We start from the raw sequence: 55,582 nt of genomic DNA, 5'->3' as shown, positions 1-55,582 counted from the left end.
TCGCCATGCGCCTGGACGCAGGCCTTGTGTTCCTGTCCGATTCCCGCACGAATGCGGGCGTGGACGCCATTTCCACGTTTCGCAAGATGACCGTGTTCGAGCGCGAAGGCGATCGCGTCATGGTGCTGCTGACGGCCGGTAATCTCGCCATCAGCCAGGCGGTGCGTCAGGTGCTGACCGAAGCGCGCGGCAAGCCCCGCTCGCTATGGACGGCGCGGGACATGTTCGAGGCAGCCACAATCGTTGGCGAGGCCGTGCGCGATGTCTACGACCGCGATGCCGCGGCGCTGGCCAAGGCCAAGATCGACTTCAACGTCAGCATCATCTTTGGCGGGCAGATTGGCGCAGAGCGCCCGCGCCTGTTCAACGTCTACGCAGCAGGCAACTTCATTGAAGCCACGCCCGAGAACTGCTACTTCCAGATCGGCGAGGCCAAGTACGGCAAGCCGATCATCGATCGCGTGGTCAGCCCGGGGCTGCCGCTGGACGAAGCCGCAAAGTGCGCGCTGATCTCGATGGATTCGACGCTGAAGTCGAATATTTCCGTGGGTTTGCCGCTGGATTTGCTGGTCTATGAGGCCGACTCCCTGCGTGTGACGCGCTTTGTCGCCATCGACGAAGAGAACCCATATTTCACGATGATTCGCGGCACGTGGGGCAAGCGCCTGCGCCAGGTGTTTGCCGAGATCGACGATCCGGACTGGGAAACCGGCACTTCGCCTTCGCACCCGTTGCGCCGCGAGGGCCATTCTTCCGCAGAGGTCGAGCCCGTGCGCATTGCACCGCCCGCCGCCGACGTTCCAGCCGCGCCGGATCGTGCGCCCGGCCCAGCGTTGGAGCAGGTGTCCACGATCCAGCGCGTGGCTGGCGGATCGCAAAAGTCGCACTGAACGGCACAGGATCTGCGATGCGCGATGTGATGCTTTTTTCGCATGCCAACGGCTTTCCCGTGGGGACGTATCGCAAGATGCTGGGCGTGCTGGGTGACGAATTCGACATCCGCGCCGTGGAGCGTTTTGGTCACGACCCGCGTTTTCCAGTGACCCGTTCGTGGCCCGGTCTGGTGAAGGAGCTGCTCGCCGAAATCGACGCGCAGGCGGAGCCGGTCTGGCTGGTGGGCCATTCGCTGGGCGGCTTCTTGAGCTTGATGGCGGCGCTGCGCCGGCCCGAGCGCGTGCGCGGCGTCGTGATGCTCGATTCGCCGATCATTGCCGGGTGGCGCGCCAAGCTGCTGCGCGTGGCGCAATGGCTGGACATCGATGAGAGCCAATCGCCTGCTGCAGCGACGAAGAACCGGCGCCATCTGTGGCCCGATCGCGACGCCGTCTGGAGCCACTTCAAGGCCAAGCGCAAGTTCGATCGTTGGGACGAAGACGTGCTGCGCGATTATGTCGAACATGGCACCGAGCCCACGGGCCGTGACCACGAGCGCACACTGCGTTTCTCACGCGAAATCGAATACCAGATCTACCGGACGTTGCCGACCAACATGGGGCGCAAAGTCGCGGGCGGCACGGCGTTCCCCGTCAGCTTTGTGGCGGGCACCCGTTCGCGCGAGATTCGCCAGGTCGGGCTGGGTGCCACCCGGCGCATCGTCGGCGGCAGGCTGCGCTGGATCGAAGGTAGCCATCTTTATCCAATGGAAAAGCCGCTCGAAACGGCTGAGTTGATCCGCGAATTGATCAACGAAATGCGCGCCAACACAGGCGCCATGCGGCACGCCGCATAGGCGAGGCTGGTCGGGGGCAAATTCCACCGTTCTGTCACGGATTGGTGAGGGGACCTTTGCTATAATCCGGCTTTCCCCGGCAAGCTAGGTCATGACCAAGTTCGTATTCGTTACCGGTGGCGTAGTGTCCTCACTCGGCAAGGGCATCGCCGCCGCCTCGCTCGCGGCCATTCTTGAGTCGCGCGGCCTCAAAGTCACCCTCCTCAAACTCGATCCTTACATTAACGTCGACCCGGGCACGATGAGCCCGTTCCAGCACGGCGAAGTGTTTGTGACCGAGGACGGCGCAGAAACCGACCTCGATCTTGGCCATTACGAGCGTTTTGTCTCGGCCAAGATGCGCAAGGCGAACAACTTCACCACCGGCCAGATTTACGAATCCGTGATCCGCAAGGAGCGTCGCGGCGAGTATCTCGGCAAGACGGTGCAGGTCATTCCGCATATCACCAACGAAATCCAGGCGTTCATCGAGCGCGGTGCAGCGGCTTCGCACGACGGCAAGGCCGATGTGGCGATCGTGGAAATCGGCGGTACGGTGGGCGATATCGAATCGCTGCCGTTCTTGGAAGCCGCACGCCAAATGAGCCTGCGCCTGGGTCGCAACCAGGTGGCGTTCGCGCACCTGACGCTGGTGCCGTTCATTGCCAGCGCCGGCGAGCTGAAGACCAAGCCGACCCAGCACTCGGTGCAGAAGCTGCGCGAAATCGGCGTGCAGCCGACCGCGCTGCTGTGCCGCGCCGACCGCCCGATCCCTGACGATGAACGCGCGAAGATTTCCCTCTTTGCCAACATGCCGCAGGACGCGGTCATCTCGGTGTGGGACGTCGACACCATCTACAAGATCCCGCAGATGCTCAACGAGCAGGGGCTGGATCGCATCATCTGCGAAGAGCTGCGCATCGAAGCGCCGCCGGCGGACCTGTCGGTGTGGGCGCACATGGTGCACACGCTGGAAAATCCGCAGCACGAAATCACCATCGGCATGGTCGGCAAGTACGTTGACCTGACCGAGTCGTACAAGTCGCTGATCGAGGCGCTGCGCCACGCCGGCCTGCATACCTCGACGCGCGTCAATATCGAGTACATCGATTCCGAGGAGTTGGAATCGGGCCATACTCAGGTGCTGGACACACTGGATGCCATTCTGGTGCCGGGCGGCTTCGGCAAGCGTGGTACGGAAGGCAAGATCCGCGCAATTCAGTACGCCCGCGAAAAAGGCGTGCCGTACCTGGGCATCTGCCTGGGGATGCAGTTGGCCGTGATCGAATTCGCTCGCCATCTGGCCGGCATGAAGGACGCCAATAGCACGGAGTTCAACGACGAGACCGAACATCCGGTGGTCGCGCTCATCACCGAATGGCTGGACCGCGATGGCCGCGTCGAAAAACGCTCGGCCGACTCCGATCTGGGCGGCACCATGCGCCTGGGCTCGCAGCGCGTGCCGGTGCAATCCGGCACCAAGGCAGCGGCAATCTACGGCGCGGAAGTCAACGAGCGCCATCGTCACCGCTACGAGGTGAACAACCACTACGTGCCGCAGCTGGAAAAGGCCGGGATGATCATCTCGGCGCGCACGCCGTCGGAAAACCTGCCGGAAATGATGGAACTGCCGGCGTCGATGCACCCGTGGTTCGTCGGCGTGCAGTTCCACCCGGAATTCACCTCGACGCCGCGCGACGGCCACCCGCTGTTCAAAGCCTACGTTGAAGCCGCGCTGGCGCATCACCAGCAGAACACGCAACGCGCTGTCGCCTAAGCGCTGGCAGACGGGAACATCATGAAACTCTGCGATTTCGAAGTCGGCCTCGACAAACCGTTCTTCCTGATTGCCGGCACCTGCGTGATCGAATCGGAGCAGATGGCGATCGACACCGCCGGCACGCTCAAGGAAATCACGGGCGCACTGGGCATTCCGTTCATCTACAAGTCGTCGTTTGACAAGGCGAATCGGTCGTCGGACGCGTCGTTCCGCGGTCTGGGCATGGACGAGGGGCTGCGCATTCTGGCGGAAGTGCGTCGTCAGGTGGGCGTGCCGGTGCTGACCGACATCCACGACATCGACGAGATCAAGCCGGTGGCCGAAGTCGTGGACGTGCTCCAGACGCCGGCGTTCCTGTGTCGTCAGACCGATTTCATCCGTGCGTGTGCGCAGAGCGGCAAGCCCGTCAACATCAAGAAGGGTCAGTTCCTCGCGCCGCACGACATGAAGAACGTCATCGACAAGGCGCGTCACGCCGCCCGCGATGCCGGCCTGCCGGAAGACAACTTCATGGCCTGCGAGCGCGGCGCCTCGTTCGGGTACAACAACCTCGTGTCGGACATGCGCTCGCTGGCGATCATGCGCGAGACGGGGGCGCCGGTGGTGTTCGATGCCACGCATTCGGTGCAGTTGCCGGGCGGCCAGGGCACCAGCTCGGGCGGCCAGCGTGAGTTCGTGCCGGTGCTGGCTCGTGCCGCTATCGCCGTAGGGGTTTCGGGCGTCTTCATGGAAACGCACCCGGATCCCGCATGCGCAAAATCAGATGGCCCGAATGCCGTGCCGCTGCGCCGCATGAAAGACTTGCTGTCAGTACTGAAAGAACTGGACGCGCTCACCAAGCGCAGCGGTTTCCTGGAAAATCAGTTCGACTGATTCTTCCCGATGACCGGCGGCTCCACTAGCCGCCGCAGTCGTTTTCGGTTCAGCCCAGTTCAGTTTTCGTTTCGGCATCCGGAGAGAGACACATGGCCGCTGGCTACATCCTCGCGTACGTGGACGTGACAGACCCCGTGCAGTACGAGCAATACAAGACGCTGTCGACCAAAGCCATGCAATCGCATGGCGCCGAGCCGCTGGTGCGCGGCGGCAAGACGGAGCAGTTGGAAGGCGAGTGGAACCCTACCCGCATCGTTGTGCTCAAGTTTCCGAGCTACGACGCTGCCAAGTCGTTCTACGACAGCGAGGAGTATCTCGCTGCGCGCAACGCGCGCGCCAAGGCTGCCAACATGAACATGATCGTGGTCGAAGGCGTTTGAGCTGCCTGTCGACCTCGTAGCGTTACCTGCTTTAAGACACCAAGAGGGATTTTCATGAGTGCCATCGTAGATATCATCGGTCGCGAAGTGCTGGACTCGCGCGGCAACCCCACCGTCGAATGCGACGTGCTGCTGGAATCGGGCGTGATGGGCCGTGCAGCGGTGCCGTCGGGCGCATCCACCGGCTCGCGTGAAGCCATCGAACTGCGTGACGGCGACAAGTCGCGCTACCTGGGCAAGGGCGTGCTCAAGGCCGTCGAGCACATCAACACCGAAATCTCCGAGGCCATCATGGGCCTGGACGCGTCGGAACAGGCGTTCCTGGACCGCACCCTGATCGATCTGGACGGTACCGAGAACAAGAGCCGCCTGGGCGCCAACGCCATGCTGGCCGTGTCGATGGCCGTTGCCAAGGCCGCTGCCGAAGAAGCCGGCCTGCCGCTGTATCGCTACTTCGGCGGTTCGGGCGCCATGCAGATGCCGGTGCCCATGATGAACATCGTCAACGGCGGCGCACACGCCAACAACAGCCTGGACATCCAGGAATTCATGGTGATGCCGGTCGGCCAGTCGAGCTTCCGTGAAGCCCTGCGCTGCGGCGCGGAGATCTTCCACGCGCTGAAGAAGATCCTGGCTGACAAGGGCATGAGCACGGCCGTGGGCGACGAAGGCGGCTTCGCACCGAACTTCGCCAGCAACGAAGAGTGCCTGAACACCATCCTGTCGGCCATCGAGCAGGCTGGCTACAAGGCGGGTGAAGACGTGCTGCTGGCGCTCGATTGCGCCGCGTCCGAGTTCTACAAGGACGGCAAATACCACCTCGAAGGCGAAGGCCTCCAGCTGTCGTCGGAAGATTTCGCCAACTACCTGGCAAATCTGGCTGACAAGTTCCCGATCGTGTCGATCGAAGACGGCATGCACGAGAGCGACTGGGCCGGTTGGAAGGCCCTGACCGAAAAGCTCGGCAAGAAGGTGCAGCTGGTGGGCGACGATCTGTTCGTCACCAACACCAAGATCCTGAAGGAAGGCATCGAGAAGGGCATTGCCAACTCGATCCTCATCAAGATCAACCAGATCGGTACGCTGACCGAGACGTTCGCTGCCATCGAGATGGCCAAGCGCGCCGGCTACACTGCCGTGATCTCGCACCGCTCGGGCGAGACCGAAGACAGCACGATCGCCGACATCGCCGTTGGCACGAACGCCGGCCAGATCAAGACCGGCTCGCTGTCGCGCTCGGATCGCATGGCCAAGTACAACCAACTGCTGCGCATCGAAGAGGACCTCGGTGATATCGCCAGCTACCCGGGCAAGTCGGCGTTCTATAACCTGCGATAATCCCTCGCAGTTTCGCTCCGCATGACTGTGCGACCGCCGCTCTGGCGGTCGCATGGTATTTGGGGCCCGAGTACTGCCAACGCTTGTCTCTATGCGCCTGATTACGCTGTTCCTGCTGCTGTTGCTGCTTGCTATCCAGTACCCGCTTTGGCTGGGCAAGGGCGGCTGGCTGCGCGTGTGGGATATGCAGAAGCAGGTGACGGCGCAGAATCAGCGCAACGCTGAACTGAAGCAGCGCAACACCAAGCTTGAAGGCGAGGTGAAGGATTTGAAGGAAGGCACGGGCGCCATTGAAGAGCGCGCGCGCTATGAACTGGGGATGGTGAAAGACGACGAAGGCTTCGTGCAGTTCGTCGCGCCGGCCCCGAAAACCAGCGAAACTCCGCTACCTCCGCCCCCTCCGGCGGGCCAGCAGGCGCATCACTGAGTCTGCTATGCGACGCGTCCTGCAGACGCGATCGCCTTCAGGGCAACTTCCGGGATTTACCAGTAGTACGGATAGCCCCACACGGGCGCCCCGTAGCTGACGCCCCAGCCGCCACGGTGGTGCCATCCGCTGCCGTAATACACCGAATACCCCCCGTAGTACGGATACGGCGCGTAGTACGGCGTGGCTGCATAGGCGCGCGCTTCTGCGTCGCGTCGGATGGCCTGATCCGATTCGCGCAGCGCCTTGGCGTTCAGCGCATCCAGCTTCTTGCGATCTTCGGCCGACAGCGGCGCCGGTGCCGCGGCCTGCGTATCGTCCGACAGCCGGGCGGTGTAGGGCATGCCGCCCGGGCCACGCGGGACGGCAACGCAGGCCGACGCCAGCAGCGCCGCCGCAAGCGGCAACGCCAGCGCGCCGGCGCGAGAAAAATTCAACGATCGCAAGGGCGAGGAAATGAGCTTAAACATGGTGCGCTCCGCAGCAAGCGGCAGATGAAGAATCTGGCGATTTAGAGCGTGGCCGGCACCGATAAGTGCCGCGCGCCACGCGCACTTCATACTATGTCGCTTGTATTCAGTGACGCTGCTCGGACGCGCTCTGGATGCCTTGCGCGACGGTCTCTTGTGCGAAGAGTTGCGCACAATCCACAGCGTCGAAGCTGTAATGCTGGCCGCAGAATTCACAGTCGATTTCTACCTTGCCGCGCTCTTCCAGAATGCTGTCGACCTCGGGTTGACCCAGCGTGCGCAGCATGGAGCCCACGCGCAGTCGAGAGCACGAGCACCGGAAACGCGGGCTCTGCGGCTCGAACATGCGGATGCCGGCCGCTTCCATTTCTTCCCAGTACAGGCGCTTGATGAGCGTGTCGATCGGCTGCTCGAGCAGTTCGTCGCGGCGCAGCGTCTTGCCCAACTGGCAAACGCGTTCCCACGTGTCGAGGTCTTGCTCCTGCACGTCCTGGTGCAGCGGCTGGCCCGTCTCACCAACCTGCGCGGGTACATGGCCCGTGCGGCCTTCCATGGCTCCCCCATATGAAGGCAAGCGTTGCAGCAACATGCCCGACGCGACCTTGTTGTCAGCCGCCAGCCACAGGCGCGTGTCGAGCTGCTCGGAGCTTTGCATGTAGTGCTCAAGCACTTCGGTGATGGTGGCGAGCGGCCCGTTCTCGTCCGACAGCGGCACGATGCCCTGATACGGCTGCTGGCCGGGCAGCTTGTCCTGCGGATCGAGCGTGATGGCGAAGCGCCCGTTGCCGTGCACGTTGACCATGGCGGCCAGCGTGGCGTCGTCGGCAATCTCTGCGCCTTCGGCAATCTTGGCGGTGGCGCGCATCGACAGGTCGGAGTTGCACTCGACGACCAGCATGTGTACCGGGCCGTCGCCGTGCAGTTGCATGACGAGCGCGCCGTTGAACTTCAGATTGGCAGACAGCAGTGCGGCCGCGGCCATCATCTCGCCCAGCAGCGTGCTGACTGGGGCGGGGTAGCGGCGGCGGCTCAGCACCTCTTGCCACGTTCCTTCCAGGCGCACCAGTTCACCGCGCACAGGCGCGGCGTCGAATACAAATTTCTTCAGCTCGTCAGTCATCCATCGATCCGTTTCAGTTGCTGCTTGTACATCGCCTGTCGCACCGCATACGTTTCGGTGTTCAGGTGCATCTTGGCGATGTCGTCTTCCGTCAGTTTGCGTACGGCCTTCGCAGGCGCGCCCAGAATGAGTGTGCCGTCTTCGAAGACCTTGCCCTCCGTCACGATCGCACCCGCACCTACCAGGCAGTTCTTGCCGATCACCGCGCGATTGAGCACCACCGCCTGGATGCCGATCAGCGAGCCTTCGCCGATCGTGCAGCCATGCAGCATGGCTTGGTGGCCGATCGTTACGCGGTCGCCGATGTCCAGCGGGCAGCCCGGGTCGGTGTGCAGCACCGAACCTTCCTGCACGTTGCTGGCCTCGCCCACGGTAATCGGCTCGTTGTCGCCGCGGATGACGGCGCCGGGCCACACGCTTGCGCGTGCTTTCAGCTCCACGCGCCCGATGACGGTCGCTTCGGGGGCCACATAGGCATTGGCGTCAATGGTCGGTGCAACATCGCCGAGTTGGTAGAGGGCCATGCGATCGGTCTCCAGAATCTGCGTAAATGGGGGAAAAGGGCGCGTCTTCAAGCTTGCCGGGCAAGGCAAGCCGACGCGTCGAATTAAAATGGCGGAAAGTCCAAATTGTACGCTGATGACCGCTCCGCAGCCTTGCCCCAAAACGCCTTCCGACACGCTGCGCCATGCTGCCTTGGCGGCCCTGTGTCTCACAGATCCAGCCAGCAAGGTGGACGCCACGCTGCATCTGGGCGAGCGCGCCAAGTGCGCCGACGACGCGAGCTGGGGTATTGACGAAGCCATTGCAGCACCCGAAAGCGGAGTCCCGGGCCGCCCAGACGCGCCGGTGCTCGTGCCGCCTTCCGAGGTTCCGCGCCGTCGTGCGATCGATACGCCACGGGGCCGGGGCGCGTTACTGCACGCGCTCGCGCACATCGAATTCAATGCCATCAACCTTGCGCTCGACGCCGTGTGGCGTTTTGCGGCGATGCCCGTGGCGTTCTACCAAGACTGGGCGCGCGTGGCGGCGGAAGAGGCGACGCACTTTTCGTTGCTTGCCGCCCATCTGGCAACGCTCGATTGCCGCTACGGCGATCACCCCGCCCACGACGGCTTGTGGCAGATGACGGAGAAAACCGCCGCCGATCCGCTCGCGCGCATGGCGCTGGTGCCGCGCACGCTGGAGGCGCGCGGGCTCGACGCCTCGCCGCCGATCCGCGCCAAGCTCGCCCAGGCGGGCGATATGGCCGCTGCGGGCATCCTCGACATCATCCTGCGGGACGAGATCGGCCACGTGGCGGTCGGCAACCGCTGGTACCGTTGGCTCTGCGAGCGCGCGGGGCTGGACCCAGTGCCGACGTATCGCAAGCTGGCCGAGCAATACGGTGCGCCGCGTTTGCGCGGGCCATTCAACCTGGAGGCGCGCCGCCAGGCCGGTTTCGACAACGACGAAATTGCCGCGCTGGAAGCCTCGTTCTAAGCGCCACGGCGTTGCCCATCCGCCGCTATAATCCCTAGAAAAAGAACGATCGTTCGATTTCTATTCGGTGACGGAAACCATGGACTCCACCACGCAGCCTGCCGCACGTCAGGCCTCAAGTTCGACATATTTGCCCGTGCGCGGTCTGCGCTACCACATCCGCGAATGGGGCGAGCCGGGGGCGCCCATCCTCTTCCTGTTTCATGGCTGGATGGATGTGTCGGCATCGTTCCAGTTTCTGGTCGATGCGCTGCGCGAGCGCTGGCATATCGTGGCACCGGATTGGCGCGGCTACGGCCAGTCTGCCCGGCCGACCGATGCGCCAGGTGTGGAAAGCTACTGGTTTGCCGATTACGTGGCGGACCTCGAAGCCATCATTGATCACTATCAGCCGGAGGGCCAGGTGACACTGGTCGGGCACAGCCTGGGCGCCAACGTGGTTTGCCTGTACGCGGGTATCCGGCCCGAGCGCGTGCGGCGCGTGGTGGATCTGGAGGGCTTCGGCATGTCGGCGTCGAAGGCATCGCAGGCGCCGCGCCGTTATGCGCGTTGGCTCGACGAGCTGAAGGACAAGCCGCGCCTGAACACCTACGCTACCGTTGAAGACGTCGCCGCGCGCCTGCAGAAGACCAACCCGCGCCTGCCGGCCGACAAGGCGGCATTTCTGGCGCAGCACTGGTCGAGCCAAAACGCCGAAGGGCGCTGGGAGATCCTTGGTGACCCTGCGCACAAGATCATCAATCCGCAGCTTTATCGGCTGGATGAGGTGATGGAAATCTGGCGCCGTGTTGCCGCGCCCGTGCTGCACGTCGAGGCCGTCGATTCGCCCACGCTGAAGGCGATCGCGGGCGACGTGCCGCTGGCCGAGTTCAAGACGCGCTTTGCGGCGTTTCCTGATTTCCGTGAGGTGCTGATTGCAGACGCGGGGCACATGCTCCATCACGATCAGCCGGAGCAGGTGGCCGCGCTGATTGAAGCGTTCTGCTTGCAGCGCTGAGCGGCAGGCTCGATGAAGAAACCGCTGTGCTGCGCCGGGCGTCGGCAGCATGCGCGGGTCGCGCGGCGCTTTCATGCTACGCACGGCCGTCTCGCGCGAAGAGCACGGTAGATGGCACGGTAGACAACGATCATTCGTGCTCCAACGTCGCCAGGTCGAGATAGCCTCGATACGCCGCGACCACGCCCAGTAACGGCACGCTGGCGCGTATGTTGAAGTGGAAGCGGTCACCGTCGCCGGATTCCTCGGCCAATACGGCCGGCCGCAGCCATGCTGGGCAGGGGATACCGAGGAAGCGCAAGCCTTGCAGGCGCATTTGCAACACACCGTGCTCTGCTTCGAGCGCAAAGAACAGACGCACCGCGCCGAGCCGCTCCGTGAGGCGCCCATGCCGCAGCGACAAGGTTGAGCGCATCGTGTGTCGGGGAAAATCGCGCGTCCAGGTTTCTTCCATGGCGGCGGTTTGGAGCGTGACCCGGATCGGGCCACGCGTCGGTGTCCGTGGCGTGCGAATGCACCATGCAAGCACCCGTGCGAGGCGCGAGGCGGGCGGTTCTGTTTCGACCTCGCCGTGCAGGGTCACCACGCCGGTCATTCGGTGGAATGTCTGCACGGCCGGCGCCAGTTCCGCATATCGCGCGCCAAGCACAGTTTCGTAGAGCGACGGCGCGCGCATGCGAGACCTTATTCCGCCGTTACATGCAGCTTCGTCTGCAGCCCCGCATCGTTGCTCGAATGCGTATGCACGAGCGTCTTATCCGGATTCGCGTAGCGGTATGCCCGGCGCAGCGCCATCGCCACCTCATGGAAGCCCGACAGAATCAGCTTCTGCTTGTTCGGATACAGCGCGATATCGCCTGCGGCGAACACCCCGGGGCGCGACGTCTCATACGCCGTCGTTTCGACAGTGATGCGGCCCGCGCGCATCTCAACGCCCCAGTTGGCAATGGGCCCAGGCTCGGAAACCAGCCCATACAGCGCGATCAGTTCGTCGCAGGGCAGTACGGTTTCGCCGTCGCGCCCGCGGATGGCCGCGCCGGTGAGCGTGCCGTCGGGCGTGCTGTCCAGGCGCGAAATCATGCCGAGCACAAAATCCATTTCGCCGGCGGCGACGGCGGCGCGCATTTCAGCGACGCTCGCATCGGCGGCGCGAAAGCCCTCTCGCCGATGGACCAGCGTCACGCGTGCGGCCACCTTACGCAACGCGAGCGCCCAGTCGAGTGCGGAATCGCCGCCGCCTGCGATCACCACGCGCTTGCCCGCAAAGCGCGCGGTGTCGCGCACGGCATAGTGCAGATGGCGACCTTCCAGCGCGGCCGCTTCAGGCAAGGCCACGCGTTGTGGGGTGAACGCGCCGTTGCCCGCCGTGATGAGTACGGCGGCGCAGTCGAACACGTCGCCGGCGCTGGTGGTGACGCGAAAGCGCTGGCCGTGCCCGCTTTCCAGCGTTTCGACGGTTTCGGCGCGGCGTCCGCAGAGGATGGGGTAGTTGAACGGCGCGCACTGGGCCATCAGCCGGTCGACGAGTTCCTGAGCTGTGCACGAGACCAGCGCCGGGATGTCGTAGATCGGTTTTTCCGGGTACAGCTCCGTGCATTGGCCGCCCGGGCGGTCCAATGCGTCCACCAGCACACACGACATGCCCAGCACGCCGGCCTGGAAGGCTGCAAATAGGCCCACCGGCCCCGCGCCCACGACGAGCACGTCGATGCGTTGCTCCAAGGGCTGAGGGAGATCGGCGGGGGCTGTGGCGGCGGAAGTCATGGCAAAGCGTCGAGGACGAAACAATGCGACCACTATAGCCCGCAGCAAGCGCCTCGCCGTGAACACCGCCACGGGCAGTCGGGTCTTCCGAATGCCGATCTTTAGTGGGGTGAGGCCCCCCGGTTGCGCGACGCAGCAGTAAAATGGCGAAATGCCAAACCTCTCCGCCGCCTCCGCCCGAAATGCCGATCTGCACTGCCATTCCACGGTGTCGGACGGCATGCTTGCACCGCACGAAGTGGCCGCCCGTGCTGCTGCGCACGGTGTGACGCTCTGGGCATTGACCGACCACGACGAAGTGGGCGGGCAGGCCGCCGCGCGCGAGGCCGCAGCGGCGCTGGGCATGGATTACCTGTCGGGCGTAGAGATTTCCGTGACCTGGGCGGGGCGCACGCTGCACATCGTCGGCCTGGGTATCGACCCGGATAACGCCGATCTGGTGCAGGGGCTGGAGCGAACACGCTCCGGTCGCTGCGCGCGTGCTGAAGACATCAGCGCCGCGCTGGCCAAGCTCGGCATCGAAGGCGCCTACGAAGGTGCATTGCGCTACGCCGGCAATCCCGACATGGTCTCGCGCACCCATTTCGCCCGCTTTCTGGTCGAGCATGGACACTGCCGCGACATCCACGAAGTGTTTGACCGCTACCTGGGCGACGGCAAGCCGGGCTACGTGCCGCATCGCTGGGCGCGTCTGGCCGATGCGATCAACTGGATCAAGGGCGCGGGTGGGGTCGCGGTGATGGCGCATCCAGGACGCTACACGCTGTCGCTTGTCGAGCACGGCGCGCTGTTTGATGAATTCAAGGCGCTAGGCGGAGAGGGCGTCGAGGTCATCACCGGCAGCCATACGCCCGACCAATACGCGCTGTACGCCGACGTGGCCCGCCGTTACGGCCTGATGGCGTCGCGTGGTTCAGATTTCCATGGCCCGGGCGAGGGCCGTGTCGAACTCGGCACGCTGCCGCCGCTGCCTGACAACCTGACGCCGGTGTGGAACCGGTGGATGTCCTGAGCGCGCGGCTGCCATGTCCCAGTTCTTCCAGATTCATCCGACTACGCCGCAAGGGCGCTTGGTTCGCCAGGCCGTGGAGATTATCCGTGCCGGTGGCCTTGTCGCGCTGCCCACAGATTCCTGCTACGCACTCGCCTGCCATCTTGACGACAAATCGGCCGTCGAGCGCCTGCGCCGCGTTCGTGGCATCGACGAAAAGCATCACCTCACGCTGATGTGCCGTGACCTTTCCGAGCTGGCCACGTTTGCGCGCGTCGACAACAAGCAGTACCGCGTGCTGAAGGCGGCCACGCCGGGGCCGTTCGTCTTCTTGCTGGAGGCGACCAAGGAGGTGCCGCGCCGGCTTTCGCATCCGTCGCGCAAGACCATCGGCCTGCGCGTACCGGAACACGCGATCCCCCTGGCGCTGATGGCAGAACTGGGTGAGCCGTTGCTCTCCGCCACGCTGCAACTGCCCGGCGATGACGAGCCGCTCAATGAGGCCGAGACCATTCGGGATCGGCTTGAAAAGCAGCTTGAACTCGTCATCGACGGCGGCCCGGCCCCGGCCGAACCCACCACCGTCATCGACCTGACGAGCGGCGAGCCCGAACTCGTACGCCGCGGCCGGGGCGATCCGGCCCGCGTGGGCCTGTAGGCGAGCGTTTGGTGCGCGCTTCGGTGGCGTCGTGCCGAGGCGCGCGCTTGCTACAATAGCCCGCCTATGGACCCCACACTGATCCAAAACATCGCGGTTTACGCGATTCCCGTCCTGTTTGCCATCACGCTGCATGAGGCGGCGCATGGCTATGTCGCCAAGCATTTCGGCGACGATACGGCCTATGTCATGGGCCGCATCAGCATCAATCCGCTGCGGCACATCGATCCGATCGGCACGATTGCGATGCCGCTGCTGCTGTATTTCGCCACCAAGGGCGCGTTTGTGTTCGGCTATGCCAAGCCGGTGCCCGTGCGCTTCGGTCGTCTGCGTGATCCGCGCTGGCATGGCATGTGGGTGGCGCTGGCCGGGCCCGCTACCAACTTTGTCCAGGCGATCTCCTGGGGCGTGCTGGCAGTTGCGTTCGCGGTGGGCGGCGTGAACGAGCCGTTTCTGATTGGCATGGCGCGCGCTGGCATTCTGGTCAATATGGTGATGGCGGCGTTCAACATGTTTCCGCTGCCGCCGCTTGATGGCGGGCGCGTGCTGGCGGCACTCCTGCCGCCTCGGCTGGCGCTTGGCCTCTCGCGCATCGAACCGTTCGGTTTCTTCATCGTGATGGCACTGATCATTTCCAACGTCATCACCAATGTCTGGATGCGCCCGATCATGGCGCTGCTGTTTCAACTGCTGCAGTGGATCCTGAGTCCGCTGCAGATGCTGTTTTCCTGAGTCTTCAACTCCATTTCCCACATGTTTCCTGACCGCGTTCTCTCCGGCATGCGTCCGACCGGTGCTCTGCACCTGGGGCATTACCACGGCGTCCTGAAAAACTGGGTTCGGCTGCAAGCCGAGTACCCATGCTTCTTCTTCGTCGCCGACTGGCATGCGCTGACCACGCACTACGAGTCGCCTGAGGTGATCGCGGAATCGGTGTGGGAAATGTTGATTGACTGGCTGGCTGCCGGCGTCGATCCCACCCAGGCCACGCTGTTCATCCAGAGCCGTGTGCCCGAGCACGCAGAGCTGTTCCTACTGCTCTCGATGGGCACACCGCTGGGCTGGCTTGAACGCGTGCCGACGTACAAGGATCAGATCGAGAAGCTCAAGGAGAAAGACCTCTCCACCTATGGCTTCCTCGGCTACCCGTTGCTGCAGGCCGCGGACATCCTGATTTACCGCGCTGGCTTCGTCCCCGTGGGTGAAGACCAGGTGCCGCACGTCGAGATGACGCGCGAAGTTGCCCGCCGCTTCAACTACCTCTATGGTCGTGAACCGGGCTTCGAAGAGAAGGCGCTGGAAGCGGCCAAGAAGCTCGGCGGCAAGCGCGCCAAGCTGTATCTGGAACTGCGCACGGCCTACCAGGAGCGCGGCGAAGACGAAGCCCTGGAGCAGGCCCGCGCGCTGCTGGCCGAGTCGCAGAGCCTCTCGATGGGCGACCGCGAACGCCTGTTTGGTTACCTGGAAGGCGCCCGCAAGATCATCCTGCCCGAGCCGCAGGTGCTGCTGACCGAGGCGTCGCGCATGCCGGGTCTTGATGGCCAGAAGATGTCCAAGTCGTACGGCAACACGATCCGCATGCGCGAGGACAAGGAAACTGTCGAGAAAAAGGTTCGCACCATGCCGACCGATCCGGCCCGTGTGCGCCGCACCGATCCGGGCGACCCGGACAAGTGCCCGGTCTGGCAACTGCACCAGGTCTACTCCGACGCCGACACGAAAGAGTGGGTGCAGAAGGGCTGCCGCAGCGCCGGCATCGGCTGCCTGGAGTGCAAGCAGCCTGTGATCGAGGGCATTCTGCGCGAACAACAGCCGATGCTCGAACGCGCCCAGAAATACATGGACGATCCGTCGCTGCTGCGCGCCATCATCGCCGATGGCTGTGATAACGCGCGCAAGGTCACGCAAGAGACCATGCGCGAGGTGCGCGAGGCGATGGGTCTGACGTATAGCTGATGGGCCGTTGATGTCTGCTGTCGCATTGGATCCGCACACGCTTGCTGCGCCGTCACCGTGGGTGGCACGGTGGGCGGCTGAACTACCGGCCGGCGCCTCCGTGCTGGATGTGGCTTGCGGCAGCGGCCGCCACGCACGTTGGCTTGCTGGACGCGGCCTGCAAGTGACGGGCATCGATCGTGACGCGGCAGCGCTTTCGGGCCTCGCGGGCATCGCCCAAACCATCGTCGCCGACATCGAAGGAAACCCGTGGCCGTTGCCCGCGGGGGCCACTTTCGATGCCGTTGTGGTCACGAATTACTTGCATCGACCGCTCTGGCCGCGCTTGCTTGCGTCCGTCGCGCCGGGCGGCCGCCTGATCTACGAAACCTTCGCCATCGGAAACGAAACCGTCGGGAAGCCGTCCAATCCGGCATTCCTGCTGGCGCCGGGCGAATTGCTCGATGCCGTGCGCGGCCAACTGCGGGTGATCGGCTATGAGGACGGCTTCCTCGTAGCGCCCCGAGAAGCTTACGTGCAGCGGGTTTGCGCGGTTCGCGAGCCGGCCGGGTCGGTTGCGCCGCGCTACGCACTTTGAAGTTGCTGAGGACGGCGGCTTACCCGTCTCTTGGCGGGTCCCAGATGTGGCGAATCCGTTCTGACGATCCGGTACAATCCGACTGTTTACGTTCACGTTTTTGTCTGCTTTCGAAACCATGATCCAGATTTCCGGCAGTCTCGTCGCCATCGTCACGCCCATGCACGAGGACGGCAGCCTTGATTTTCCGTCCCTGCGCAAGCTCATCGACTGGCACATCGCCGAAGGCACCGACGGCATCGTGATCGTCGGCACCAGCGGCGAATCGCCGACCGTGTCGGTGGAAGAGCACCGTGAGCTGATCCGCGTGGCGGTCGAGCAGGCCAACAAGCGCATCCCCATCATTGCGGGTACCGGCGGCAACTCCACGACCGAGGCCGTCGAGCTGACGGCCTATGCCAAGCAAGTGGGCGCCGATGCCTCCCTCCAGGTCGTGCCGTACTACAACAAGCCGACGCAGGAAGGGATGTACCTGCACTTCCGCAAGGTGGCCGAGTCGGTGGATCTGCCGGTCATTCTGTACAACGTGCCGGGTCGCACGGTGGCCGATATGACGGTCGAAACCATGCTGCGTCTGGCCGAAGTGCCGGGCGTCATCGGCGTGAAGGAAGCCACCGGCAACATCGACCGCGCGGCGCACCTCATCAAAGGCGCGCCGGCCTCGTTCAAGATTTATAGCGGGGATGACCCGACGGCCATCGCGCTGATGCTGCTGGGCGGCCACGGCAACATTTCCGTGACAGCCAACGTGGCGCCGCGTGCCATGCACGAACTGTGCGCGGCTGCCATGCGTGGTGACGTGGAAACGGCTCGCCGCATTCACATGCAATTGCTGTCGGTGCACAAGAACCTGTTCGTCGAGTCGAATCCGATTCCCGTCAAGTGGGCTCTCCAGGCCATGGGCAAGATGGAAGGTGGCATCCGCCTGCCGTTGACGCCGCTGGCACCCCAGTATCACGAGGTTGTGCGCGCATCCCTGAAGGATGCCGGGCTGCTCTCCTGATTGTTTCAAGGCCCCTTCCAGACGCTTCTGGGCCCTTAAGCCATCGTTCTCATCTGAAGGATCGCAAGTCAATGAAACTGCACCAAACCCGTCGCGGGGCTGTGGCGACGTCCGCTCAACTGTTGCTGGCCGCGCTGTCGGTTGCCCTGATTTCCGGTTGCGATACCGTCAATGAGGCGATGCAGCCGGACCGCATCGATTACAAATCGCAGGCCAAGAAGGGCCCGACGCTTGAAATCCCGCCCGACCTGACCGGCATCCAGGCTGATCGCCGCTATGCCGCGCCGGACACGGGCACGACCACGCTGTCGGCCTACACGTCGACGGCGCCCAAGGTAACGACGCCTGGCTCGGGCACCGACAACGTGCTGCCGGCCGTGTCCGACATGCGCATCGAGCGCGATGGCAATCAGCGCTGGCTGGTCGTGAAGACCACGCCGGATGCTCTGTGGCCGCAATTGCGCACCTTCTGGCAAGAGCTGGGTTTCCTGCTGGTGATCGATTCGCCCGAGACCGGCATCATGGAAACCGACTGGGCCGAGAACCGCGCGAAGATTCCGCAGGACATCATCCGCCGCACTGTCGGCAAGGTGTTCGATGGTCTGTACTCGACGTCGGAACGCGACAAGTTCCGCACTCGCATCGAGAAGGGCCCGAATGGCACGGTCGAGGTCTACATCTCGCACCGCGGTGCGCAGGAACAACTGGTCGGTTCGTCCAAGGACCAGACTGTGTGGACACCGCGTCCGGCCGATCCCGAACTCGAAGCCGAATTCCTCTCGCGCCTGATGCAGCGTCTGGGTGCCAGCAAGGAAGCCGCACAGCAGAAGCTTGCACAAACGCAGGCTGCGCATCCGGTGCAAGACGGCACGAAGGCTGAACCGGCCCCGCGTACCGGCCCGTCGCTGCTGACGCAATCGAATGGCCAGCCGGTTCTCCAGGTGCCGGAGCCTTTTGATCGCGCCTGGCGTACCGTGGGTCTGGCGCTGGACCGCGTGAACTTCACCGTGGATGATCGCGACCGCTCGCAAGGCGTGTACTTCGTCCGCTACGCCGATACGCGCGCCGAAGCCAACGCACCTGGCTTCTTCTCGCGCCTGTTCTCGGGCACGAAGATCGAAGACCTCAAGCGCGCCAAGCGTTACCGTGTGGTGGTGAAGGACGCAGGCACGTCGTCGACGGTGCTGGTGCAGAACGACGATGGCTCCGCGCAGACCGGCGACATCGGCAAGCGCATCCTGTCGCTGCTCGACGAGCAACTGCGGTAATCGGCATCATGCAGTACGGCTGCCTGGGTGGGCGATGACACTGAGATTCGCCAGCCTTGGCAGCGGCAGTGAAGGGAATGCGCTGCTCGTCGAATCCGCGAGCGGAGCGACGTGCACGCGCATTCTGCTGGATTGCGGATTCGGTATCCGCGAGACTGTGAGGCGGCTCGAACGCCTGGGCTGTACGCCCGAATCCCTCAATGCCATCCTCGTCACGCACGAGCATAGCGATCACGTTGGCAGCGCCTATGCGTTTGCCGCCAAATTCAATATTCCCGTCTGGACCAGCCACGGCACGTATCGCGCCACGGAAAACCTGCGCGGCGCTGACCGTGCGGCCGTGCGTTTCTGCCGCGCCGACGATATGTTCTGTGTTGGCGATCTGCAAATCTTGCCGTACACCGTGCCGCACGACGCGCGCGAACCACTGCAGTTTGTTTTCGATGACGGTGCGCGGCGCCTGGGGGTGCTTACCGATGCCGGCATGTTGACGGAATACCTCTGCACCCACCTGACGGGCATGCACGCCCTCGTGCTCGAATGCAATCACGACCGGGAGATGCTGGCCAATTCAGCCTATCCCTGGTCATTGAAGCGTCGTATCGGTGGGGATTTTGGCCACCTGGCCAATGACATTGCCGCCGCGATCCTCACTCGCGTGCGCCATGACGCCTTGCATACTGTCGTGGCCGCGCATCTGTCCAAGCAGAACAACACACCGCTATTGGCAGCTGAGGCGATCGCAGTGCCGCTGGGTGCCAGCGTTGGAGACGTGCCGATCGCGGATCAGGAAGAAGGGTTGCCCTGGCGCACCGTTTGAGTGCGGCAGGACCGATCGGAGCGCTTTGTAAGATTCAGAAACAACTTTGAATAACAGAGGGCCAGCGCGACTGCTGCCCGGATGCTCGAGCGCCAGTTTGCGCCCATAAAAAAAAGCCGACCCGAAGGTCGGCTTTTTTTGTCTCGCGAGAAACGCGATTATTGCTTGGCAGCCGGAGCCGAAGCAGCAGCGTCCGAAGCAGCCGGAGCAGCAGCGGCGTCCGAAGCGGCCGGGGCAGCCGGAGCAGCAGCAGCGTCCGAAGCAGCCGGAGCGGCCGGAGCAGCAGCGGCCGGAGCCGAGGCTTCCGGAGCAGCAGCCGGAGCAGCAGCTTCTTCCTTCTTACCGCAAGCAGCCAGAGCCACAGCAGCCATCAGCGAGGCGATCAGGAGAGACTTTTTCATTTTTTCGATCCTTAAACTGAATATGGAAAGCGGACAACAAAAAGGGCGATGAATAATTACCGGTAATTATCGCTCAGGTACTACACCTTCTTCTCTGCTGGCAGCCAAGCCGCACGAGGGCTGCTCGGCCTGCAAGCTAGCGTCGGATTATAGCGACCTTTACCTACCCTGTGTAGCCGAGTCGGGGCTGACGCACGTGCGATTCAGACGCTTTTGTAACGATCTGTTTCAATGCGGAATCATCGCTGTGCGGGGCCACCCAGCCTCAGCCAGCCTTCTTCGTACCATGCATGCAGCGTATCCATCAGATCCGGCAACCCGGCCGCCGCATCGACGGATGCCGCGCTCGCACGACGGGCGTCCGCCAACGCGGAAAGCCACGCAAGCAACGTTCCCGAAGGCTCGAACGTATCGGCGTTGATCCAGAATCGGTGCGCGTCATACAGCGCCTGCGTGCGCGCGTCGAGCACGATGCCTTCCTTGCGTGCCCGGGCTGTGAAACGGGCGAGCGGCAAACGGGGCTGCGTGACGAAGTCGACGTGATCCTTGGGCTCGGAAAGGTACGCGCCTAGGAACTCGCCGACGAGTTCAGGCGTCCAGCGCAACGCATTGAGTTTCTGGGCGAGGGCCTTGACCATGGCAGCCGGCAGTTCGCCGGGGTGCGCGGTGGGTTTTTGCTCGGGATCGGCGTACCGGCCTTCGAAGTTGGGATCGTCTTCCAGCGTTTGCGACAGGAAGCCCAGGAAGTGGCCGGCCAGTTCACGGTACGAGGGCGAGCGGAATCCGATGGAGTACGTCATGCAGTCTCCCTCGGCCACGCCATCGTGTGCGTAGTGCGGGGGCAGATACAGCATGTCGCCTGGCTCGAGCACAAATTCCTCTTCAGGTTGGAAGTTGGCCAGGATTTTGAGCGGCAGATCGGGCACGAGCGTGAGATCGTCCTGGGCGGAAATGCGCCAGCGGCGTTTGCCGTGGGCCTGCAACAGGAACACATCGTACGAATCGAAGTGCGGGCCGACTCCGCCGCCGTCGGTGGCGAAGCTGATCATCACGTCATCGAGCCGCGCGTCCGGAATGAACCTGAAGCGCTGCATGAGCGCTTCAACCGCCGGCTCGACGAGGTTTGCGCCTTGCACAAGCACCGACCAGTTGCGCGTCTTGCGTGAAGGCAGCGGGCGTTCGTCGAAGGGGCCGTGGTTGAACGACCAGCGCCCGCGCGATTGCGCGATCAGGCGGGACTCCACGTCAGGGCGCTCCGCCAGGGCAAGGACACGTTCGGGAGATAGCGGAAAGTGCAGTGCACGCATCTCTTCCGGGGAAAGTGCCTGCCGGATCAGCAGAGGCTTTTTCTGCCAGTGCGTGCGCATGAAATCGCGCGGCGACAGCCCGCCGAGGAGTTGCGCCGGGCGCTCGAGCGGAAGAGCGGGTTGGACGCCGCCATCGGCAGCGTATAATGGGACTTCGTTCATGGAGTGCGCAATTGAAAATCGCGAAGAATACGGTGGTGTCGGTGGCTTACAAACTGTCCGACGCGCAGGGCAACGTCATCGAGGAATCCGATGAGCCGATGGTGTATTTGCACGGCGGCTATGATGGCACGTTCCCCAAAATCGAGGAAGCGCTGGACGGCCAGGAGCAAGGCTTTGAGACCAAACTGCAGCTCGAGCCGGACGACGCCTTCGGTGACTACGATCAAGAGCTGATCAAGATCGAGCCGCGTGATCGCTTTCCGGAACCGCTTGAAGTCGGCATGCAGTTCGAGGGCGTGCCCGAAGATGGCGACGAGGAAGACGCCATCGTCTACACCGTCACCGACGTGGCGGAAGACAAGGTTGTTTTGGACGGCAATCACCCGCTGGCCGGCATGGCGCTGCGCTTCGAGCTGAAGGTCACGGAAGTTCGTGAAGCCACGGCTGAAGAAATCGAGCACGGCCATGTGCACGGTGAAAACGGCCTTGAAGTGGTGGACGAGGACGAAGACGACGACAAGCCGCACACGCTGCACTGATCGGCAAGTCCATCGAGATGCAAGAACGGGAGCTTCGGCTCCCGTTTTTTATTGCACCGGCGCTGGCGTGATTTCCGGCGCCGGGGCAGGGGTGTTGTCGAGGCGACGGCTGCGGAGATGAAACAGCGGCGAGTGGCCTGGTGTGACGGACACTTCCAGCCAGCGATCCAGCACTGGCGAACCATAGGTCCGGGCGCGCATCACGTGCGAGTCCGGGCGGCCGTTTTCGTCCTTGAGCGGACGGTCGAGCATGAAAGTCTGGCTGGCGCCGTGGATCAGGAGGACGGCGCCGTCGTAATCGCGCGTGAGCGTTCGCAACTGGCGCTTCAGTGCGAGGTAGCCGTCATGCGAGCGCCGCCGAAGCAAGCCGTCGAACAGGTTAGGCGCACGACGCCGTTCCCATCCGTCTTCAAAGAGCGGGTCGGCCTGCATCATGATCACCACGCCGGCCATCTTGCGTTGGCGCGCGACGGCAAAGGCGCGTGCTAACCATTGGCGATTGGCTTCGAGGCGATCTTCGTATTCGCCGTTGCGTCCGCCTGCGATCTTGTAGTTGTTGTTGTCGCCGGGCACGTTGAGGGTGACGAAGAGCACGTCGTTCATCGTCCAGCGTGTGTTTTCGCGGTAGCTGCGGAACTTGGCCTGATCGGACTGGCGCATGACGGTCATGGCGCGCTGGCCGAGCGTGTTGTCGTCCGGGTAGAACAGCTCGCGCAGGCGCAACAGGCGCTCCACCGGGTCGAAGCCGCCGGCGGCGGGGCGTTGGCAGTCGCTCCAGTCGTGGTCGCCCGGGATGTAGATGACCGGGGCGATCAGGCTGTCGAGCAGGTCATGACGTGCTTCGAGCAGCGTGTCGGAGCACGATTCATCCCGGCCCTTGAGGTTGCCCAGATGGACGACAAAGGCCGGATGTTCGGCGTCGATGGCGTCCAGTAATGCATGCGCAGGGGCGACATCTTCAGCGCGCTCGGGCACATTGCCGATCACCGTGAAGGTGAAGGCGGCCGGCGCGTCAGTTGCAGGCTTCGTGCTCTTTGACGCGGCGGGCGCAGCCATCGGCAGCAGCATCGCCAACGTTATGGCGATGCATTGGAGCGTGCGGAAAGCTGCGCCGGGCCGGATCATCGGAATCAGGCGGATGGGCTTGCCAGCGCCTTGAGGCGGTACAACGCGTCGAGCGCCTCGCGCGGCGTCATGTCGTCAGGGTTGATTCCGGCGAGCGCATCCGTCAGCGCGCTGTCGGGGGCTTCATCGCTGGCATCGTCTTCGTCGTCGATGGGCGTTTCGGCGGCGAGTGCGAACAGGTCGAGCTGGGGCGTGGCGCCGGTGTCGGCGGAATGCTGCTCCAGCCAGGCGAGCCGTTTGCGCGCGGCACGAATGACCGGCTGCGGCACCCCGGCCAACTGCGCGACCTGCAACCCGTAGCTTTGGCTGGCCGGACCTTCCTGCACGGCATGCAGAAAAACGATGCCGTCACCGTGTTCGACGGCGGAGAGGTGCACGTTGGCGGCCTGTGCAAACTCCTGCGGCAGTTGCGTCAGCTCGAAATAGTGCGTGGCGAATAGCGTGTGGCTGCGGTTGTGCGACAGCAGGTGGCGCGCAATTGCCCAGGCGAGCGCCAGACCATCAAACGTGCTCGTGCCGCGGCCGATTTCGTCCATCAGCACCAGGCTGTTGGGCGTGGCGCGGTGCAGGATGGCAGCGGCTTCGGTCATCTCAACCATGAAGGTCGAGCGCCCGCCCGCCAGATCGTCGGCCGCGCCGATGCGCGTGAAGATGCGGTCGATCGGTCCGATGACTGCTGCTTCCGCCGGCACAAACGCGCCCACGTAGGCGAGCAGCACGGCCAGCGCGGTTTGCCGCATGAAGGTCGATTTACCACCCATGTTGGGGCCCGTGATCAGCAGCAGCTTGCGCGCCTCCTGCAGCACGCAGTCGTTGGCGACGAACTGTTCGACTTGTTGTTCGACCACCGGATGGCGTGCGCGGGTCAGTTCAATGCCGGGTGCATCCGTCAGCATGGGACGCGACCACGACAGCGCATGCGCACGCTCGGCCAGCGTCGCGAGCACATCGGCCTGGGCCAGCGCGGCGGCAATGCGCTTGAACTCGGCCAGATGCGGCAGCAGCTTCTGTAGCAGTTCCTCATAGAGCAGCTTTTCGCGCGACAGCGCGCGGTCTTGCGCCGACAAGGCCTTGTCTTCAAACGCCTTCAACTCGGGCGTGATGTAGCGCTCGGCGTTCTTCAGCGTCTGGCGACGCCGGTAATCGTCGGGCACCTTGGCGGCCTGGCCATTGGTGACTTCGATGTAGAAGCCGTGCACGCGGTTGTACTCGACCCGCAGATTGGCGATGCCGGTGCGCTCGCGCTCGCGGGCTTCCAGATCGACGAGAAACTGGCCACAGTTTTCAGAGATATCGCGCAGCTCATCGAGGTCTGGGTCGTAGCCTCGGGCGATGACGCCGCCGTCACGCACCATGGCTGCGGGCTCAGCCATCACGGCGCTCTGGAGCAGGGCGTGGGCGTCTTCGGGCAGGGTGAGCGCGGCGTACAGCTCGGCGAGCAGCGGCGCGGCATCGCTTTGAGGCAGCTCTTCGCGAATCTCAGGCAGGCGTGCGAGCGTGTCACGCAACGATGACAGGTCGCGCGGGCGCGCCGACAGCAACGCCAGTCGCCCGGTAATGCGCTCCACATCCGAGAGCGTGCGCAGCGTCGCACGCAACGTTTGCCAATCGCTGCCGAGCAGCACTTCGATCGCCTGCTGCCGTGCTTGCGGCACTGCGCGATTCCGCAGCGGATGATGCAGCCAGTGGCGCAGCAGACGGCTGCCCATGCTGGTCGCGCAGGTGTCCAGCAGCGAGAACAGCGTCGGCGATTCCTGCCCACGCAGCGTCTCGGTCAACTCCAGGTTGCGGCGCGTGGCGGTGTCCAGGCCGATGAATTCGCTCTCATGCTCGACGGTCAAGCCGATCACGTGGCGCAGCGATTGGCCTTGCGTGGCCGCAGCGTAATTGAGCAGCGCGCCGGCAGCCGCCAGTGCGGCCGTCAACGTTTCCGCACCGAAAGCAACGAGGCTCGCCACACCGAGTTGTTCGCGCAGGCGGCGGGTGCCGGCATCCACGTCGAAGTGCCAATCGGGCAGGCGCGTGCGGGCAACATCCACCTGGATGGTGTTCAGCGTTGCATCGTCGGCCAGCACTTCAGCAGGGCGGATGCGCTCGAGTTCGCGGTCGAGCTGGTCGGGGCTGCACTCCATCACGCGCAGTTCGCCGCCGACCAGGTTGAGCCACGCCAGACCGATCAGCGGTGCTGAGCCACGCTTGCCCGGTAAGTGCGCGATGGCCAGTAGGTGATTGTTGACCTTGTCGGAGAGCAGCGCGGCGTCTGTCAACGTGCCGGGTGTGACGACGCGCACGACCTTGCGCTCGACCGGCCCCTTGGTCGTGGCCGGATCCCCGATCTGCTCGCAGATCGCAACGGATTCGCCCAGCTTGACGAGCTTGGCGAGGTATTGCTCCGCAGCGTGGAACGGGATGCCCGCCATGCGGATCGGATGCCCGTTGGAGCTGCCGCGTGCGGTGAGCGTGATATCGAGCAGGCGCGAGGCTTTTTCGGCGTCTTCAAAGAAGAGCTCGTAGAAGTCGCCCATGCGATAGAAGACAAGCGTGTCTGGATGCCCAGCCTTCAAGCGAAGGTACTGTTGCATCATTGGAGTGTGCTTGTCGAAGGGGCCGTATTTCGGGTCGATCTCCAGAACCGGAGCGGAGTGTTCAGCCATGAGTACCAATGCGCAGCGCGCGGCCCGATGTCATGCGATTAGGCCGCGCGCGGAAGGTGTTGAATCGTGCAATTGTTGCACACCCGCGAGGGCGCATCACCGCACATCGTCGGTGAGCCTGGCTTCCAAAAAGTCGAGAAAGCACGCAATCCGCGAAGCCAGCTGCGTGTTGCGGTAGTACACCGCGTGAATCGGCTGCAGCACCTCGACCGTGGCATCCGGCAGCACCTGCACAAGATCGCCGGCGCGGCGGTCTTCAGCGGTCATGAAGTCGGCCAGACAGACGATGCCCGCGCCTTGCAGGGCGAGCTGGCGCAGGGTTTCACCGCTTGATGCTTTGAGCGTGGGTTCGATGCGCAGGCGGTCGCCGTGCGGGCCGCGCAGGGGCCAGAAATTGAGCGATTCCGGCTGCGCGAAGCCGAGCAGGGCGTGCTTCTGCAGGTCTTCCAGGTTGCGTGGCCGCCCGTGCGCTTTCAGATAGGCGGGGCTTGCCAGAACACGCAGCCGCCGCGTGCCGAGCAGACGCGCACGCAGGGTGGAATCGCGCAGCGTGCCGATGCGGATCGCCACGTCGGTGTCTTCCTCCAGCAGGTCGATGATCAGGTCGTTGGTGTTCAGTTCCAGCTCGATCTGCGGATACTGTGCGCGGAAGTCCGGCACCAGCGGCGCCACCACATGCAGCATGAAAGGCATGGCAGCGTTGACGCGCAGGCGGCCGGCTGGCTGCTGGCGGCGCAGGGCGATCTGCTCCTCGGCCTCATCGACGGCGGCGAGGATCCTGCGCGCCTGCGCCAGAAATGTCGCGCCCTCGTCAGTAAGTGACAGCCGCCGCGTTGTGCGCGAGAGCAGGGTGGTGTCCAGCTTCTCTTCCAGGCGGCGCAGCGCCCGGCTCACACCCGACACAGTCTGGCCGAGCTGCTCCGCAGCGGCCGTGACGGAGCCCGTATCGACCACCGTGCGGAAGGCGAGCAGTTCTTCGAGCGTGGTTTTCATCGTCGATTGTCAATTCCAAATCAAAAGAATTCTGACCAATGTAGCGTGATTTGCAAAGATCAATCGCCGCCCTCGTCGTCGTGGGAAGGCCGAAATGCCGCGCAGCCGCTCGGCGCGCGGGTATGCGCCCTCAAGATTGGGGCCCTGCGTGCCGATAGACCATCCGGACCCCTAAAACCATAGTGGAATCGCATTTGCGCAAACGACGCCTCGCGGTTCCGCATCCGGAGACTCTGGAATGAGCAAGCTCAGCTTTCGCCAAAAGCTTTGGCTGCCGTTGGTCATCAGCCTTGTCGCGCTGACCTTGATCTCGGTATTCAACGCGTATCAGGCGCGCGAGATCCGCGTGGAGGAGCGCAAGAACAACCTCGTCAGCGTGACGACCATGGCCATGAACCTGGTCAAGCAGTACGACGACCTGACGAAGAACGGTACGTTGACCAAAGACGCCGCGCAGAAGGAGGCAATCGACCGCTTCAAGGCGCTGCGCTACGACAAGGACGGCTACTTCACCATCACCAGCTCCAACAACGTAGTGGTGATGCACCCGATCAAGCCGGAGTTCGTCGGCAAGGACCAATCCGGCTTCAAGGATGCGCAGGGCAATGCGGTCTACATGGGCCTGACCAATGCGGCCAAGGATCCCAAGGGCGGATTCACCAGCTATGTCTGGCCTAAGGTCGGCGGCACGGAGCCGGTGCCCAAGACGGCGTTCGCGATGCGCTATGAGCCGTGGGACTGGGTCTTCTCGACCGGCGTCTACATGGACGACATCAATGCCGCGTTCATGACTTCGCTGTACCAGACGGGCGGCCTGCTGGTGCTGGTGGCCGGTTTGCTTGTATTGCTGGGCGGCATCGCGAACCGTGGCCTGCAGCGCACGCTCGGCGGGGACCCTTCCTACGCGGCGGATGTGGCAAATCGCATCGCCGGCGGTGACCTGACGGTCGAAATTGCCACCCGTGCCGATGACAACCACAGCCTGCTCTACGCCATGAGCCGCATGCGCGGCGCGCTGGTGCAGACCATCGGCCGCATCAAGGGCGCCTCGGAAACCATTGGCACCGCCACGCGCGAGATCGCCAGCGGCAACCTCGATCTGTCGTCGCGCACCGAACAGCAGGCCAGCTCGCTCGAAGAAACGGCTTCTGCCATGGAACAGCTGATGTCGACGGTGCAGCAGAATGCCGACAACGCTCAGCAGGCCAACCAACTGGCGGCGTCCGCCTCGGATGTGGCCGTGCGCGGCGGCGATGTGGTGACGCGCGTGGTGGAGACGATGGGCTCGATCAACGCGTCGTCGCGCAAGATCGTCGACATCATCGGCGTGATTGATGGCATTGCCTTCCAAACCAACATCCTCGCGCTGAATGCCGCGGTGGAAGCGGCCCGTGCCGGTGAGCAGGGCCGTGGCTTTGCGGTGGTGGCCGGTGAAGTGCGCAGCCTCGCGCAGCGCAGCGCCGCTGCCGCCAAGGAGATCAAGGCGCTCATCGACGATTCCGTTGTCAACGTGGATGCAGGTAGCGCGCTGGTGGAAGAGGCGGGTACGACGATGCGCGAAATCGTTGCGAGCGTGAAGCGCGTGACCGACATCGTTGGCGAGATTTCGTCGGCCAGCCAGGAACAGCGCTCGGGGATCGAAGAAGTGAGCCACGCCGTCACGCAGCTTGACGACGCCACGCAGCAGAACGCCGCGTTGGTGGAACAAGCCGCCGCAGCCGCGCAATCGCTCGAAGAGCAGGCGGTGAGTCTGACGCAGGTGGTGGCGCAATTCCGCCTCGACGCGCATGCGCTGCGTGCTCCCGCCATGGTGGCCAAGGTTGAGCCAGTTGTTGCGCCGGTCAAATCAATCGCAGTTGCAGCGCCGGGAGCGCCCAAGGATGAGGCGCCGCGCCGCGGGGCAGCCAAACCGAGCACCGATGCGGCCAAGCCCAGGCTGACGTCGCGCAAGCCGCCTGTGCTGCGCAAGGCGGCGGCCAAGCCGGTCGACCGAGCCGAGACGAGTGCGCCCGCACCGGCGGTGATACCGGCAAGCCTGACCAAAGCGAAGCCGCTGGTGGCCGCAGGAGACGATTCGGACTGGGAAACGTTCTGACCTGCGACCGACTTTCACCTCGTTGACTTCACGCACGCAATCGCGTGCTTGCCTGCCCGGATTCCGGAGACAAGATGGACCGCATTTTGAAGAACACCAGCGTGCGCGCTGGCCTGCTGGCGATTCTGATCACGTTTGCACTGATGATCGTGGTCGGGGCGGCGGTGGGTGTGCTGGCCCTGCGCACCACCAACACTGCCACTGAACGCGTGCATGAGATTTCTGACCGCAGCATGCTGTTGAACGACGCGTACAAGGACATGCAACGTGCCCGCACCGGCATGTCGCGCCTGTATAGCGTCCTGCGCGAGAACATGGATGACGCCGCCAAGGCGGCAGCGCTTGCCAGTTCGGAGAAAGGGCTGAAGAAATCCATCGCGCAGGTGGAGGCATTCAAGAATGCGCCGCCCATCGAAGGTGTCGACGAATCGCAGCACCAGGCGATCGTCCAGGCCGCACAGACGCACATCGAAGCCGTGCAGCGCGCCCTCGCGGCCTTGCGTGCCGGTGATGCCGCAGCCTATGCCCCGATCAACTACAAGGACGTGACCGATACCGGTGCGGCGTGGTCGGTGCAGATCGAGAATTTCCAGCAACTCGTGAAGAAGCTGGCCAAGGACGAGGCTGACAATGGCCGCGCGCGTTATGAAACGATTCTGAAGTTCGTGGCACTCGGTATTGCGATGGCACTGGCGCTGATCGTGGCGGTGTTCTACGGGCTCAGGGCTTTTGTGATCACGCCGCTCAACGAAGCCGTGACCGTGCTGAGCCGCGTGGCTGAAGGCGATCTGGCGGTGCACGTCAAAACGGGTGGCCGCAATGAACTCGGCCGTCTGCTGGCCGCTGTGGGCCGCATGCGCGAAAGCCTGGTGAACACCGTGCGCCAGGTGCGCAACAGCTCGGATTCGGTCAACACCGGCGCGCACGAAATCGCCAGCGGCAACCTCGATCTGTCCACGCGCACCGAGCAGCAGTCGGCCTCGCTGGAGAAGACCGCCGCGAGCATGGAGCAGATGACCTCCACGGTGACCAACAATTCCGAGAATGCCCGTCAGGCCAGCGCGCTGGCTTCGAATGCGGCAGACCTGGCTTCGCGCGGCGGCGACGTGGTGCGCGGCGTGGTGGCCACCATGGATGACATCAGCGCAGGCTCGCGCAAGATGGCCGACATCATCGGCGTGATTGACGGCATTGCCTTCCAGACCAACATCCTGGCGCTCAACGCTGCCGTGGAAGCCGCTCGCGCTGGCGAGCAAGGCCGCGGCTTTGCCGTGGTGGCTGGCGAAGTGCGCGCGCTGGCTCAGCGCAGTGCGGCCGCTGCCAAGGAGATCAAGACGCTGATCGACGATTCAGTGTCGCGCGTGCAAGCGGGCCACACGCAGGTCGCGCAGGCCGGCGAGACCATCACCGAAACGGTGGAGGCCGTCCGCCGCGTCGCCAATATTGTTGAAGACATTGCTTCCGCATCGGCCGAGCAGACGCAGGGCATCCTGCAGATCGGCCAGGCCGTGACGGAAATGGAGCAGGTGACGCAGCAGAACGCCGCGCTGGTCGAGCAGGCCGCTGCCGCGGCACAGTCGCTTGAAGAACAGGCGCAGAACCTCACGCAAGTGGTGTCGCAGTTCCGGTTGGACGGGGCAGAGACCGCCGCGATGGCTTTGACAAAACCAGAGAAGGCTATCAAGCCTGCGGCCAAGGCCGCAGCAAAGCCGGTCAGCGCGGCCAAGCCCCCGCGCGCGGCTCTGCGCAAGCGTGAACCGAAGATCGCTGCTCAGCCGGCAGCGTCTGCGCCGGTCGCACCTGCCGCACCTGCCGCAGCTGCTCCCGCCCGCAAGCAACCTCTGGCCGTGGCCGGTGGCGGTTCCGACGCCGATTGGGAAACGTTCTGATCGGTTGAGAACTCAGGCATCGAGCGCTGGGCCATCAATGCGTTTGGCCCAGCTTTCCACCTCGCCGCGTGCGAGGCGGCCCTCCACCAGCTTGCGCCATGACGGCGTAAGCGGCAGCGTCAGCATCTCGGCCAGCGCCGCACGATCGAGCATGTTGCGGTAAAGCACGTCGAGCACACGCGCCAGCGGCCATTGCGGCCATGGGCGCTCAAGCCATTCGAGCGCATCACCGGCGCGCAGTGTGCCGTCTTCCAACACCCGGTAGTACCAACCGGTGCGCCCTGTGTTCTGCACGCGGCGCGCCATGTCACGCGCGTTGAAGCGGTCGTTGAGCTTCCAGCATGGCTGACGCAGTTGCGATACCTCCAGCACCACGCTGCCCGCACGCAGGCGGTCACCCACGCAGATGTCGGCTTCGGTGATGCCCGTCGTGCTCAGGTTTTCGCCGAAAGCGCCGGGCTGTGCGAGCAGGGGCTGCGCGCCGATGTCCGTTTGCCAAGCCGCGTAGTGGTCGAACGGGTAGTGGTGGATCGCCTTGTCGGGGCCGCCGTGCACCCGCAAATCGCCTTGCTCATCACCGACGATGCCGTTGACGTCTACCTTCACCGCGTCGCTCACCGGGCGCTTATCGATGGCGCTGCGTGAGCCCGGACGCGTGTAATCGACAGCACGGCCGGTGAGGAGGGTATCGATGCGAATAGGGCCAGGCAGCGTCATGCCGCCTCCGCGCCATCCAGCCAGGCGATGAAGACTTCGCGCGCGCGTTGCGCCAGGCGTTCCGCAATTGCCGGTGCCTGAGCACGCAGCGCGCGCGGGTCGATGCCTGCGGCACTGAGCTCCGCCGCATGCCCGATCAACCAAGCTTCCAGCTCCTTCAGATTTGCCTCCAGATGGAATTGCAGCCCCAAGGCGTGGTTGCCAATGGCGAAGGCCTGCTCTGCGCAGACTGCCGTGAATGCCAGCCGTCGCGCGCCCGGCGGCAAGTCGTATCGATCGCCATGCCAGTGCAGCACTGGCGTGCCGTCGGCCAGCGGTGCGAGCGGCGAGTCTGCGCCTTCGGCCGTGAGCGTGATGGGCGCAAAGCCGATCTCCTTCGCGCCCATCGGCTTGACCGCCGCACCCAGCGCCCGTGCCATCAACTGCACCCCCAGGCAGATGCCAAGCAACGGCTTGCGTGCGGCCAGTCGCTGCGCAATGGCGGCGGCTTCCTCGCGCACGAACGGATACGTTGCATCGTCGTATGCACCGATTGGCCCGCCCAGCACGATCAGCAAATCGGCCGCTGCCATGTCGTCGGCAGGCACAGGCTGCACGCCCACGTCCACGGTGCGCACGGTGTAGCCGCGCGCTTCCAGCAGAGGCTGCAGGATGCCGAGATGCTCGAACGGAACGTGGCGCAGAGCGAGGGCGGTTTTCATGGCTGGCGATGACAGTTGTAGGCGAATCGCATTGTGATTGAGGGGCGCCCGTTGCAAAACCCGTGCGGGTGGCGAGGGTTTGTTTTGCGGCATCGGCGCGGTGTGGTACAGGCTTGACGATGCCGCGGCGGTTTGCCGCGCACGCTCCTCTGCACGCAACGCGAAAGGCTTCGGCTGCACGGCTTGGACATGCGCACTAAGTGCTGCTTATATCGGTTGTTAGCAACGTGCATTGCAACCCCCACGAAAAACTCGATTCGAGGGGATGTCAGTCTCGCGTCATCTCATTAACATCGCTCCCCACAGAGTGCCGCCTCGGTACCGATAAGAAGATTCTGGAGGGAGTTGTGCAGAAGCCAATGCTGCATTGGGTTGCGGCGTGCATTGCCGTGGCTTGCCTGGGCGCGTGCGCGCCGATGGTGTCCACCGCACCGGCCACGCTGGCCATCGACAACGCGACAGTCCCGTCGCGCATTCAGTTCAAATCCTCAACCGAGATACGCCTGGAGACCGGCTATACGCGCACGCTTGCAGCCGGCTCCACCTGGCAGCGCGTGGGTACGCTGCCGCAAGGCGCTGTCTATCGCCCTGTCGGCACGATCTTCACGATTGAAGGCCGCCAGGTCCACGAAGCCTATCTCGTGATCGCCGGTCAACGCCTGGTCGGGTTTTACCTGCCCGGCGAGCAGGCGTACTCCCCGCTTTCCACGGCTGTATCCATCACAACAGGAGAATCACAATGAAGGGAGTTTTGCGCGCACTGGCTTCGGCCATCGGTATCACCGTTCTGATGGCGGGCTGCGCATCGGGCGTGAAGTATTCCGAGATGGCTTCGTCGATTCCGACGCTCAAGCAGGATCAAGGGCGCGTGTACTTCTTCCGCTCGTCGTCGCTGATCGGTGCGGCCCTGCAACCGGACATCAAGCTGAACAACGAAGTGGTCGGTCAATCCAAACCGGGTGGCTTCTTCTTCGTTGACCGGCCGGCCGGCAAGTATGTCGTGTCAACGGCTACCGAGACCGAGAAGACGCTGAGCTTCGCACTGGACGCCGGCGAGACAAAGTATGTGCGCACGTCGCCATCGCTGGGTCTGATTGTCGGTCGCGTGGTGCCGGAGCTTGAAACGCCGGAAAAGGCGCAGGCCGAACTGCCGTCGTTGAGCTTTGCGCCAAACCAGCCTCCGGTCACAAAGAAGTAAGCCGGACGGTGAAAAAAAGCCCGCATGAAGCGGGCTTTTTCTATCGGCGCCTACTGGCAAGCAGCGCACCGATCAAACCTCAGCTTTCGACCGCGAGAACGGCGAGGTGATCTTGATCATCTGCACGAAGGCCTTCGGGTTGCCGGCCAGGATTTCACCCTGGTCGAGGTAGCCCGATTCGCCGGTGTAGTTGCCCACCAGACCACCCGATTCCGTCACGAGCAGCGAGCCGGCGGCCATGTCCCATTTGCTCAGGCCCTGCTCGAAGAAACCGTCGAGGCGGCCGCAGGCAACGTAGGCGAGGTCTAGCGCAGCAGCGCCGGGGCGACGCAGGCCGGCGCAGTTTTCCGTCATGGTCGCAAACAGGCGGGTGTAGTCGTACAGGCCTTCCATGTCGCGGTAGGGGAAACCTGTGCCGATCAGGCAGTCGGCCAGCTTATCGCGGCGCGTGACGCGGATGCGGCGGTTGTTCAGGAACGCGCCGGCGCCCTTGGAGGCGGTGAAGAGTTCGTCGCGCGTCGGGTCGTACACCACGGCCTGGGTGACGACGCCACGCTGCATCAGCGCGATGGAAACGCCGTACTGCGGGAAGCCGTGGATGAAGTTCGTGGTGCCGTCGAGCGGGTCGATCACCCAGACGTTTTCGCTGATCGTTTCGCCGTCGGCCCAGGATTGGCCGGACTCTTCCGCTAGAATCGCGTGATCGGGGTAGGCAGTCTTGATGACTTCGATGATCGCCGCTTCAGCTGCGCGGTCGACTTCGGTAACGAAATCGTTGTGTTGTTTGCGCTCGGTGCGCAGGCTATCGACGTCGAAGGACGCGCGGTTGATGACGGTGCCGGCCTTGCGAGCAGCCCGGACGGCGATATTGAGCATCGGATGCATGTGGGATCTCCGCGCCTGGCGCGCCGATTTTTCGAAAGCGGCCGCAGGCGAAACAACACAACGAATTGTAGAAGAACGAGCGGCGGGCCAATCTCGCGATCCTGCCCGCCGTCAAAAGAGTGGCCGTATTGTATATGAACCCCGCCTCCGGCGCCCCGCGAATTGCGCCAATGAGCACCCCAAGCACCACCCCCGCCGACCCGGAAACGCTGCACCAGCGCGCCGCGCGGTGCCGTTTCGTGCTGGTTGAGACCAGCCACCCCGGCAATGTCGGCTCCACCGCACGTGCGCTCAAGACGATGGGGTTTGGCGAGCCCGGCAGCTTCGTGCTCGTGCGCCCGCGCGAGGCCGACGCCCAACGCCACGCCGATGCCGTTGCCATGGCAAGCGGTGCCGATGACGTGCTGGCCGCCGCCCGTGTGGTAGACGACATTGGCGAAGCGCTGGCCGGCGCCTCGCTCACCATCGCATTGACTGCCCGCCCGCGTGAATTCGGCCCGCGCCGCATCGGCCCGCGTGCCGCGGCAGAAGAAGTGGCCGCATTGCTGGCCGCGCCGGACACCGCCGTCGCGTTCGTCTTCGGCAATGAACGATTCGGTTTGCCCAACGAGGTGGTGGAGCGCTGCCACGTCGTCACGCACATTCCAGCCAACCCGGCGTATGCCTCGCTGAACCTGTCGCAGGCGGTGCAGTTGATTGCGTACGAGGTCCGGATGGCGCTGCTGGCCGGCACGGGCACGGGCGACACCCGCATGGAAGGCGTCGGCTTTGTCGGCGAGCCGGCCACGGCCGAGCAGATCGACGGGATGTTCGAACATCTGGAGCAGGGCTTGGTCGAGATCGGTTTTCTGGACCCCGCCCAGCCGAAAAAGCTGATGTCGCGCCTGCGGCGGCTGTTTGCCCGCACGCAGTTGGAGACCGAAGAGGTCAACATCCTGCGGGGGATTGCCAAGCGCATGCTGGGCCGCCGCGCCGCAGCCGCCACGCCACCCACCGGCGCTGCCGACGACTGTCGCTGACCACGCTGAACGCCGCCCGTTGTTGATCGACCTGGGCGGCATCCCCTGCATGTTTGGTTAAAACCCTTGCCGCAGCACGGTAAGGCAATGCCTTACACTGCCCTCAGCGCATCGCGCATATAGAAATAACGATCCACACACCTCAAGATGTTCACACGCATTCGCGAAGATATCGGCGCCATCATGGAGCGAGACCCGGCCGCGCGCAGCCGCTGGGAAGTGCTGACCTGCTACCCAGGTCTGCACGCCATCATCGTCCATCGGATCGCGCATGCGTGTTGGCATGGCGGCTTCCGCTTGCTTGGGCGGTGGTTCTCGCACCTCGGGCGCTTTCTCACCGGCATCGAGATCCACCCCGGCGCGACAGTCGGCCGGCGCGTGTTCATCGACCACGGCATGGGCGTCGTGATTGGCGAGACGGCCGAGATCGGTGACGACTGCACGATCTACCAGGGCGTCACGCTGGGCGGCACGTCGCTATACAAGGGCGCCAAGCGGCACCCGACGCTCGGCAAGGGCGTGGTGGTCAGTGCGGGCGCCAAGGTGCTCGGCGGCTTTGTCATCGGGGATGGGGCGCGTGTTGGGTCCAACGCGGTCGTGCTTAAGCCGGTGCCGCCGGGTGCAACGGCGGTTGGCATACCGGCGCGCATCATCGAGCGCGATGTCGCTACCGAAGCCCGGTCTGCGCTCAAGCAGGAGTTTTCCGCGTATGGCATCACGCCCGATGCGGACGATCCGGTATCGCTGGCGCTCAAACGGCTGATCGACCACAGTGAGCTTCAGCAGGAGCGCATCGAGTCGATTCTTTCTGCGCTGGATCGCCTGGGCGCGCACCTAGAGAACTCCCCGAACGACCCGTTCGATGCGAGCGAGCTGAAGCGGATGCTCAAGTAAGCAAGGTCAGGTGGGCAGGTGGCGGCGGCTTATGTCGTCACTTGCTCGACCGTCAGCGTGCCGTCTTGCAGTTTGAGGAAACTGCCGCGCGGTTGCCCTTGCTCGAAATCCCAGTCGGAAAGGACCCAGCGGCTGCCGCTCGGCTCGTGATGCAATTGCGGGCGGTGCGTGTGGCCGTGGATGAGCGTGGATGTGTTTGATGCCTTGAGCAGTGCGTCCACCGCCTCTGGAGCGACGTCACCCATCATCGCGGCGGCGCGGGGCTCGCCGGCGACATTGGCGGACACGGCGCGGCCGGCTTCGCTCTCTGCGCGCATCTTCTGCGCGACCTTCAAGCGCCAGCGCAGCGGCATCGCCAGGAATATCCCTTGAACCCAGCGCTTGCGCGTCCAGTGGCGAAAGCGCATGTAGGCCGTGTCGCGCGTGCAAAGGGCGTCGCCGTGGGCAAGCACGATGCGCGGGCCATCGTCCGCTTGGAGCACGGTGGGGTCGGGCAACAGCGTCGCCTGCGCGGCCGTCAGAAAACGCTTGCCGAGCAGGAAGTCGCGATTGCCGTGCATGAACAGCACGCGCGTGCCGGCCGCGGCCAGTTCGGCGAGCAGGTTGGCGATGTGCCGGTGGAACGGATCAGTCAATTCTTCATCGCCGACCCAGTATTCAAAGAAGTCACCCAGGATGACGAGCGTGCGTGCCTCGCGGGCGCGCGTGCGCAGGAAGCGCTCGAACGCGGCGGCGGTGGCCGGCATGCTGGCCGTCAGGTGCAGATCCGAAATAAAAAACACCGGCCCGGAAACCCGGACCGGTGTCTTCAGCGCGGAGGCCTGTGCGGCGTGCGCTGCGTCGATCATTCGATCACTTCAGCGCTTTCGATGATCACGTCTTCCATCGGTACGTCCTGGTGGAAGCCGCGGTTGCCGGTGCGCACGGAGCGGATCTTGTCGACCACATCCATGCCTTCGGTCACCTTGCCAAACACGGCGTAGCCCCAGCCTTGCGGCGTCGGCGACGTGTGGTTCAGGAAGTCGTTGTCAACCGTGTTGATGAAGAACTGGGCCGTGGCCGAGTGCGGATCGTTGGTGCGTGCCATGGCAATGGCGCCGCGCTCGTTCTTCAGGCCGTTGTTGGCTTCGTTGTCGATCGGAGCCTTGGTGGGCTTCTGGTTCATCTTCTCGCCCGGCTCAAAGCCGCCGCCCTGGATCATGAAGCCCTTGATGACGCGGTGGAACACCGTGCCGTTGTAGTGGCCATCCTTCACATAGGCGACAAAGTTGGCAACCGACTTCGGTGCCTTCTCAGCGTCCAGGGCCAGGGTGATGTCGCCGTGGTTGGTGTGCAGCTTGACTTGGGTCATGGTGAATTCCTTGGGTGGGGCAAAAATGCGTTACTTGGAGACGACGGTGGCCGATTCAATCACGATCGGCTTCACGGGCACATTCTGGTGCGGGAACTTGGTGGTGGTTTCCACCGCCTTGATCTTGTCGATGGTGTCGGTGCCATCGACCACCTTGCCGAAGACGGTATAGCCGTAACCGTCCTGACCAGGGTAGTTGAGCATGTTGTTGTCGACCACGTTCACATAGAACTGCGCGGTGGCGGAGTTCGGATCCATGGTGCGCGCCATGGCGATCGTGTACTTGTCGTTCTTCAGACCGTTCTTCGATTCGATTTCGACCGGCGGGCGGGTGTCCTTCTGTTTCATGTCAGCCGTGAAGCCGCCGCCCTGGATCATGAAGCCGTCCATCACGCGGTGGAAGATCGTGCCCTTGTAGAAGCCGTCCTTCACGTACTGCAGGAAGTTGGCGACCGTCTTGGGTGCCTTATCCGGATATACCTCAACGGTGAAGTTACCCATCGACGTCTTGAACTGGACGCGCGGCGCGGACGCGGTGGCTGCGGTGGCGGTTACGGCCAGTGCACACACGAGCCCGGCAAAGAGGGAGCGAATACGGAGCATGGTCAGGAAGAGAGAGCTTGTGGGTGGGAAAAGCAGGATCGGGGCCGCGTCTTCTTATTGACGCTTCGCTGGCTTGGCACTCACGCCGCTGGCTGCGGGCAGCGTGGTCGTGGCGGGTTTCGACGAGGGATGCACGCCAGGCAGATCAGGCAGGGCATCCAGACGCGCGCGCGCGGTGGCGTTCTTCGGATTCAGCTTGATCGCGCTCTGGTAGGACTGTGCTGCCAGGCGGACGTAGACGTCGCCAAGGTTGGATTGCGCTAGCGCATTCTCCGGCGCCACGCGGTTCGCCATGATCAGGTTGTCGCGAGCGCGGAGTAGCTCACCGCGCTCGGCATACAGCGCGGCCAGGTTGATGTACGGCTCGGGCAGTTCCGGGAAATCCTGTGTCATCTGACTGAAGGCGACGATGGCATCGTCGGCGCGGCCCAGGCCGGCAAGTGCCACGCCTCGCTGGAAGCGTGCCTGCGCGTTGCGCGGCTGGGAGGCGACGTCCTTGTCCAGTTCGGCCAGTGCCTCGGCGTATTGCTTCTTGGCCAACGCGTCGTCGATGCGCTTCTGGCGCGCGACCTGCGGCGCTTGCTGCGTGCTGGGCATCAAATCGGCCGGCAAGGCAAAGCCGGCGGTCTGGGCGAAGGCCGGTGCCGCCGACATGGCAAGCAGGCAAGCCAGGGTGGCAGCGGTCTGACGCAGCGGTCTGTTCATGAGAATCGGTTCCGTTATACTCCGCCGCATTCTAACAAACCGTCTTTGTGCGCAGCAGCGGCCGTGCGCGCCAGGAAGGGTTCTTGACGGGGAGCATGCCAGACGCACTGGCAGGCCGCCCCGTCAGCGCAGTTCCGGTAAGATATGCCGCTAGTTTTGCAGGCGCCGCGCCGGCGCCGATTGCCTCCAATTTGGTCCGCCCGCAACGTTGCACATCGCATGCGCGGCGCGCTGAGTCTCCCGACACCGCTTCATGGAATCACTCAAGATCTACAACACGCTCGCGCGTGAGAAACAGACGTTCGTCCCCATCGAGCCCGGCCGCGTGCGCATGTACGTGTGCGGGATGACGGTGTACGACTACTGTCACGTGGGGCATGCGCGGGTCATGGTGGTGTTCGACATGGTGCAGCGTTGGCTGCGTGCGGCAGGTTACGAGGTGACCTACGTGCGCAACATCACCGACATCGACGACAAGATCATCAAGCGTGCGGTCGAGAACGGCGAGACGATGAGTGCGCTCACCGGCCGCTTCATCGCCGCCATGCATGAAGACGCCGATGCGCTTGGCGTGCAGCGCCCCGACCACGAACCTCGCGCCACCGAATACGTGCCGCAGATGCTGAAGATGATCGGCAGGCTGCAGACGAACGGTCTCGCCTACCAGGCCACCGACGGCGACGTGAACTACGCCGTGCGCAAGTTCCCCGGTTACGGAAAGCTCTCCGGCAAGTCGCTCGAAGACCTGCGCGCCGGCGAGCGCGTGGCAGCCAACGATGCCAAGCAGGATCCGCTCGACTTCGTGCTGTGGAAGTCGGCCAAGGCTGACGAGCCGGCCGAGTCGCGCTGGGCCTCGCCATGGGGCGAGGGGCGCCCTGGCTGGCACATCGAGTGCTCGGCGATGAGCTGCGAACTGCTGGGCGAGCATTTCGACCTGCACGGCGGTGGCGCCGATCTGCAGTTTCCGCACCATGAAAACGAGATCGCCCAGTCCGAAGGCGCGACCGGCAAGACGTTCGTCAACACGTGGATGCACAACGGTTTCGTGCGCGTGAATGACGAAAAGATGTCGAAATCGCTCGGCAATTTTTTCACTATCCGTGACGTGCTGAAGGTGTACGACGCGGAGGTCGTGCGTTTCTTCATCCTGCGCTCGCACTATCGCAGCGACCTGAACTACAGCGATGCGCACCTTGACGACGCGCGTCATGCCGTCACACGTCTGTACACGGCGCTAAAGGATGTGCCGGCGGCCGCGGGTGCGAAGCCCGACTGGAGCGAGTCGCATGGCAAGCGCTTCCTCGAAGCCATGAACGACGACTTCAATACGCCGGTCGCCGTGTCGGTGTTGTTCGAGCTGGCGAGCGAAGTCAACAAAACGCGCTCGCCCGAGCTGGCCAACCAGCTCGCTGCGCTGGCAGGTGTGCTGGGCCTGCTGGGTCGCGATCCGCATGCGTTCCTGCAGGGCGGTGTGTCGGCCGATGGCCTGGACGCCGCAGAAGTGGAAGCGCGCATCGAAGAGCGCCGCGCGGCCAAGGCTGCCCGCGACTTCGCCCGTGCGGACGGCATCCGTGCTGAGTTGCTCGCCGCTGGCATTGTTCTGGAAGACAAGCCGGGTGGCGTGACCGAATGGAGACGCGCATGAACGCGGTGGCCAAGAAAGCCAACGTAGTGCGCAGCACCGCCGCCAAGAAAACGCCGGCGGCGAAGGTGCCGTCTGCCAAGAAGGCGGCTGTCAAGAAAGTCGATGGTGTGGCGAGCAAGTCGGTCGCCGGCAAGAGCGCACCGATCAAGGCCGCCAAGGCGCCGGCCAAACGCGCACCCGCGAGCAAGGTGCCGCTGCCTGAAACGCTCGCCGCTAGCGAGGCGCTGCCTGTACCGGCGGAAGTGGTGCTTTCTGGCCCACCCGAGTATTGGCAAGAAGCTTGCGCAGACCTGATGAAGCGAGACCGCATCTTGCGCAAGATCATCCCCACGTATGGCCCTGCGCACTTGGCGTCGCGCGGCGACCCGTTCGTCACGTTGGCGCGATCGGTCGTTGGTCAGCAGATTTCAGTCAAGGCTGCGCAGTCGGTGTGGGAACGGGTGGTGGCTGTGTGCCCCAAGCTCGTGCCTTCCCAGTTTTTGCGTGCCGGCCAAGAGAAGCTGGCGGGTTGCGGGCTGTCCAAGCGGAAGGCGGAGTACATCCTTGACCTCGCCGATCACTTTCGCAACGGCACAGTGCACGTCGCCAAGTGGGCCGAAATGGACGATGAGGATGTGATCGCCGAACTGACGCAGATTCGCGGCATCGGCAGATGGACGGCGGAGATGTTCCTGATGTTCAACCTGATGCGGCCGAACGTGCTGCCGCTGGACGATATCGGGCTCATCAACGCGATTTCACAGAATTATTTCAGTGGCGAACCCGTCACTCGCAGCGAAGCGCGTGAAGTGGCTGCCAACTGGGAACCGTGGCGCACTGTGGCCACTTGGTATATGTGGCGCAGCCTCGACACGGCGACCACCTATTGATCTGTTCATTTCGATGAAACGGAGCGCGTCGCCGGGCGGTCAAAATCCGGTAGAATGCGCGCCTTCAAGAGCCTTTCAGAAGATCCATGAAAACAACCTTCCTGGAGTTCGAGCAGCCGATCGCAGAACTTGAGGCGAAGATCGAAGAACTTCGCTTCGTACAAGACGATTCCGCTGTCGACATTTCTGAAGAAATTTCCCGCCTGGCTTCCAAGAGCCAGCAGCTCACCAAAGATCTGTACGCCAACCTGACGCCATGGCAGGTCGCGCAGATCGCCCGGCACCCGCAGCGTCCGTACACGCTCGATTACGTCCGCGAGATCTTCACCGACTTCCACGAACTGCACGGCGACCGCACCTTTGCGGACGACTTGTCGATCGTGGGCGGTCTGGCACGCTTCAACGGCCAGGCTTGCATGGTGATCGGTCACCAGAAGGGCCGCGACACGAAGGAGCGCGCGCTGCGCAACTTCGGCATGTCCAAGCCTGAGGGTTACCGCAAGGCCAAGCGCCTGATGGAACTGGCGGACAAGTTCGGCCTGCCGATCTTCACGTTCGTCGATACGCCGGGCGCATTCCCCGGCATTGACGCAGAAGAGCGCGGTCAATCCGAAGCCATCGGTCACAACCTGTTTGTGATGGCCGGTTTGAAGGTGCCCCTGATCGCCACCATCATCGGTGAAGGTGGTTCGGGCGGCGCACTGGCCATCGCCATGGGCGACTCTGTGATCATGCTGCAGTTCGCCACCTACGCCGTGATTTCGCCGGAAGGCTGCGCGTCGATCCTGTGGAAGACCGCAGAGAAGGCGCCGGAAGCCGCTGAGGCCCTGGGCCTGACCGCGCATCGCCTGAAGGCGCTCGGCCTGATCGACAAGATCGTCAACGAGCCGCTGGGCGGCGCGCACCGTGATCCGAAGGGCATGGCGACGATGCTCAAGCGCGCGCTGGCAGAATCGCTGCGCCAGTTCCAAGGCATGAAGACGTCGGAACTCCAGGCGCGCCGTCACGAGCGCCTGATGGCTTATGGCAAGTTCAAGGAAACCGAAGGTCGCTGATTCGTCGGCTGATCTCGTCAACAAGGTCGCACAACGCGTTGCCGCGTGTGCGGCCTTTGTTGCTTTTGGCGGGGCCGAAGCACCGACCGTGGCGATTGCCCTGTCGGGCGGACGCGATTCTGCCGCGCTGCTGCACGCGTGTGCGGCGTGGCGTGATGCGGGTGCCCACGTGCAGCTCGTTGCGCTGCATATTCACCATGGCTTGCATGCCGAGGCCGATGTTTGGGAATGCGCCAGCCAACGCATGGCAGAAGCAGCCGGCGTCGCGTTTCATGCGCGTCGTGTCCATGTGGAGATCGATGCGGGGCAGGGGGTGGAGGAAGCGGCGCGCGAAGCCAGATACGCCGCGCTCGAAGCGCTTTGCGCCCAGGCAGGCGCCTCCATTTTGCTGACGGCGCATCATCAGGATGACCAAGCTGAAACGGTGCTGCTGCAATTGATGCGCGGCGCTGGCCTCGACGGCCTCGCAGCCATGCCGATGGCTCGGGCGGGCGCTGTCACATTGCTGCGTCCGTGGATCGATGCGCCGCGCAGCGAGATCGAGTTGTACGCACATACGCACGCGCTCAGCTGGGTCGAGGATCCGTCCAACGCCGACGCACGTTACGCACGGAATGCGCTGCGTCCTCTGCTTGTGGGCATGGCGGATCATTTCCCGGCGTATCGCGAAGCGCTGTCGCGCAGCGCTGGACACTTGGCGGATGCAGCTGCGCTGATCGACGAGATCGCACGGGCCGATTTGATGCAGATCTCCGCAGAGGATGGGTTGGATGTGGGCGCGTTGAGCGCACTATCCGTGCCGCGTCAGCGCGCGGTGCTGCGTGCCTGGTTGGCCGATGCGGGGGTGCGCGCGCTCTCCACGCGTCGCCTTGAGGATCTGCGTACGCAACTGGTCGACGCGCGCGACGATGGGGCGCTTTGCATTGAATTGCCTGCGGGACAAGTTAGGCGCTATCGCGGCGTTGCGCGAGTCGACGCTGGCACCGGCGACGCATCGGATCTGGTCGCGTTGGCCATTGAGGCGACGCAATTTGAACCGACGCATCCGGCTGAGCAACGCGTGAATGTGGCCGCATGGGGTGGGGTGCTGTCGTTTGCACCCGTGGCACGCGATGGCATCGCTGTGCAAACCTTGCAAGCACCGCTGTTGCTGTTGCCGCGCCGCGGTGGCGAACGCATCGTGCTGCGCCCGGGAGGGCCGTCCCGCGCGCTCAAGCAGGCGTACCAGGAGGCTGGCATTCCTGCCTGGGGGCGCCAGCGCTTGCCGCTGCTATATGCGGGCGACTTCCTGGTGTTTGCGGCCGGGTTGGGAATGAACCGAGCGGCCCTCCACAGCGGCGCAGGCTGGCAGGTCACATGGTCTGCCGCTACCGAGGGTGCGCCCTGATACACATCGGCAGCAGTGAATTGCTTGCCGATCGATGCAAATTGCTGTATTTTCAAAAGCTTTTGCACCGCTTCGCCTCCTCCTGATCTTTCCAAGATGGCTCTCATCGTTCACAAATACGGTGGCACCTCGATGGGTTCGGTTGAACGCATCAAGAATGTCGCCAAGCGCGTTGCCAAGTGGCACCGTGCCGGTCACCAGATCGTGGTCGTTCCGTCGGCCATGTCTGGCGAAACCAACCGCCTGCTGGGCATGGCCAAAGAGATTTCGGCCCAGCCCGACCCGCGTGAACTCGACATGATTGCCTCGACTGGCGAGCAGGTGAGTGTGGGTCTGCTGGCCATCGCGCTGCACGCCGAAGGCATTGACGCCCGCAGCTACACGGGCTGGCAAGTGCCGGTGAAGACCGATTCGGCCTACACCAAGGCGCGCATCCAGTCGATCGACGATGAACGCGTACGCGCTGATTTGGACGCTGGTCGCGTGGTCGTCATCACCGGCTTCCAAGGCATCGACAGCGAAGGCCATATCACCACGCTGGGCCGTGGCGGTTCGGACACCTCGGCCGTGGCGGTTGCCGCTGCGCTCGAAGCCGACGAATGCCTGATCTACACCGACGTGGATGGCGTCTATACGACTGACCCGCGCGTGGTAGACGACGCCCGTCGCCTGGACAAAATCACCTTCGAAGAGATGCTGGAAATGGCCAGCCTCGGTTCCAAGGTGCTGCAGATTCGCTCGGTGGAGTTTGCCGGCAAGTATCGCGTGAAGACCCGCGTGCTGTCGTCGCTGACCGACCCGCTGATGCCGCTCGACGTTGAGATGAACTCGGGCACGCTGATTACTTTTGAGGAAGATTCGAACATGGAAGCCGCCGCCATTTCCGGCATCGCCTTTGCCCGCGACGAAGCCAAGATCACCGTGATCGGTGTGCCGGACAAGCCTGGCATCGCTTATCAGATCCTGGGGCCGGTCGCCGACGCCAACATCGACGTCGACATGATCATCCAGAACCAGTCGGTGGAAGGTAAGACGGACTTCACCTTCACCGTGCCGCGTGGCGAATACCAGCGCGCCCTGGCGATCCTGAACGACAGCGTGAAGGCGCATATCGGCGCGGCCAGCGTGTCGGGCGATCCGAAGGTGTCGAAGGTTTCGGTGGTGGGTGTGGGCATGCGCTCGCACGTGGGCATCGCCAGCAAGATGTTCCGCACGCTCTCGGAAGAGGGCATCAACATCCAGATGATCTCCACCTCGGAAATCAAGATCTCGGTGCTGATCGATGAGAAGTACATGGAGCTGGCCGTGCGCGCGCTCCATAAGGCGTTCGAGCTGGATCAGGCGTAATCGGCTGAGCTGAGACCGGATGGCCGGGTGGCGACCCAGGGCCACAGATTCTCATCGCGTGTCATGCAGTTGTCGTTGACCGGGTGGGGTGAAGTGGCTAGAATACGCGCTTCGTTGCACGGGCTCCTTCGTGTGACGCAAGTTTGGGAGACGTGGCCGAGAGGTCGAAGGCACTCCCCTGCTAAGGGAGCATCCGGGCCAAAACCTGGATCGAGGGTTCGAATCCCTCCGTCTCCGCCAGTTTGGCGCTTCTCGCGGGAAGCGCACACAACAGGCGGATGCGAGTCGAGCTGACGTGACGGCTCGCATTGCACTGCACGTCAAAAAAGCCCGCATGGTTTGCGCCATGCGGGCTTTTTCTTTTGTCTGCTCCGCACGCATGCGCCTTCCGAAGATGGCGCGCGCATGCGTTAGTGCATTAACGCATCAGCCTTGGCCGACGACGTCCGGCACACCGGCGGTCACGTTGAAGCCACAGTCCACGTACGTGATCTCGCCAGTCATGCCGCTGGCCAGATCCGACAGCAGGAACGCCGCCACGTTGCCCACCTCCTCGATGGTGACGTTACGGCGCAGTGGTGCCACGTCTTCCATGTACTTGAGCAGCTTGCCGAAATCCTTGATGCCGGACGCGGCGAGCGTCTTGATCGGGCCCGCCGAGATGCCGTTGGCGCGGATGCCCTTCGGACCCAGCGCGCTGGCCAGGTAACGCACGCTCGCTTCGAGCGACGCCTTGGCCAGGCCCATCGTGTTGTAGTTCGGGACCACGCGCTCAGCACCCAGGTAGGTCAAGGCCAGCAGCGAAGCATTTGGCGAGAGCATCGGCAGCGCGGCCTTTGCCAGCGCCGGGAAGCTATACGCCGAGATGTCGTGGGCGACGCGGAACGATTCGCGCGACAGGCCATCGATGAAGTTACCGGCAATCGCTTCGCGCGGCGCAAAGCCGATCGAGTGCACCAGGCCGTCGAAATGACCCCAGTGCTGGCCAAGATCTTCGAACACCTTGGCGATCTGTTCATCGCTGCTGACGTCGCAATCAAACACCAGCTTGCTGTCGAACTCGGTGGCGAATTCAGTAATGCGGTCCTTGAAGCGTTCGCCGACATAGGTGAAGGCCAGTTCCGCGCCTTCGCGCTTACAGGCGTTGGCGATGCCGTAGGCGATCGAGCGGTTGGACAGAAGGCCGGTAATCAGAATGCGCTTGCCAGCGAGGAATCCCATGGTTTCTCCGTACAAATGTGGGGCAACGTCGCGCCCGTATGTTGTTTGGGTTACTCGTCACTGCGGTCAGGCAGCGGCGGTATCCCGGACGCGAGGCAATTAGGTGGGCGCGATCATACCGGAAAGCGCGGGGCGGCTCCGCATTTGCGCGGTGCCGCACGACCGGCTGCCAGTCTTGTCAATGCGGGACGATCCTCGGGCCGGAATTGGTCGGATTGCCATGTGAGGGCGTTAGAATCGTCCAAAACAGTTTTTCAGACAGCGATCAATCGGATCAACGCATGCAAGGACATTGGGGGCAAGGGGCGCAATGAGCGTGCGCGTTGCGACACACAAGCGATTCATGGCGCTGGTCAGCCTGCTGGCGGCGCTCTGCGCGACACCCGCCTGGGCGGCCCATGGCTACGCCGAATATGGCGACCTCAAGTATCCGGCCGGTTTCTCGAACTTCGGCTATCTGAACCCGAAGGCGCCCATCGGCGGCATGCTGCTGCTCGGCAATCCAGACCGCCGCACGAGCTTCGACAAGTTCAATCCCTTCACGATCAAGGGGACGTCGGCACCGGGGCTGAATCAGCTTGTCTTCGAAAGCCTGCTCATTACAAGTTGGGACGAGACCGCCAGCGGCTATGGGCTGCTTGCCGACGACGTGACGGTGGCGCCCGACGAGCTTTCGGTCACGTTCCACATCAACCCGCGCGCCCGATTCTCCAACGGCGATCGCGTGCGCGCTTCAGACGTCAAATACTCCTACGACATGCTGATGGGCAAGGGTGCGAGCCCGGCCTACCGCAGCATGACCGCGGACGTGGCCAAGGTGACGGTGGTGGACGCCAGCACCATCCGTTACGATTTCAAGCGTAGGAACAAGGAGCTGCCGCTCATCGTAGGTGGGCTGCCGGTGTTCTCGCCAAAGTGGGGCAAGGGCAGTGGCAAGCCCGACGACCCGGACGGCGGCAAGGATGTCGCGTTCGACAAGCTGACCTTCCAGGACCCGATTGCCAGCGGCCCGTACGTAATCGAACGCTTTGATCCGTCGCGCGGCATTACCTTTCGGCGCAATCCCGACTATTGGGGCCGTGATCTGAACGTGCGCCGTGGTTCGTTCAATTTCGAACGCATCCAGTACAAGCTCTACAAGGACGAGACGGCCCGCCTCGAAGCCTTCAAGGCCGGCGAGTACGACGCCATGGTCGAATACCGCGCCAAGAACTGGGCGAAGAGTTACGTCGGCGTGAAGTTCCGCAGCGGTGAACTGATCAAGAGCGAATTCCCGCATCGCAACGGCGCGGGCATGCAGGGCTTTGTGATGAACCTGCGGCGCCCGCTTTTCCAGGACCTTCGGGTGCGCAAGGCGCTGGCGCTCGCGCTTGATTTCGAATGGCTCAATCGCCAGCTTTTCTATGGCGCCTATCGCCGGCTCGACAGCTACTTCGCCAATAGCGAGCTGGCCGCGTCGGATTCGCTCACGGGCATGCCCAGCAAGGGCGAGCTGGCGTTGCTGGAGCCGCTGCGCAGCAAACTCGATCCGGACGTGTTTGGCGTGCTGCCCGCACCGCCTTCGACTGATCCTCCCAGTTCACTGCGTGACAACCTGCGGCAGGCGCGCCGCCTGTTGGCTCAGGCCGGTTGGACGTACGCAGACGGCGCGCTGCGCAACAGCAAGGGCGAGCCGTTCGTCTTCGAGATGCTTGACGACGGCGGCGCCATGAGCCGCGTCATGGCGGCGTATGCGCGCAACCTGGAAAAGCTCGGCATCCAGGTCAACCAGCGCATGACCGACTTCGCGCTCTACCAGAAGCGATTGGAGGAGTTCGATTTCGACATGATTTCGCTGCGCTTCCCCGATTCGCAAAGCCCCGGCAACGAGCTGAAGGACCGCTTCGGCTCTGCCGCGGCCGACGAGGCAGGCTCGGATAACGTGATCGGCCTGAAATCGCCGGCCGTCGATGCACTGATCGATGATGTGCTGCGTGCTGACAGCCGCGACGAGCTGGTCATCGCTTCTCGCGCGTTCGACCGCGTACTGATGCAAGGCTGCTATGTGATTCCGCACTGGTATTCGGCTTCCCACCGCGTGGCCTACAACAAGAACCTGATGTACCCGGATCGTCTGCCGTATTACTACTCGGCCGAGGCCTGGGTGCTAACGGCGTGGTGGCGGACGCCGGAATCCGCCCAATCGGCTGCCAAATGACCGCATCGGTGACACCATGTTCGCGTACCTGATCAAACGGTTGCTGCTTCTGATCCCGACACTGATCGGCGTGATCACGCTGACGTTTATCGTGATCCAGTTCGTACCTGGTGGCCCGGTCGAGCAGATGATGATGGAGATGAAAGGGCGCGGCGCAGGCAGCGAGGCCAGTGGCGGCGGTGCGTTTGACTATCGCGGCCGCCGCGGCGTCGATCCCGAGAAGATCAAGGAAATCCGCGCGCTGTATGGTTTCGACAAGAGCCCCGTCGAGCGCTACTTCCTGATGCTCGGCCGTTTTGCACGCTTCGACCTTGGCGAGAGCTATTTTCAGCACCGTAGCGTGTGGGACCTTATCAAGTCGAAATTGCCGGTATCGATTTCGATCGGGTTGTGGACGTTCTTTCTCACGTACCTGATAGCGGTGCCGCTCGGTATTGCAAAGGCTGTGCGGGCTGGCAGCCGGTTTGATCTGGTGACCAGCATCATCGTGTTGGTCGGCTACGCCATCCCGGGCTTCGTGCTCGGGGTGCTGCTGCTTGTGCTGTTTGGCGGCGGCACGTTCTTCCAGTGGTTCCCGATCCGGGGGATCACATCGGATAACTGGGATCAGCTCAGCCTGCTCGGCAAGATCACGGATTACCTTTGGCACATCACGCTGCCCGTCATGGCGTCGGTGGTGGGCAGCTTTGCCGTCATCACCATGCTGACGAAGAACGCGTTTCTTGAGGAAATCCGCAAGCAGTACGTGCTGACGGCACGCAGCAAGGGGCTGTCGGAGCGGCGCGTACTGTGGAAGCACATCTTCCGCAACGCGCTGCTGCCGCTGGTGACGGGCTTCCCGTCGGCCTTCATCGGGGCATTCTTCACGGGGTCGCTGCTGATCGAGCAACTGTTCTCGCTCGACGGCATGGGCTTGCTGTCGTATGAGGCGGTGGTGCGGCGCGATTATCCGGTCGTGCTCGGCACGCTGTACCTGTTCACGCTGATCGGGCTGGCCGCGCGGTTGATTTCCGACGTGTGCTACGTGCTGGTTGATCCGCGTATCCATTTCGGCTCGGTCGGGCGATAGGCGGGCCGGCAATCATGACCCAGTATTCGCGCACTTCCACGCATCCATCCAATACGGCAACGCCGCATCCCGTGCGGCATTCGCCGTCGCCCCTCAAGCGGGCGTGGCGCCGCTTCAAGCAGCATCGGCTCGGTTACTGGAGCCTGATCATCTTCGTGGCGCTGTTCGTGCTCAGTCTGGGCGCCGAATGCATCTCAAATGACCGGCCGCTGGTGGTCAAGTACCACGGCCACTGGTATTTCCCGATCGTGAAGGCCTACCCCGAGACGACCTTCGGCGGGGATTTCCCGACCCCGACGGATTACCTCGATCCGTTCATCCGAGACAAGTTCAAGGAGCCGGGAAGCTTTGCGATTTATCCGCCCAATCCGTATTCGTACGAGACGCTGAACTATTTTTCGAAAGAGCCCAACCCGGCGCCGCCCTCTGCCGAGAACTGGCTCGGTACCGATGACCGTGGTCGCGATGTGTTTGCGCGGCTGCTGTACGGCTTCCGTGTCTCGGTGCTGTTCGGGCTGGCGCTCACGGTGCTTGGCGTGCTGGTCGGCACGCTGACGGGCGCGCTGATGGGCTTCTTCGGCGGGCGCTTCGACATGGTGTCGCAGCGGCTGATTGAAATCTGGAGTTCGATGCCAGAGTTGTACCTGCTGATCATCTTCGCGTCGATCTTCACCCCCAGCCTCGGGCTGCTGATCATTTTGCTGTCGCTGTTCGGGTGGATGAGCCTGTCGGATTACGTCCGTGCCGAGTTCTACCGCAACCGCTCGCTCGACTATGTGAAGGCCGCGCGGGCGATGGGCCTGTCCAGTTGGCAGATCATGTGGCGCCACATCATGCCCAACAGCCTGACGCCCGTGATCACCTTCCTGCCGTTCCGCATGAGTGCGGCCATTCTTGCGCTCACCAGCCTGGATTTTCTTGGCCTGGGCGTGCCGCCATCCACCCCCAGCCTGGGCGAACTTCTCGCACAGGGCAAGGCCAACCTGGATGCGTGGTGGATCTCGCTGTCGACTTTCGTGGTGCTCGTGCTGACCCTCGTGCTGCTGACCTTCATGGGCGACGCGCTGCGCGATGCCTTCGACACGCGCCTGTCGTTCGCCCAACTGCGTACGCGCCAGAAACCGGCGGGGGTGAAATGACTCGCGTTGATCTGCGTGCCTCCACGCCGAAGTACGACGGTCCGCTGTTGCGGTTGGATGACCTGTGCGTGCATTTCGAATCCGAACACGGCGAGGTGACGGAAGCCGTCAAGCACGTCTCGCTCGACTTGCACGCCGGCGAGCGCTTCGCCTTGGTGGGCGAATCGGGCTCCGGCAAGTCCGTGACCGCGCTATCGATCATGCGATTGCTGGCCGACGCGCAATACAGCGGCCGCATCCTGCTCGAAGGCCGCGACCTGCTGGCGGCCAGCGAGCGTGAGATGCGCGGCCTGCGTGGCGCCGACGTCGCCATGGTGTTCCAGGAACCGATGACGGCGCTCAATCCGCTGTACACGATCGGCAACCAGATCGTCGAAACACTGGAATTGCACGAGGGTCTTGACAAGCGCGCCGCCAAGGCGCGCGCGATTGCTCTGCTGGAACGCACCGGCATTGCCGAGGCGCCGCGCCGGTTTGACGCCTTCCCGCACCAACTGTCGGGTGGTCAGCGCCAGCGCGCAATGATCGCCATGGCGCTGGCGTGCTCGCCGAAGCTGCTGCTGGCCGACGAGCCGACCACCGCGCTGGACGTGACGGTGCGCATGCAGATCCTGCAATTGCTGCGCGAGCTGCAGGCCGAGTTCGGCATGGCCATCATGCTGATCACGCACGACCTGAACATGGTGCGCGCCTTTGCCGAGCGCGTTGGCGTGATGGAGCGCGGCGTCTTGGTCGAAACCGGCAACACGGCCGACGTGTTTGCCGCGCCCAAGCACCCGTACACGATCCGCCTGCTTGAGAGCCGCCCGCAGCGCGACGTGCTGCCGCTGGTGCCGCTTGCGCCCGTGCTGCTCGAAGCCGACAAGCTGACGGTCACCTACGAACGCCATCGCCCAGGGTTTGCCGGCTGGTTCAGGACCGACCCCTTCACCGCGGTCGACTCCGTGTCGCTGCAACTGCGCGAAGGCGAGACGCTTGGCATCGTGGGCGAGTCAGGTTCCGGCAAGTCCACGCTCGCACAGACGCTGCTGGGTCTGCAGGCGGCAAAGAGCGGCGACCTGCGTTTCCTGGGCAATTCGCTGCTGCGTATTTCGCGCGACGAGCGCCGCGCAGTGCGGGCGCGCATGCAGGTGGTGTTTCAAGACCCATACGGCTCGCTGTCGCCGCGCATGACGATCGAGGAGATCGTCGGCGAAGGGCTGGCGCTGCACCAACCGCACATCAACGCCACGGAGCGACGTCACCGCGTGATCGAAGCCCTGCGCGAGGTGGGGCTTGATCGCACGGCGCTGGGCCGCTATCCACATGAGTTTTCGGGCGGGCAACGCCAGCGCGTCGCCATTGCCCGTGTCCTGATCCTCAAACCGCAGCTGCTGGTGCTCGATGAGCCGACTTCAGCACTTGATGTGTCGATCCAGCAGCAGGTGCTTTCACTGCTGTCAGCCCTTCAGAAAAAGTACAACCTGTCGTATCTATTCATCAGCCACGACCTTGCTGTCATCCGCGCGATGTCACATCGCGTGGTGGTGATGAAGGATGGAAAAGTGGTGGAAGAGGGTGACACTGAAGCGGTGTTGGCGTCTCCCTCGCACCCCTACACCTGCAAGCTGATGGCGGCTGCCTCACTCATCCCTGCGCGGGATAACCCGTAAAACCCACCGCGTTTGCCCCGAATCAGTGCAGTATTGATGCGCGGTTTTTGTAAGAATGCGCATCCAAAGTCATGTCTAAGTGCCTGATTTGCATGTGGATTCCGAAGAATTTGTAACGACCTTTGACAAGTCAAAGTGTCACTTTTATCATCCTGCGAGATTGTTTTAACAAGATTCGGACTGGTCTCATTTGCGGGGGCATATGTTCGCCGCATCATTACGAGTTTCCGAGGGAGAACCAATGCAGCATTTCGTACTTCATTCCATGGCGCGCCTAGCGGTAGGGGTTGTGATCGGCTGCGGCGTGATCGTGTCGAATGCAGTGCACGCTGATACGGTCTTCAAGGACACGGAAGTCCGCGCCGACGTCAAGCCTGAAGCCAAACCGGGCCTCATCTCCAACGTGATGAGCAAGACGGGTGACGTGGTCATGAACGCGCTGGGCATGATCGGCCTGCGTTACCGCTTCGGTGGCAACACGCCGGAATCGGGCCTCGACTGCAGCGGATTCGTCCGCTACGTCTTCAACGACACCTTTGGTTTCCTGCTGCCGCGTCGCGCTGTGGAAATGAGCCGCGTCGGCACCAGCGTGGACACAGCTGAACTGCGGCCCGGCGACTTGGTGTTCTTCAACACCATGCGCCACACCTTCTCGCACGTTGGTATCTATATCGGCGACAACAAGTTTGTGCACGCACCGTCCACGGGCAGCAAGATTCGCGTGGATGACATGACCGCCTCGTACTGGGTGACGCGCTACAACGGCGCCCGCCGCATCGAAGGCAACTCCGGTGCGGCCATCAAGGACGGCGCCGATAACTTCGTCGAGCAACTCAAGCGCGTCGATCCGAACGCCGCCGGCAAGCCACTCGCAATGTACGGCGGTTGATTCGCTCGGGCTCGCTATCACGCAATAAAAAAAAGACCGCCGCGGCGGTCTTTTTTGTTGCCTGCTGAAGGGGCATCAGCGGGGTGGCAGCGGGGTGCCGACGATGGTCTGCGTCAGATGCAGCTTCTCCCGCAGCAGCGGCATGGCGGCCTGGGCGGCCTGCTCGCCTGCCAGAATCGCCTCGTTGCGCGCGGTGAAGTCGCTGCCCTTAACAAACGGCAGCGATGGTGTGATCACCACGTCCGCCTGGGCCAGCTCGGTCTTGTTAATGCTCTGACCCATGATGGCCGTCGTCTGCAGCAGCATGCTCGCTTGCCCCGATACCGCCTGGTTGGACGGGTCTGCCGAGATATTCACTGCAATCACGAAAGTTGCGCCCATCTGCTTGACGTACGTCACGGGCACGGGCGCCACCAGTCCCCCGTCGACGTATTGGCGGCCGCTGATCGTGACCGGCTGGAACACGCCTGGGATGCTGCACGACGCACGCACCGCCTGACCGGTATTGCCGCGCCGGAACAGGATCGGCTTGCCGCTCGCCAGGTCCGTCGCCACGATGCCCAGCGGAATATGCATCTGCTCGATGGTCTTCTGCTTGACCAGCCGGTTGATGTACTTCTCCAGCGCCTCGCCCTTGAGCCAGCCGCCGAAGCGCGTGCCGAACGGCAGAGCCCAGTCGGCGATCATGGCTTCGTCCATCTTGAGCGCCATGCGGTTCATTTCCAGCCCTGACATGCCGGACGCGTAGATCGCCGCTACCACGCTACCCGCACTTGTGCCGGTGATGAAGTCGATCTGAACGCCCTGGGCTTCCAGCATCTTGATGACCCCGATGTGCGCAAAACCGCGCGCGGCACCGCCGCCTAGAGCCAATCCGATTCGCACGGGCTGTGTGGCCGGCTGCGCCGTAGGCGGCAGCACGGCCGTGGCGGGAGTGGTAGGTGTCTCGGTTTTGCCGGATGAGAAACCCGTCACGGTGCAGGCGGAGAGGACGGAGGCGCCGGCGGCGCCCAGGAAGAGGCGGCGTTGCATGAGGAGGTTGGGGCGGTTTGATATGCCGCGCAGTGATGTTCAGTCGTAACCGAGCGCACTGCGGCCGGCCGCCATTGTGCCAAAGTTCAGCGACAGGTCGGCCGGATATGCGTGGCACGGTTGCTATAATTTCGGTTTTGATAGAGGCCGCTCAGGATCCGCGCTCGCGCTCCGACCATGCGGCCTTATTCGTTCAGCCATTCCTATGACACAGCGCGTCCGCACTCGTTTCGCCCCAAGCCCCACGGGCTTCATCCATCTCGGCAACATCCGCTCGGCACTCTATCCGTGGGCTTTCGCGCGCAAGATGAAGGGAGACTTCATCCTGCGCATCGAAGACACCGATGTGGAGCGTTCCAGCCAGGAAGCCGTCGACGTGATCCTGGAGGCGATGGCATGGCTGGACATGGACATCGATGAAGGCCCGTTCTACCAGATGCAGCGCATGGACCGTTACCGCGCCGTGGTCGCGCAGATGGTGCAGCAGGAACTGGCTTACCCGTGCTACATGAGCACCGAAGAGCTTGACGCCCTGCGCGAAGCGCAACGCGAGCGCGGCGAGAAGCCCCGCTACGACGGCACCTGGCGCCCCATGCCCGGCAAGGTCTTGCCCACGCCGCCGGCCGGCGTGCAGCCTGTGATCCGTTTCAAGAATCCCATCGGCGGTAGCGTCGTGTGGGACGATGCTGTCAAGGGGCGCATCGAAATCTCCAACGACGAGCTCGATGATCTCGTGATCGCGCGCCCGGACGGCACGCCGACGTACAACTTCTGCGTGGTCGTTGACGACATGGATATGCAGATCACGCATGTGATCCGCGGAGACGATCACGTCAACAACACGCCCCGCCAGATCAACATCCTGCGCGCGCTTGGTGGCACGCCGCCGGTCTACGCCCACTTGCCGACCGTGCTCAACGAGCAGGGCGAGAAGATGAGCAAGCGGCACGGTGCCATGGCCGTCACGGGCTACCGTGATGCGGGCTATCTGCCCGAGGCCATCGTCAACTACCTTGCCCGCCTGGGCTGGGCGCACGGCGATGCCGAGATCTTCTCGCGCGAGCAGTTCATCGAATGGTTCGATCTCGAGCACCTGGGCAAGTCGCCCGCGCAATACAACCCTGAGAAGCTCGCCTGGCTGAACAACCACTATATCAAGCAGGCCGACAATGCGCGCCTGGCTGATCTGGTGAAGCCGTTCATCGAAGAGCTGGGTGGCAAGGTGGA

At 63.5% G+C, this 55,582-nt stretch carries 54 protein-coding genes and 1 tRNA gene (2 of these 55 only partly in view); 36 read left to right on the top strand and 19 right to left on the bottom strand.

Features of this window, described 5'->3' with window-relative positions; translation table 11 throughout:
• The 7 genes from ACTJK6_RS03965 to ftsB form a co-directional block, all read left to right on the top strand.
• Positions 1-890, top strand: the 3' portion of a protein-coding gene (locus ACTJK6_RS03965) for a peptidase (protein WP_316868760.1). It extends 13 nt beyond the left edge of the window; 890 of the gene's 903 nt are visible here — the last part of the coding sequence; its start codon lies beyond the left edge, outside the window; its stop codon occupies positions 888-890.
• A gap of 17 nt (positions 891-907) precedes the next feature.
• Complete coding sequence (locus ACTJK6_RS03960) at positions 908-1,729, top strand: alpha/beta fold hydrolase (RefSeq protein ID WP_440076910.1); 822 nt, start codon at positions 908-910, stop codon at positions 1,727-1,729.
• A gap of 91 nt (positions 1,730-1,820) precedes the next feature.
• A complete protein-coding gene (locus tag ACTJK6_RS03955; RefSeq protein WP_232042442.1) occupies positions 1,821-3,485 on the top strand; it encodes a CTP synthase in 1,665 nt (554 codons plus the stop codon).
• A gap of 21 nt (positions 3,486-3,506) precedes the next feature.
• Positions 3,507-4,361 carry a 3-deoxy-8-phosphooctulonate synthase gene (gene kdsA / locus ACTJK6_RS03950; RefSeq protein ID WP_316877855.1) on the top strand — a complete coding sequence of 285 codons (855 nt, stop codon included), beginning with the start codon at positions 3,507-3,509 and terminating at the stop codon, positions 4,359-4,361.
• 92 nt (positions 4,362-4,453) lie between these two features.
• On the top strand, positions 4,454-4,744 hold the full coding sequence (locus tag ACTJK6_RS03945) for a DUF1330 domain-containing protein (RefSeq protein ID WP_440076911.1): 291 nt from the start codon (positions 4,454-4,456) through the stop codon (positions 4,742-4,744).
• Positions 4,745-4,798: 54 nt separating this feature from the next.
• Positions 4,799-6,082, top strand: coding sequence for a phosphopyruvate hydratase (gene eno / locus ACTJK6_RS03940; RefSeq protein WP_009238483.1), 1,284 nt, complete (start codon positions 4,799-4,801; stop codon positions 6,080-6,082).
• A 91-nt stretch (positions 6,083-6,173) separates the two neighbouring features.
• The gene (gene ftsB, locus ACTJK6_RS03935; RefSeq protein ID WP_012435260.1) at positions 6,174-6,509 is read left to right on the top strand and encodes a cell division protein FtsB; all 336 of its coding nucleotides are present in this window, start codon (positions 6,174-6,176) and stop codon (positions 6,507-6,509) included.
• A gap of 56 nt (positions 6,510-6,565) precedes the next feature.
• Here the strand turns inward: ftsB and ACTJK6_RS03930 are convergent, their stop codons facing one another.
• The 3 genes from ACTJK6_RS03930 to ACTJK6_RS03920 form a co-directional block, all read right to left on the bottom strand.
• Positions 6,566-6,979 (bottom strand): hypothetical protein, encoded by a 414-nt coding sequence (locus tag ACTJK6_RS03930; RefSeq protein WP_414560452.1) that lies wholly within the window; start codon positions 6,977-6,979, stop codon positions 6,566-6,568.
• A gap of 106 nt (positions 6,980-7,085) precedes the next feature.
• Positions 7,086-8,099, bottom strand: coding sequence for an Hsp33 family molecular chaperone HslO (gene hslO / locus ACTJK6_RS03925; RefSeq protein WP_440076912.1), 1,014 nt, complete (start codon positions 8,097-8,099; stop codon positions 7,086-7,088).
• Positions 8,096-8,623 carry a gamma carbonic anhydrase family protein gene (locus ACTJK6_RS03920; RefSeq protein WP_440838386.1) on the bottom strand — a complete coding sequence of 176 codons (528 nt, stop codon included), beginning with the start codon at positions 8,621-8,623 and terminating at the stop codon, positions 8,096-8,098. The genes hslO and ACTJK6_RS03920 overlap by 4 nt, the downstream gene beginning before the upstream one ends.
• Positions 8,624-8,738: 115 nt before the next feature.
• Between ACTJK6_RS03920 and ACTJK6_RS03915 the strand changes: the two genes are divergently transcribed.
• Positions 8,739-9,581 (top strand): ferritin-like domain-containing protein, encoded by an 843-nt coding sequence (locus ACTJK6_RS03915; protein WP_440838385.1) that lies wholly within the window; start codon positions 8,739-8,741, stop codon positions 9,579-9,581.
• Positions 9,582-9,660: 79 nt separating this feature from the next.
• On the top strand, positions 9,661-10,578 hold the full coding sequence (locus ACTJK6_RS03910) for an alpha/beta fold hydrolase (protein ID WP_316868767.1): 918 nt from the start codon (positions 9,661-9,663) through the stop codon (positions 10,576-10,578).
• Between the two features lie 130 nt (positions 10,579-10,708).
• Here the strand turns inward: ACTJK6_RS03910 and ACTJK6_RS03905 are convergent, their stop codons facing one another.
• Positions 10,709-11,254, bottom strand: a complete 546-nt coding sequence (locus ACTJK6_RS03905) for a DUF4166 domain-containing protein (RefSeq protein WP_322016494.1) — start codon at positions 11,252-11,254, stop codon at positions 10,709-10,711.
• A gap of 8 nt (positions 11,255-11,262) precedes the next feature.
• Complete coding sequence (locus tag ACTJK6_RS03900) at positions 11,263-12,342, bottom strand: NAD(P)/FAD-dependent oxidoreductase (RefSeq protein ID WP_440838384.1); 1,080 nt, start codon at positions 12,340-12,342, stop codon at positions 11,263-11,265.
• A 151-nt stretch (positions 12,343-12,493) separates the two neighbouring features.
• On the opposite strand from ACTJK6_RS03900, the gene ACTJK6_RS03895 reads away from it, so the two are divergent.
• The 8 genes from ACTJK6_RS03895 (at position 12,494) to ACTJK6_RS03860 (ending at position 19,615) form a co-directional block, all read left to right on the top strand.
• On the top strand, positions 12,494-13,354 hold the full coding sequence (locus ACTJK6_RS03895) for a 3',5'-nucleoside bisphosphate phosphatase (protein WP_433866819.1): 861 nt from the start codon (positions 12,494-12,496) through the stop codon (positions 13,352-13,354).
• A gap of 13 nt (positions 13,355-13,367) precedes the next feature.
• Complete coding sequence (locus ACTJK6_RS03890; protein WP_232042452.1) at positions 13,368-13,991, top strand: L-threonylcarbamoyladenylate synthase; 624 nt, start codon at positions 13,368-13,370, stop codon at positions 13,989-13,991.
• Positions 13,992-14,057: 66 nt separating this feature from the next.
• Positions 14,058-14,723 (top strand): site-2 protease family protein, encoded by a 666-nt coding sequence (locus tag ACTJK6_RS03885; protein WP_440838383.1) that lies wholly within the window; start codon positions 14,058-14,060, stop codon positions 14,721-14,723.
• 21 nt (positions 14,724-14,744) lie between these two features.
• The gene (locus ACTJK6_RS03880; RefSeq protein WP_232042454.1) at positions 14,745-15,947 is read left to right on the top strand and encodes a tryptophan--tRNA ligase; all 1,203 of its coding nucleotides are present in this window, start codon (positions 14,745-14,747) and stop codon (positions 15,945-15,947) included.
• Positions 15,948-15,957: 10 nt separating this feature from the next.
• Positions 15,958-16,524: a class I SAM-dependent methyltransferase gene (locus tag ACTJK6_RS03875; protein ID WP_316868771.1), complete on the top strand. Its 567-nt coding sequence runs from the start codon at positions 15,958-15,960 to the stop codon at positions 16,522-16,524.
• Positions 16,525-16,642: 118 nt separating this feature from the next.
• Positions 16,643-17,527, top strand: a complete 885-nt coding sequence (gene dapA, locus ACTJK6_RS03870) for a 4-hydroxy-tetrahydrodipicolinate synthase (protein WP_024976031.1) — start codon at positions 16,643-16,645, stop codon at positions 17,525-17,527.
• 71 nt (positions 17,528-17,598) lie between these two features.
• On the top strand, positions 17,599-18,795 hold the full coding sequence (gene bamC, locus ACTJK6_RS03865) for an outer membrane protein assembly factor BamC (RefSeq protein ID WP_232042456.1): 1,197 nt from the start codon (positions 17,599-17,601) through the stop codon (positions 18,793-18,795).
• Between the two features lie 34 nt (positions 18,796-18,829).
• A complete protein-coding gene (locus ACTJK6_RS03860) occupies positions 18,830-19,615 on the top strand; it encodes an MBL fold metallo-hydrolase (protein ID WP_232042457.1) in 786 nt (261 codons plus the stop codon).
• 158 nt (positions 19,616-19,773) lie between these two features.
• Here the strand turns inward: ACTJK6_RS03860 and ACTJK6_RS03855 are convergent, their stop codons facing one another.
• Both ACTJK6_RS03855 and ACTJK6_RS03850 read right to left on the bottom strand, forming a co-directional pair.
• On the bottom strand, positions 19,774-20,016 hold the full coding sequence (locus ACTJK6_RS03855) for a hypothetical protein (RefSeq protein ID WP_037043393.1): 243 nt from the start codon (positions 20,014-20,016) through the stop codon (positions 19,774-19,776).
• A 239-nt stretch (positions 20,017-20,255) separates the two neighbouring features.
• Entirely contained in the window at positions 20,256-21,485 is a 1,230-nt protein-coding gene (locus tag ACTJK6_RS03850) for a ribosomal protein uL16 3-hydroxylase (protein ID WP_440838382.1), read from the bottom strand.
• An 11-nt stretch (positions 21,486-21,496) separates the two neighbouring features.
• Here ACTJK6_RS03850 and ACTJK6_RS03845 point away from each other — a divergent pair, with 11 nt between their 5' ends.
• The gene (locus ACTJK6_RS03845; RefSeq protein ID WP_147213627.1) at positions 21,497-22,024 is read left to right on the top strand and encodes an FKBP-type peptidyl-prolyl cis-trans isomerase; all 528 of its coding nucleotides are present in this window, start codon (positions 21,497-21,499) and stop codon (positions 22,022-22,024) included.
• Positions 22,025-22,072: 48 nt separating this feature from the next.
• Here ACTJK6_RS03845 and ACTJK6_RS03840 read toward each other — a convergent pair whose 3' ends face one another.
• The 3 genes from ACTJK6_RS03840 to ACTJK6_RS03830 form a co-directional block, all read right to left on the bottom strand.
• Positions 22,073-23,149 carry a hypothetical protein gene (locus ACTJK6_RS03840; RefSeq protein ID WP_440838381.1) on the bottom strand — a complete coding sequence of 359 codons (1,077 nt, stop codon included), beginning with the start codon at positions 23,147-23,149 and terminating at the stop codon, positions 22,073-22,075.
• 5 nt (positions 23,150-23,154) lie between these two features.
• The gene (gene mutS, locus ACTJK6_RS03835) at positions 23,155-25,803 is read right to left on the bottom strand and encodes a DNA mismatch repair protein MutS (protein ID WP_440838380.1); all 2,649 of its coding nucleotides are present in this window, start codon (positions 25,801-25,803) and stop codon (positions 23,155-23,157) included.
• Positions 25,804-25,899: 96 nt separating this feature from the next.
• Positions 25,900-26,796: a LysR substrate-binding domain-containing protein gene (locus ACTJK6_RS03830; protein WP_440818241.1), complete on the bottom strand. Its 897-nt coding sequence runs from the start codon at positions 26,794-26,796 to the stop codon at positions 25,900-25,902.
• A gap of 238 nt (positions 26,797-27,034) precedes the next feature.
• Between ACTJK6_RS03830 and ACTJK6_RS03825 the strand changes: the two genes are divergently transcribed.
• Both ACTJK6_RS03825 and ACTJK6_RS03820 read left to right on the top strand, forming a co-directional pair.
• Entirely contained in the window at positions 27,035-28,891 is a 1,857-nt protein-coding gene (locus ACTJK6_RS03825; protein WP_440838379.1) for a methyl-accepting chemotaxis protein, read from the top strand.
• 74 nt (positions 28,892-28,965) lie between these two features.
• A complete protein-coding gene (locus ACTJK6_RS03820) occupies positions 28,966-30,780 on the top strand; it encodes a methyl-accepting chemotaxis protein (RefSeq protein WP_440838378.1) in 1,815 nt (604 codons plus the stop codon).
• A gap of 12 nt (positions 30,781-30,792) precedes the next feature.
• Here the strand turns inward: ACTJK6_RS03820 and ACTJK6_RS03815 are convergent, their stop codons facing one another.
• Positions 30,793-31,497, bottom strand: a complete 705-nt coding sequence (locus tag ACTJK6_RS03815; protein ID WP_440838377.1) for an MOSC domain-containing protein — start codon at positions 31,495-31,497, stop codon at positions 30,793-30,795.
• Entirely contained in the window at positions 31,494-32,198 is a 705-nt protein-coding gene (locus ACTJK6_RS03810; protein WP_440838376.1) for a glutamine amidotransferase, read from the bottom strand. The genes ACTJK6_RS03815 and ACTJK6_RS03810 overlap by 4 nt, the downstream gene beginning before the upstream one ends.
• A 347-nt stretch (positions 32,199-32,545) precedes the next feature.
• Between ACTJK6_RS03810 and ACTJK6_RS03805 the strand changes: the two genes are divergently transcribed.
• Positions 32,546-32,941, top strand: coding sequence for a hypothetical protein (locus ACTJK6_RS03805; RefSeq protein WP_440838375.1), 396 nt, complete (start codon positions 32,546-32,548; stop codon positions 32,939-32,941).
• On the top strand, positions 32,938-33,396 hold the full coding sequence (locus tag ACTJK6_RS03800; RefSeq protein ID WP_232042468.1) for a DUF2846 domain-containing protein: 459 nt from the start codon (positions 32,938-32,940) through the stop codon (positions 33,394-33,396). The genes ACTJK6_RS03805 and ACTJK6_RS03800 overlap by 4 nt, the downstream gene beginning before the upstream one ends.
• A 72-nt stretch (positions 33,397-33,468) precedes the next feature.
• Here ACTJK6_RS03800 and ACTJK6_RS03795 read toward each other — a convergent pair whose 3' ends face one another.
• Positions 33,469-34,281 (bottom strand): inositol monophosphatase family protein, encoded by an 813-nt coding sequence (locus ACTJK6_RS03795; protein ID WP_232042469.1) that lies wholly within the window; start codon positions 34,279-34,281, stop codon positions 33,469-33,471.
• Between the two features lie 134 nt (positions 34,282-34,415).
• Between ACTJK6_RS03795 and ACTJK6_RS03790 the strand changes: the two genes are divergently transcribed.
• Both ACTJK6_RS03790 and cysE read left to right on the top strand, forming a co-directional pair.
• Positions 34,416-35,300: an RNA methyltransferase gene (locus ACTJK6_RS03790; RefSeq protein WP_440838374.1), complete on the top strand. Its 885-nt coding sequence runs from the start codon at positions 34,416-34,418 to the stop codon at positions 35,298-35,300.
• Between the two features lie 147 nt (positions 35,301-35,447).
• Positions 35,448-36,194, top strand: coding sequence for a serine O-acetyltransferase (gene cysE, locus ACTJK6_RS03785; RefSeq protein WP_232042471.1), 747 nt, complete (start codon positions 35,448-35,450; stop codon positions 36,192-36,194).
• Between the two features lie 29 nt (positions 36,195-36,223).
• Here cysE and ACTJK6_RS03780 read toward each other — a convergent pair whose 3' ends face one another.
• The 4 genes from ACTJK6_RS03780 to ACTJK6_RS03765 are packed head-to-tail and all read right to left on the bottom strand — an operon-like array spanning position 36,224 to position 38,853.
• Complete coding sequence (locus tag ACTJK6_RS03780; RefSeq protein ID WP_440838373.1) at positions 36,224-37,042, bottom strand: UDP-2,3-diacylglucosamine diphosphatase; 819 nt, start codon at positions 37,040-37,042, stop codon at positions 36,224-36,226.
• The gene (locus tag ACTJK6_RS03775; RefSeq protein WP_024976009.1) at positions 37,039-37,545 is read right to left on the bottom strand and encodes a peptidylprolyl isomerase; all 507 of its coding nucleotides are present in this window, start codon (positions 37,543-37,545) and stop codon (positions 37,039-37,041) included. Before ACTJK6_RS03775 ends, ACTJK6_RS03780 begins: the two co-directional genes overlap by 4 nt.
• Before the next feature lie 30 nt (positions 37,546-37,575).
• Positions 37,576-38,148 carry a peptidylprolyl isomerase gene (locus ACTJK6_RS03770; RefSeq protein WP_045204296.1) on the bottom strand — a complete coding sequence of 191 codons (573 nt, stop codon included), beginning with the start codon at positions 38,146-38,148 and terminating at the stop codon, positions 37,576-37,578.
• A 54-nt stretch (positions 38,149-38,202) separates the two neighbouring features.
• A complete protein-coding gene (locus tag ACTJK6_RS03765; RefSeq protein ID WP_322016506.1) occupies positions 38,203-38,853 on the bottom strand; it encodes a tetratricopeptide repeat protein in 651 nt (216 codons plus the stop codon).
• Positions 38,854-39,106: 253 nt separating this feature from the next.
• Between ACTJK6_RS03765 and cysS the strand changes: the two genes are divergently transcribed.
• The 6 genes from cysS to ACTJK6_RS03735 all read left to right on the top strand — a co-directional run bounded on the left by cysS (position 39,107) and on the right by ACTJK6_RS03735 (position 45,396).
• Positions 39,107-40,498, top strand: coding sequence for a cysteine--tRNA ligase (gene cysS, locus ACTJK6_RS03760; RefSeq protein WP_440838372.1), 1,392 nt, complete (start codon positions 39,107-39,109; stop codon positions 40,496-40,498).
• Positions 40,483-41,367, top strand: a complete 885-nt coding sequence (locus tag ACTJK6_RS03755; protein ID WP_322016508.1) for a DNA-3-methyladenine glycosylase family protein — start codon at positions 40,483-40,485, stop codon at positions 41,365-41,367. Before cysS ends, ACTJK6_RS03755 begins: the two co-directional genes overlap by 16 nt.
• Before the next feature lie 86 nt (positions 41,368-41,453).
• Positions 41,454-42,422, top strand: a complete 969-nt coding sequence (locus ACTJK6_RS03750) for an acetyl-CoA carboxylase carboxyltransferase subunit alpha (protein ID WP_009238448.1) — start codon at positions 41,454-41,456, stop codon at positions 42,420-42,422.
• A complete protein-coding gene (gene tilS / locus ACTJK6_RS03745) occupies positions 42,391-43,809 on the top strand; it encodes a tRNA lysidine(34) synthetase TilS (protein WP_440838371.1) in 1,419 nt (472 codons plus the stop codon). The genes ACTJK6_RS03750 and tilS overlap by 32 nt, the downstream gene beginning before the upstream one ends.
• A gap of 96 nt (positions 43,810-43,905) precedes the next feature.
• Positions 43,906-45,156, top strand: coding sequence for an aspartate kinase (locus ACTJK6_RS03740; RefSeq protein WP_045204290.1), 1,251 nt, complete (start codon positions 43,906-43,908; stop codon positions 45,154-45,156).
• Positions 45,157-45,302: 146 nt separating this feature from the next.
• Positions 45,303-45,396: transfer RNA gene (locus ACTJK6_RS03735), tRNA-Ser, on the top strand.
• A 186-nt stretch (positions 45,397-45,582) separates the two neighbouring features.
• On the opposite strand, the gene fabI is transcribed toward ACTJK6_RS03735, so the two are convergent.
• A complete protein-coding gene (fabI, locus tag ACTJK6_RS03730) occupies positions 45,583-46,377 on the bottom strand; it encodes an enoyl-ACP reductase FabI (protein ID WP_440838370.1) in 795 nt (264 codons plus the stop codon).
• 310 nt (positions 46,378-46,687) lie between these two features.
• Here fabI and ACTJK6_RS03725 point away from each other — a divergent pair, with 310 nt between their 5' ends.
• From ACTJK6_RS03725 to ACTJK6_RS03705, 5 genes are all read left to right on the top strand, one after another.
• Entirely contained in the window at positions 46,688-48,574 is a 1,887-nt protein-coding gene (locus ACTJK6_RS03725) for an extracellular solute-binding protein (protein WP_440838369.1), read from the top strand.
• 16 nt (positions 48,575-48,590) lie between these two features.
• Complete coding sequence (locus tag ACTJK6_RS03720; protein WP_232042479.1) at positions 48,591-49,643, top strand: microcin C ABC transporter permease YejB; 1,053 nt, start codon at positions 48,591-48,593, stop codon at positions 49,641-49,643.
• 14 nt (positions 49,644-49,657) lie between these two features.
• A complete protein-coding gene (locus ACTJK6_RS03715) occupies positions 49,658-50,782 on the top strand; it encodes an ABC transporter permease (RefSeq protein ID WP_232042480.1) in 1,125 nt (374 codons plus the stop codon).
• Positions 50,779-52,434: an ABC transporter ATP-binding protein gene (locus tag ACTJK6_RS03710; RefSeq protein ID WP_440838368.1), complete on the top strand. Its 1,656-nt coding sequence runs from the start codon at positions 50,779-50,781 to the stop codon at positions 52,432-52,434. The genes ACTJK6_RS03715 and ACTJK6_RS03710 overlap by 4 nt, the downstream gene beginning before the upstream one ends.
• 241 nt (positions 52,435-52,675) lie before the next feature.
• Positions 52,676-53,323 carry a C40 family peptidase gene (locus ACTJK6_RS03705; RefSeq protein WP_027677664.1) on the top strand — a complete coding sequence of 216 codons (648 nt, stop codon included), beginning with the start codon at positions 52,676-52,678 and terminating at the stop codon, positions 53,321-53,323.
• Positions 53,324-53,398: 75 nt separating this feature from the next.
• On the opposite strand, the gene ACTJK6_RS03700 is transcribed toward ACTJK6_RS03705, so the two are convergent.
• Positions 53,399-54,355 (bottom strand): patatin-like phospholipase family protein, encoded by a 957-nt coding sequence (locus ACTJK6_RS03700; protein ID WP_322016512.1) that lies wholly within the window; start codon positions 54,353-54,355, stop codon positions 53,399-53,401.
• A gap of 205 nt (positions 54,356-54,560) precedes the next feature.
• Here ACTJK6_RS03700 and gltX point away from each other — a divergent pair, with 205 nt between their 5' ends.
• A protein-coding gene (gene gltX, locus ACTJK6_RS03695) for a glutamate--tRNA ligase (protein ID WP_440838367.1) crosses the window boundary here: on the top strand, positions 54,561-55,582 show its 5' portion. It continues 376 nt past the right edge of the window; the window shows 1,022 of its 1,398 coding nt (coding positions 1-1,022); it begins with the start codon at positions 54,561-54,563; its stop codon lies off the right edge, out of view.

This window comes from Ralstonia sp. 22086 (genome assembly GCF_052045975.1).
GTDB classification, from domain to species: domain Bacteria; phylum Pseudomonadota; class Gammaproteobacteria; order Burkholderiales; family Burkholderiaceae; genus Ralstonia; species Ralstonia wenshanensis.
The sequence above is the reverse complement of the archived record's forward strand: the minus strand, read 5'-3'. Positions and strand labels throughout refer to the sequence as shown.

Bases quoted from the DNA above. Each gene is read 5' to 3' on its own strand.
- ACTJK6_RS03825 (WP_440838379.1), top strand. From the start codon at position 27,035: ATGAGCAAGCTCAGCTTTCGCCAAAAGCTTTGGCTGCCGTTGGTCATC.
- ftsB (WP_012435260.1), top strand. From the start codon at position 6,174: ATGCGCCTGATTACGCTGTTCCTGCTGCTGTTGCTGCTTGCTATCCAG.
- ACTJK6_RS03850 (WP_440838382.1), bottom strand. From the start codon at position 21,485: ATGAACGAAGTCCCATTATACGCTGCCGATGGCGGCGTCCAACCCGCT.
- ACTJK6_RS03955 (WP_232042442.1), top strand. From the start codon at position 1,821: ATGACCAAGTTCGTATTCGTTACCGGTGGCGTAGTGTCCTCACTCGGC.
- ACTJK6_RS03770 (WP_045204296.1), bottom strand. From the start codon at position 38,148: ATGCTCCGTATTCGCTCCCTCTTTGCCGGGCTCGTGTGTGCACTGGCC.
- ACTJK6_RS03920 (WP_440838386.1), bottom strand. From the start codon at position 8,623: ATGGCCCTCTACCAACTCGGCGATGTTGCACCGACCATTGACGCCAAT.
- mutS (WP_440838380.1), bottom strand. From the start codon at position 25,803: ATGGCTGAACACTCCGCTCCGGTTCTGGAGATCGACCCGAAATACGGC.
- ACTJK6_RS03795 (WP_232042469.1), bottom strand. From the start codon at position 34,281: ATGCATCCGATGCTCAATATCGCCGTCCGGGCTGCTCGCAAGGCCGGC.
- eno (WP_009238483.1), top strand. From the start codon at position 4,799: ATGAGTGCCATCGTAGATATCATCGGTCGCGAAGTGCTGGACTCGCGC.
- ACTJK6_RS03910 (WP_316868767.1), top strand. From the start codon at position 9,661: ATGGACTCCACCACGCAGCCTGCCGCACGTCAGGCCTCAAGTTCGACA.
- ACTJK6_RS03810 (WP_440838376.1), bottom strand. From the start codon at position 32,198: ATGAAAACCGCCCTCGCTCTGCGCCACGTTCCGTTCGAGCATCTCGGC.
- ACTJK6_RS03710 (WP_440838368.1), top strand. From the start codon at position 50,779: ATGACTCGCGTTGATCTGCGTGCCTCCACGCCGAAGTACGACGGTCCG.
- ACTJK6_RS03915 (WP_440838385.1), top strand. From the start codon at position 8,739: ATGACCGCTCCGCAGCCTTGCCCCAAAACGCCTTCCGACACGCTGCGC.
- ACTJK6_RS03830 (WP_440818241.1), bottom strand. From the start codon at position 26,796: ATGAAAACCACGCTCGAAGAACTGCTCGCCTTCCGCACGGTGGTCGAT.
- ACTJK6_RS03705 (WP_027677664.1), top strand. From the start codon at position 52,676: ATGCAGCATTTCGTACTTCATTCCATGGCGCGCCTAGCGGTAGGGGTT.
- ACTJK6_RS03720 (WP_232042479.1), top strand. From the start codon at position 48,591: ATGTTCGCGTACCTGATCAAACGGTTGCTGCTTCTGATCCCGACACTG.
- ACTJK6_RS03905 (WP_322016494.1), bottom strand. From the start codon at position 11,254: ATGCGCGCGCCGTCGCTCTACGAAACTGTGCTTGGCGCGCGATATGCG.
- ACTJK6_RS03755 (WP_322016508.1), top strand. From the start codon at position 40,483: ATGGAGACGCGCATGAACGCGGTGGCCAAGAAAGCCAACGTAGTGCGC.
- ACTJK6_RS03775 (WP_024976009.1), bottom strand. From the start codon at position 37,545: ATGACCCAAGTCAAGCTGCACACCAACCACGGCGACATCACCCTGGCC.
- ACTJK6_RS03945 (WP_440076911.1), top strand. From the start codon at position 4,454: ATGGCCGCTGGCTACATCCTCGCGTACGTGGACGTGACAGACCCCGTG.
- ACTJK6_RS03700 (WP_322016512.1), bottom strand. From the start codon at position 54,355: ATGCAACGCCGCCTCTTCCTGGGCGCCGCCGGCGCCTCCGTCCTCTCC.
- ACTJK6_RS03820 (WP_440838378.1), top strand. From the start codon at position 28,966: ATGGACCGCATTTTGAAGAACACCAGCGTGCGCGCTGGCCTGCTGGCG.
- cysS (WP_440838372.1), top strand. From the start codon at position 39,107: ATGGAATCACTCAAGATCTACAACACGCTCGCGCGTGAGAAACAGACG.
- ACTJK6_RS03930 (WP_414560452.1), bottom strand. From the start codon at position 6,979: ATGTTTAAGCTCATTTCCTCGCCCTTGCGATCGTTGAATTTTTCTCGC.
- ACTJK6_RS03890 (WP_232042452.1), top strand. From the start codon at position 13,368: ATGTCCCAGTTCTTCCAGATTCATCCGACTACGCCGCAAGGGCGCTTG.
- ACTJK6_RS03725 (WP_440838369.1), top strand. From the start codon at position 46,688: ATGAGCGTGCGCGTTGCGACACACAAGCGATTCATGGCGCTGGTCAGC.
- hslO (WP_440076912.1), bottom strand. From the start codon at position 8,099: ATGACTGACGAGCTGAAGAAATTTGTATTCGACGCCGCGCCTGTGCGC.
- dapA (WP_024976031.1), top strand. From the start codon at position 16,643: ATGATCCAGATTTCCGGCAGTCTCGTCGCCATCGTCACGCCCATGCAC.
- ACTJK6_RS03900 (WP_440838384.1), bottom strand. From the start codon at position 12,342: ATGACTTCCGCCGCCACAGCCCCCGCCGATCTCCCTCAGCCCTTGGAG.
- ACTJK6_RS03875 (WP_316868771.1), top strand. From the start codon at position 15,958: ATGTCTGCTGTCGCATTGGATCCGCACACGCTTGCTGCGCCGTCACCG.
- cysE (WP_232042471.1), top strand. From the start codon at position 35,448: ATGTTCACACGCATTCGCGAAGATATCGGCGCCATCATGGAGCGAGAC.
- ACTJK6_RS03750 (WP_009238448.1), top strand. From the start codon at position 41,454: ATGAAAACAACCTTCCTGGAGTTCGAGCAGCCGATCGCAGAACTTGAG.
- ACTJK6_RS03815 (WP_440838377.1), bottom strand. From the start codon at position 31,497: ATGACGCTGCCTGGCCCTATTCGCATCGATACCCTCCTCACCGGCCGT.
- ACTJK6_RS03855 (WP_037043393.1), bottom strand. From the start codon at position 20,016: ATGAAAAAGTCTCTCCTGATCGCCTCGCTGATGGCTGCTGTGGCTCTG.
- ACTJK6_RS03765 (WP_322016506.1), bottom strand. From the start codon at position 38,853: ATGAACAGACCGCTGCGTCAGACCGCTGCCACCCTGGCTTGCCTGCTT.
- ACTJK6_RS03885 (WP_440838383.1), top strand. From the start codon at position 14,058: ATGGACCCCACACTGATCCAAAACATCGCGGTTTACGCGATTCCCGTC.
- ACTJK6_RS03840 (WP_440838381.1), bottom strand. From the start codon at position 23,149: ATGATCCGGCCCGGCGCAGCTTTCCGCACGCTCCAATGCATCGCCATA.
- kdsA (WP_316877855.1), top strand. From the start codon at position 3,507: ATGAAACTCTGCGATTTCGAAGTCGGCCTCGACAAACCGTTCTTCCTG.
- ACTJK6_RS03715 (WP_232042480.1), top strand. From the start codon at position 49,658: ATGACCCAGTATTCGCGCACTTCCACGCATCCATCCAATACGGCAACG.
- ACTJK6_RS03790 (WP_440838374.1), top strand. From the start codon at position 34,416: ATGAACCCCGCCTCCGGCGCCCCGCGAATTGCGCCAATGAGCACCCCA.
- ACTJK6_RS03880 (WP_232042454.1), top strand. From the start codon at position 14,745: ATGTTTCCTGACCGCGTTCTCTCCGGCATGCGTCCGACCGGTGCTCTG.
- ACTJK6_RS03740 (WP_045204290.1), top strand. From the start codon at position 43,906: ATGGCTCTCATCGTTCACAAATACGGTGGCACCTCGATGGGTTCGGTT.
- bamC (WP_232042456.1), top strand. From the start codon at position 17,599: ATGAAACTGCACCAAACCCGTCGCGGGGCTGTGGCGACGTCCGCTCAA.
- tilS (WP_440838371.1), top strand. From the start codon at position 42,391: ATGGCAAGTTCAAGGAAACCGAAGGTCGCTGATTCGTCGGCTGATCTC.
- ACTJK6_RS03860 (WP_232042457.1), top strand. From the start codon at position 18,830: ATGACACTGAGATTCGCCAGCCTTGGCAGCGGCAGTGAAGGGAATGCG.
- fabI (WP_440838370.1), bottom strand. From the start codon at position 46,377: ATGGGATTCCTCGCTGGCAAGCGCATTCTGATTACCGGCCTTCTGTCC.
- ACTJK6_RS03960 (WP_440076910.1), top strand. From the start codon at position 908: ATGCGCGATGTGATGCTTTTTTCGCATGCCAACGGCTTTCCCGTGGGG.
- ACTJK6_RS03895 (WP_433866819.1), top strand. From the start codon at position 12,494: ATGCCAAACCTCTCCGCCGCCTCCGCCCGAAATGCCGATCTGCACTGC.
- ACTJK6_RS03800 (WP_232042468.1), top strand. From the start codon at position 32,938: ATGAAGGGAGTTTTGCGCGCACTGGCTTCGGCCATCGGTATCACCGTT.
- ACTJK6_RS03780 (WP_440838373.1), bottom strand. From the start codon at position 37,042: ATGATCGACGCAGCGCACGCCGCACAGGCCTCCGCGCTGAAGACACCG.